Here is a 57,671-nt window from a genome sequence, read left to right as displayed (position 1 = left end):
GGGGCTGCTCCTGGTCGACGCGCTGGCGGACGAATGGGGAGTGGCCGATCGGGCCGGGCCGGGAAAGATGATCTGGGCGTCGTTGTCGGTGCGGAGCGCGGCGGAGCGCAACGCGCCGGGCGGGGGGCCGGGCCGTGGCTGAGCTGTCGGGGACGGATGGGGGCGAACGGCCTCCGCTCGGTGCGACGGCACGGCCGGGTGTCGTGCCGTACATCGCCTGTTGGTCCTCCGAGCACAGGCCCAGGGGTGTGGTGATCGCCAAGGGTGACGGCATCGCGTACGCCGACGAAGGGCCGTACGAGCGCGACGACATGGGCGTGCTGTGGAAGCGGATCGGAATCAGTCCGGGCAAGGGACGGCCCGAGTTCGGGAATGTGCACTTCCTGCGCCAGCGCCACGCCATGCGGAAACTGCTGTGCCAGATCTGCGGCGGGCCGTCCGACCGTACCGACGACGGCACGTTGTGGGTCGTGGGCGAGGACGCGGACTACCCGGAGCTGAGCAAGCCCGGCTACATCACCACCCATCCCCCCTTGTGCGTACCGTGCGCGGTGACGTCGGTGGGGGCCTGCCCGCACTTACGCGAACGGCATGTGGCGCTGCGCGTGAAGACCTTCGTGGTGGCGGGGGTGCACGGAGCGCTGTACCGGCCGGGCGGCGGGCCGTTCCCGGTGATGTACGACGCCGGCGGCGTGGCATTTGAAAGCCGGCGGCTCGGCTGGGTGCTCGCAGGCCAACTCCTCATGGAACTGGATGAGTTCACCATCGTGGACCTGGCAGCGGAACACGCCGCGTACCTGAAGCGCGCCGAGGCACGAGCCAGGCTCTTCGGCGAACGCTGAACCGAGCACCCCAGCAGATACAGACCCCCGCGTGGCCGCACGGACGCCCCGTCCCGGCTGCCCGTACCACCCACCCCACCCACCGACCAGAACCTTCGACCTGGCATCCCCCGTGAGCCCACTCGGCAGCGCGGACAGCAGCGTCCCGCCCTCCCCTGCCGACCGCGCCCGCCCCGCCCTTCCACCACAACAAGGAGGCTTGCCCACATGGCGTACTCGGGCCGGCGGTTACACCAGCACACCGCAACGCGCGGCCAGGCCCCTCAGTTCGCTGGTGGTCCGGCCGGACAGCAGCAGCCCGGAGACCATGGCCTTCACCGCCGGCCTGGAGTGAGTCTCTTCCGGGGCATGCTGCTCCGCCGCCAGCAACGCGCGCACGCACTCGTCCCGGCGTCCCCACCGCCCGAGCGCCGCAGCCACATCGGTGTAGTAGCGGGCCCGCCGCTCCACAGTGGGCAGGCTCTGCGGGGACAGGGCGCGGGCCGCCGTCAATGCCGCACCCGGGTCGCCGGTCGAGTTCTCCGCCGAGATCAGATGCAGTTGCACCGTCGCCGTGCTGAACCCGCCGCCGTGGTCCCGCAGGCGGGTCGTGCTGCCCAGCTCCCGGGCGATGGCGGCGGCCTCGGCGGTCATCTTCCGCATGGCGTCCGCGTCGCCGCCACGCGCGGCGCTGTAGGCGGCGGACTGGATCAGCAGCCCCCGCTCCGCCGCACCGTCACGCCCTGCCTCGCGCAGGCTCGGCGCCTCGGCAGCGGCCAGCGCGATCGACATCGCTTCGTAATGCCAGCCGGCTCTGCGCGCCAGCACGGCCAGTTGCCGCGCGGACTCGGCAACGGCCAGAGCGTTACCGTCCGCCTCGGCCAACTGCCGCGCACGGTCGGCCGCCATCCAGCCGAGCTGCTGTTCGTCGAACTTGACCAGCAGCCGGGTCGCCAGGACGTACGCCTTGGCCAGCACCAGATGCTGGCCGTGCCCGCTGATGCTGTGCGCGTGCCCGGACCGGATCACCAGCGGCAGCCGCGACGACAAGCTGTCGTACCGGCAGGCATGGAAGTCCGCCATGGCGCGGCCCAGTTCGACGGGCAGTCGCACCGGATCGGGCAGTGCCCCGCCGCCGAACCCGAGCATCGCGTCTCGCAGCCGGCCGACGAGCACATCACCGATCAGTGTGTCCCTGTCGGCCGTGCTGCCGCGTGTCAGCGGGGTTCCGGCGGCTGCGGCTGCGGTGACCGCCAGGTTCGCCAGCAACTTTCTACGCCGCACCGCATCCTCACCGTCCTCGCCACCAAGGTTTCTCACCATAGAGGCAGGCAGGCTCGGGTACCCGGCGAACACCTCAGCGGCACGGCCGTGGCCGTCGACCGGCACGTCCGGCGCCAGACCGAGCGCCTGCGGCGGCAGCCCGAGCGCGTCGACGAACAGCCTGCGTGTGACGACGTCCGCGAGCGACGACCTTCCGGTCTCATACCGGGATACCTGCGCGATCGAGTAGCCCGTCTTCTCGGCAAGCTGGGCGATCGTCATCCCCTGCTTCCCACGCTCAGCCCGGATGACCTTCCCCGGATGAGCGTCCTCCGCCCGGCTTCCCGGCGTTGCCCTGCCCCCACCCATACCCCGCTCCCGTCACCGACCGAAGCTGTGCCCCGTCCACCGTAGGCGCCGGACACCCGTCGGCGAAGGGCTTTTGCACCACATGCAAGCCGTTTGCAGATCACAGCAGCCCCTCTCCCCGAAGCCACCACCAGCGCGGTTCCCTCATACCCGGAGCTACCGAACGTCCGAAGCCACAGCTCCCCCCTGTCCGTCGAGGAGAGGCCCCCGATGCGCTCTCGCCCGTCCCCTTGGCCCGTCCGGTACCAGCAGCGGTTCGCGGCTCCGCAGACCGTGGTGGTTCAGCCCACGACCTGGTGCAATCTGGACTGCCGGTACTGCTACCTGCCGTTTCGCAAACTCAAGCACCAGATGCCCCTGGAGGTGGCCGAGGCCCTGGCTCAGGCGGTGGCCCAGTTCGAGGGCAGCGGCCATCCGATCGGCATCGTCTGGCACGGCGGGGAGGCACTCGCCGTGGGGCAACAGAAGTTCGTCGCCCTGCTCGCGCCGTTCGAGGACCTGCGGCGGGCAGGCCGGGTCCAGCACTACGTGCAGACCAATGCCACTCTGATCACGGAGACGTGGTGCGATCTACTGGCCGCGTACGACGTCCGGGTCGGGGTGAGCATCGACGGGCCGGCCGTCATGAACGCCGAGCGTGTCGACCTTCGCGGCAAGCCCGCCTTCGCCCGGATCCTGCGCGGCATCACACAACTGCGCGAGCACGGCATCCCGTTCTCCGTCATTTCGGTGGTCGGCACCCTGGGCATCACGATGCCGGAAGAACTGCTTGAGTTCCTGGCCGCTCTGGGCGGCCATTCGGTGGGCTTCAACATCGAGGAGATCGAAGGGATCAACACCGACCGGCAGCCGCCCACTCCGGTCCAGGCCGAGGAGTTCTGGCGCCGCACCCTCATCTGGACCCGCGAGCACCCTGGCGCCCCGCCGGTCCGGGAAGTCGAACGCCTCGCCAAGTATCTCCAGCTGATCCGTTCCGGCCAGAGAGCCGAGTGGGACCGGCGCCGCCTCGACCCGATCCCCACGATCTCCTGGAAGGGTGATGTAGTCCTGCTCTCCCCGGAACTCGCGGACACGGCGGCGCCCGAGTACGGCGACTTCGCCGCCGGCAACCTCCTCGACCGCCCCTTGGCCGAGATCCTCCGTAACGCCCACCGGCTGCGCTACGTACGCGACTTTCTCACCGGCCTGGACCGCTGCGAGGCCACGTGCGAGTTCTTCGACTTCTGCCGCGGCGCCCAGGCTGCCAACCGCTTCTTCGAGAACGGCAGCCTCACGACCACCGAGACCAACTACTGCCGGGTCTCCCGGCAGGCCCTGGTCACGGCCCTGTCCATGCTCGCGACAAAGGAGGCAGCCGCATGACGATCCTGGACCGGCTCGTCACATCCGACACCCTCATCGTGATGGAGTTGACAGCCACGCAAGAAGCCCCGACACCGGTGATCGTTGAAGGCAAGTGGGACAACCGGCCCACGTGGGACAACTGGGCGAAGAACCCAGCCTCCTTCGACAACCGCCCGACCTGGGACAACTGGAACAAGAAGAAGTAAGCCGCGCCGCTGCCGGCACGCCCCGGGCGTGCCGGCAGCACCGGTGACCGACCCGCCGCCCTGGAAGGCTGTTGATGGACACCCGTACGATCCGCCGCACGAGCGTCACGCTCCCCGCCCTGAACGAACCGGGCCTCCACCTCTCCGACGTCACCTCGCTGGGGGGCGGCCGTGGCCAGGTGACGAAATTCCATTACGCCGAGGCAGATCTGCGGGAGCTCGACCTGGCCGACACCCACCTGATGGACGGGAGGATCACCGGCCTCAAGGCCCGGCGCACCCGTCTGGAGAAGCTCCGCGTCGACTCCGTGGATTTCACGGGCTGCGACCTGTCCTCCCTGCGGTGGACCGACAGCAAGATCTCCAGAGCCGTCTTCCGCGACTGCAAGCTCATGGGCGCCACGCTCGAAGACGTCACGCTCGACAACGTCCTGTTCGAGAACTGCAAGTTGGACTACAGCACCTTCGCCCGCGTCCGGGCTGCCGGCCCTGTGATCTTCGCCAAGTGTTCGCTGCGGGAGACCGCTTTCGTCGCCGCCGATCTGGGCGCCGCCCTGATCGACGACAGCGATCTGCGGCTGACCGAGTTCGACGGCGGGAAGTACTGCGGCCTGGACCTCCGGGGCAACGACCTCTCCCAGCTCCGCGGCCTCACCTCGCTCAAGCAGATCGTCATCGACCGGGCCCAGTCACTCCAACTGGCCGAGGCCCTCACCGCCGAACTGGACGTCACCTTCGGCGAAGACCTCGACGACAAGTAGCCCCGTACCCGCCGTCGGGTGGCACAGCCATGGACCCGCGACTCGTATCCGACACGTTCGACGACATGGGCGACCGGTGCGACACCACGCCGGTCCGGCTGCCCGGCACCGCCCCGTGGTGGCGGTCATGCCAGCTCCAGGTAGGTGCGGCAGGCGGTGACCGCGTCGGTCAGGCCGGCCAGCGCGTTCGGGCAGGCCCGCTCGGTCAAGGCGATCACCCGGTCCAGCGCGGCGTCGACGTCCTGGGCCGTGGGCACGGCAGGGGAGGTGACGGCGGCATCCAGGTCGGCCAGGCAGGCCCGGCCGATCGGAGTGAGCGCGAGTTCTTCCCGTAGCTGGTACCAGCCCCAGTACCGGGATGTCGGCGCGAGCGCGGCCTTGATCAGGTCCTTGGTCGCGGTGTGCAGCAGGTGCCACTCGGCGTACGCGACGAACCGCTGACCGCGGCGAAGTCGTTTGCGGAGGAGTACCGCGAGGACCAGGTGCTCGACCAGCAGCTCGGCGCACGTCTTGGGGCGTGCGACCCGCTCGGCGACGAACGTCTCGGCCCGTCGGCGGTCCTCGTCCAGTGGGGGCGCCGGATCACGGTCGAGGACCGCCGCGCAGGTCACCTTCCGGCGAATCTCCGAGATCTTCGAGGCGGGTGCGAGGTACAGGTCCACCTGCTGCAGCTTGCCGTCGTACGGGATCAGGAACACGTACCCGAGACCGCCCAGGTCGGCGACGATGCTGTCCGGCCAGCCCGGCAGCAGGGCCCCGGCCTCAACGGCCATCAGGTCATCCAGGGCGTCCGTGAAGGCGGGCAGCAGCGCGTCGTCGACACCGATGACGAAGTCGACATCGGAGAGCCGGTCGGCGGTGCCCGAGGCGAGCGATCCGCGGACCAGCAGGTGCGTGACGGCCGGCGAGACGGCGAGGATCTGGGCGATGTGCCCCACCAGCGGCAACTGAGCGGGGCGGTTGGCGTCGGCGAGTTCGGCCAGCTGGAAACCTGCCGCGAATGGGGCGGCGGGAGCGAGCATGGGGGTCGGCATGACGAATTCCCTTCCGTGCGCGGGGAGATGAAGGTCAGGAGACGGCGTGGGCGAGGAGCTTCGTCTTCGCCGTGCTCCACCGCTCGGCGGCCTCGGCGTCGCCGAGCGCGGTGTGCAGCGCGGCGACGAGGTCGTACGTGGCGCCCTCGGGCAGAGCGAATCGGTAGAACAGCCGCAGCAGCAGACGTTCGGCCGCAGCGACATAGCCGAGGTCCGCCAGGCGCCGGGCCTCGGCGAGCTTCGCGGACAGCACGGCTTGCGAAGCGACGGGGAGCGGCTCGGACGCCGAGGGATGCAGTTGCGCACGCTCAGCCAGCTGTCGGTAGGCGTCGTCCGCGTACACGTCGGCGATCAAATGGATCCGGTCCGGACCGAGCAGGTTGCACACCCCATGCGCGTACGTCGGGGTGAGCCGCCAGATCCGCCCTCCAGTCATGTGGACCTTCGTGCCGCCCGTCACCAGGAAGGCCGAGGAGTTGGTGTGGAGCGGAATGTGGAGGCGGTGCCGCTCGGTCGCGGCCAGTTCGTCGTAGTCGCGGTGCTCCCAGAGATACGCGTTCGCCTCCAGCCGGGCGAGGCGGACCCACATGTACGACAGCCCGAGCCTGGCGAGCACCTCGGCGGTCACCGGCATCGCCTCCAGCAGGGCAGTGGGGCGCGGCGTGCAGTCGCCGATCCGTACGTCCTCCGCGTCGCCGGAGGCATTCATCAGGGACGTCGTCCACCAGCCGCCGGACTGGTACGCCCCGTACTCGGCCTTCCACGGGGCCGACGCGGTCAGAGCCTCGTGCCGCAGTTGTTCGACGCGCACCGCGTCCAGCCGGTCCAGCTGGGCGATCTGTCCGGCCAGGGCGAACAGCGGAGGTCGGTCGTCCATCGTGCTCTCCCAACTCCCGCCCCGGTCAGGGGCGAGGGGTGTGTGGGACGGGTGGAAGACGCAGCGCGTCCGGCTGGTGCCCTCGGGCGGGGAGCCGAACGGGATGAGGGTCCGTCGGCCGGACGCGGCGCCTGTCCAACAGCTTCATCCGAGGCCGTCTGGCCTGGTAGTGAGAGCTGATCGCCCGCGATGGGCGACGACGCCGCCCACTGCGGGCGTTCAACTCGCCCCCATGGAAGAAGGTTTGGGATGGCACTGGGACAGGCAAGCCATCACCGATACCGTGACGCGGACACCACCGCTGTTCGCGTGCGGCCCAGCGGGGAGCCGAGGATGACCGTCACCACGGACACACCCAACCGACGGGCCCATGAAGCTGCCTGCGGTCGCCGGATACGCGAGCGTGCCCTCGGCCACGCGGGATCACCCGAACCCGTTCCCGCGGCGCTGGTCGCGGCGATCGCGGCGCAGATCGAAGAACACTGCGGGCATCACCGCCTCAAGTGCCGCCGCCTGGCGGCTGGTTGGACGGTCGCACATGCTGTGGAGCAGCTGCACGCCTTTGTGGAGGCCAACCGACTGCGGCCAGTGGGCGTCACCGAGCGGTCGTGGAAGGACTGGGAAACCGGCATCCTCCCGATCGCCGGGACCCAGGACCTGCTGTGCCGCCTCTTCGCGACGAGCCCCGTGGCCCTGGAGTTCGCCCGCGACTACTCGCCGCCCGACGACAGGGCGGCCGCCTCGGCCCACGACCCGCACGTCACAGCCCAACTCCGGCACGAGCCGCGGACCAGCACTGTTTTTGCCCCCCTGCTCACCGCGCAGCTGTACGGCCCCGAGCGATCGTCGCTGATCATCGTCGAGCACGACCAGGCGCCGTCCGAAACCGGGATGGCGCCGACGTTCCGTTTCTCCACACGGGAAGGACTACCGGAGACCGGGCCGCGATTCGCTGGTCAAGGGCCCGGCAGGCCACCCTCGGCCGATAGCGTGGACTCGGTCATCCGGTTAGGAGAGTTCGACGTGCGACGCCGGCAGTTCTTCGCAGCCTCCAGTGCCGCCGCCCTCAGTGCACTTGACCTGCCTGATCCCGACAGCCTCACCCGCCGCACCGCCGCTGCGGAGGCCGGGGCCACCGTGAACGTCGGGGCCGGCGAGGCCGCGGCCGTCCGGCACATGGTCAAGACACTCGGCGACTCCGCCGCCGAACTCGGTGGCGGTCACGCCCGACACCTGGCCGTGCGCTACCTCACCACGGAAGTCGCCGGCTGGCTGAACGGCACCTATACCCAGGCCACCGGCCGCGAGCTCTACGCAGCAGCGGCCCAGCTCGCCCACCTGGTGGGATGGATGGCCCAGGACGAAGGCAATCAGGGACTCGCCCAGGAGTACTACAAGGAGTCGTACGGCTTGGCTGCCGACGCCGGAGACCCCGAACTGGCCGCGACCGCCCTTCGCGGCCTCGCAGTCCACTGCATTGATCTCGGATACCGGGCCGCCGCCGTCAGGCTGTCCGAGGAGTGCGTCCGCTACACGCGCCACCTCCACGAGCCCCGCGCCATCGCGTACTACAACGCGACCCTGGCCAACGCCGCCGCTGCGGACGGCGACCGCCGCACCGCCACCAAGGCCCTGGCCGCCTCGCAGACCGCCATCGAACGCGCCCCGAACGTCCCCGGCGAATCGTGGGCGGCCCACTACTCACCCGGCCGTTGGGCCCACGAGTCCGGGATGATCCTCGCCAGCCTCGGCGACCTCAACGCTGCCGAAGAACACCTTCACCACGCCCTCGACATCCACGGTCTCGACCGACGCCGCACCCGCGCCATCGTCCTTGCCGACCTCGGCCAGGTCCGGCTGCGCCGCGACGACATCGACGGCGCCTTCTCCGCGTGGAGCGAGTTCGTCGACTGCGCAGGCGGCCTCCACTCCATGAAGGTCCACAACGCCGTCCAGGACATGAGTGCTCGCCTCGGCCTCGACCGCCTCCGCGGCGTGGCAGGAGTGGACGAGCTCCGCGAACGCGCCGCAGTCCTGCGGACAAGTCCCGCGTAACGCCTTCGGAAACGTCGGAGCATGAGCCCTGGTTCGAGAGCGGTGAAGACGAGCCGATCATGTGGAATGTCTCGGCCGACCTTGTCGGCCATGAGCGGGACGAGAACGTTGAGCACGTCGGCGACTTCGAATTCTTCCGTGCCGACCCGTACGAGACACGGCGCTTCGGCGAGGGACCCTGGCAGACGGGCGGGAATGGACGGGAAGGCGTGGCGGGGGCGATCGCTGGGCGCTCCGTAGAATCGGTGCGTGGTGGCCGAGCGCGAGAAGACCGGGACGGATGACTGAGATGGCCGAGGCGACCGAGTCTGTTGAGCAAGGCATGACCGATGGGGCCGGCGGCGCCGGGACGGCCGAGCGGGCCGGGGCGCGGATGATGAGCCGGATGTTCCCCGAGGGCGACGGGCCCGCCGCCGATCCAGCCGGCTCGCACTTCGAGCGGCGCATCCGCAGCTTCCAGCCGCGCCGCAGCCGCGTCACCACGGGCCAGGCCGACGCGCTGCGACGGCTCTGGACCGTCTGGGGCCTGGACATCGACGGACAGCGGGTCCTCGATCCGTACGAGCTGTTCGGCGGGCTGCCGGTCGTCCTGGAGATCGGCTTCGGGATGGGCGAGGCCACCGCGCGCATGGCCGCGGACGACCCCGGCACCGGAATACTCGCGGTCGATGTGCACACCCCCGGCCAGGGAAATCTCCTCCGGCTCGCGGAGGAGAACGGACTGTCCAACATCCGGGTGGCCAACGGCGACGCGATCATCCTGCTCAGGGAGATGCTGCCGCCCGGGTCCCTCGACGGGCTGCGGGTCTACTTCCCCGACCCCTGGCCCAAGAAGCGCCACCACAAGCGACGGCTGATCCAGCCGGAGTTCCTCACCCTGGCCGCGAGCCGGCTGAGGCCCGGGGCCGTACTGCACTGCGCGACCGACTGGGAGCCGTACGCCGAGCAGATGCTCGCGGAGCTGACGGCCCACCCGGGCTTCGAGAACACCCGGCCGGACGGCGGATACGCGCCCCGTCCCGCGTTCCGGCCGCTGACCCGGTTCGAGGGCCAGGGGCTCGACAAGGGCCATGCCGTACGCGATCTGCTGTTCCGCCGCGTACCGGATCTGCCGGAACGGCCGGGACACCCGTAACGGCCGGCACGGCCGGATCTGCCGGATCTGCCGGATCTGCCGGGACAGCCGGGACAGCCGGGACAGCCGTCCGCCTGACGCGACCTGACCGTAGGGCCCGCCCCGGGTCCGCCCGTAACCGGCGGTAGCGGCAGAGGCACCATCGCCAGTGTCAGTGGCTCTCGTTAGGGTCATCGGGTGTCGGAACCCTCGCAGCAGCGCCTCGATCCGGGCCCGGCGATCCCCGTCTACGAGCAGCAGGAACAGCTCGGTGACCTGTGGACCGCCGTACCGGACCCTGCCCGCAGGCGCTATCGCCCGCGCCGCGCCTTCTGGCGTCACCGGGCGGTGCGGGCGGGGGCCGTGATCACGCTGCTCGCACTCTGCGCGCTGGTGATCCTGGCGCTCGTGCGGGACCAGACCGGCACCGAGGGCTTTCTGGTCGGTCTCGGTCTCGCCGTGCTGCCCGTACCGCTCCTGATCGCGGCCTTCCGCTGGCTGGACCGCGTCGATCCCGGCCCCTGGCGCAATCTGCTGTTCTCGTTCGCCTGGGGCGCCTTCGCCGCGGCCCTGGTCGCGATCATCGCCAACACCTTCGCGACCCGGTGGATAGCCACCGCCACCGCGGACCCGGCGGGCGCGGAGTCCCTGGGCGCCACGGTGATAGCGCCGGTCGTGGAGGAGAGCGCCAAGGCCGCGGCGATCCTGCTGATCTTCCTGTTCCGCAGACGGGACTTCACCGGGCTGGTCGACGGGGTCGTGTTCGCGGGCTTCACCGCCACCGGCTTCGCCTTCACCGAGAACATCCTCTATCTCGGCAGCGCCTTCGGCGAGGACCAGACCGCGGACCGCACGGGCCTGCCCGCCATGACGGCGGCGACCTTCTTCGTACGGGTGGTGCTGTCCCCGTTCGCGCACCCGCTCTTCACCGTGCTCACGGGCATAGGTTTCGGGCTGGCGGCGATGGCGACCCGTCGCCAGAGGTTCCGGCGGTTCGCCCTTCCACCGCTCGGTCTGGCGCTGGCGATGGGGATGCACGCGCTGTGGAACGGCTCGACGTCGCTCTTCGGCCCGTTCGGCTTCTACGCCGTGTACGCGGCGTTCATGGTGCCGGTCTTCGGGCTGCTGACCTGGCTGGCGATCTGGAGCAGACAGCGCGAGCTGCGTACGGTCTCCGCCGAGCTGCCCGCGTACGCGGCTGCGGGCTGGCTGCCGGCGGCCGCGCCCCAGGCGCTCTCCTCGATGCGGGCGCGCACGGTGGCACGCGATTTCGCGGGCCGTACGTACGGGCCCCAGGCGTCCCGATCGGTCGGCGAGTACGAGGCGTTCGCGACGTCCCTGGCGTTTCTGCGCCACCACGCCCAGCGCGGCAAGGCCGGCCCGGACTTCGTCGAGCGCGAGCAGGAGCTGCTGCACCATCTCTGGCAGCGCAGGGAGACGGCGGGACCGGCGCTGACCTATGCGGCGCGGGCCACGGGCCGGGTGCCGGTGCCTCCGCCGTACATCGACTACGACGGCTACAACCCGTACCGCCAGTACTGACACGAACGTGGACGAACGTGCCGGTCAGGTCAGGTCAGGTCCCCTGCCGACGGCTGACGACTGACGGCTGGCGGAGGGGCGGGGGCCGGAAACGGGACCGGCGGCCCAGGCGTCGGGGGGCGAGCGCCGGAGCCGCCGGGGACCGGACTGTGCCAGTCACGCCACGGTGGTCGAATCGGGGACAGAGCCCCGGGCCCGGGTCAGGCCGTGGTCAGGGAGTCAGACCCGGGTCATGGGGTCAGACCCTGGGCAGGAAGCCAGGCCCGGATCATGGGGTCAACCCCGGGTCAGGGAGTCAGACCCTTGCTGCTCAGCCAGCTCATGGGGTCGATACCGGAGCCGCCCGCGGTGTGCACCTCAAGGTGCAGATGCGGCCCCGTCACATTGCCGGTCGCGCCGACCCGGCCGATGGTCTCGCCGGTGGTGACCTTCTGCCCGGCGGTGACGGTCATCGAGGACTGGTGGCAGTACCAGATCTCCGTACCGTCATCCAGCTCCAGGATGGTGCGGTAGCCGTACGAGCCCGACCAGCCGGCGGAGGTGACCGTGCCGCTGTGCACGGCCTTGACCGGGGTGCCCGTCGGGGCGGCGAAGTCCAGACCGGTGTGGTAGCCGGAGGACCACATGGAGCCGGACTCACCGTAGGTGGAGGTAATGGTGTACGAGGAGGTGGGAAGGGCGAAGCTGGCCGCCAGTTTCGCGAGGCGCTCCGCCTCCGCCTTGGCCTTGGCCTCCGCCTCGGCCTTCTTCTTGGCCTCTTCGATCTTCTTCTCGGCCTCGGTCTGCTGCTTCTTGGCCAGTGCCGCGGCCTGCTCGGCCGCCACGCGCTCCGCGGCCGCCTTCTCCGTCGCGTCGGCCTCGTTCTGCTGCTGCTCCGCCTGCTGGAGGATCCGGGCCCGCAGGGCCTCGCCCGCGTCCGTGGCGCCCTGCTCCGCGTCCGCGGCGGTCATACCGGCGGTGGTGAGCGGGGCGCTGGCCAGCAGGTCCGGCTCGGCCTCGTCCGCCGCCAGCGATCCCATGCCCGGGAGCGACCCGGCGTCGGGAAGATTGTCGGTGATGGCGTCGGGCAGGGATATGGAGACCGCGGGCTTGTCCTGCGCGGTGGCCATGCCGCCCGCGCCGACGGCGGCTATGACACCGACGCCGAGGACGGTGGAGCTACGGGCGAAGCCGTTGCGCTGCTTGCCGACACGATGCCTGCCGCGTACCGGGCGTACGGACTCCTCGGTCGGGTTCCACTCGCCCCATGCCCGTTCCGGCTCGCTGCCGAAGGAGGTGGTTTCGAAGGGGGCGGTGGGGGCAGGCTGATTGGACGCCACTGAGGCGCACTCCTTTCCTTCCTTCTCGCCTACCGGGTTAGCTGACGGGTTCGGAGCAGGAAGGTCTCCTACGGTCGCCCTGCGCCGCACGAGGCAGCGAAGAACTTCCGATTCACCCCAATTGGTGGTTCCCCGGTTCCCTTGCGGGATTCGGCGCATGAGCACGGTGCCGACTCTTACGACGGCTGGGACGACCGCGCTGCGTTATCGAACGTTAATAGAGACCAGGCCCTTATTCCAAGCCGTTCCCGGTGATCATTAACAACTTCGCATCGGACACACCAGGGCACATGCATACGCAATCGGGCGAGCTGACTTCCTTTCAGTACGCCCCACTTACCTGACGGTATGTCAAATGTTATGCGGAGGGATACCTGTCGATCACACACGGTGGTGACGGCGGACTCGGCGTCAGCGAACGGCGTCAGCGAACGGCGTCCGGCAACCGTCAGGGAACCCAGGCAACTGCTCCAGGGAACTGCTTCAGGGAACGAGGGGTATCGTCCTGCGCCGCTCCGGCTGCCCCTCCGTGGGGCGGTTCACCGCCAGCAGCGCCATGTCGTCCTGGCTCCCGCCGCCGGTGTGCAGCCGGACGTCGTCGATCAGCGCCTGGAGCAGTTCGTCGGGCCCCTGGAAGATCCGTCCGTCGAGCCGGTCGCTCGGCACATAGAAGACCCCGTGGGCGTCACGCGCCTCGGAGAGTCCGTCCGTGTAGAAGAGCAGCGTCGAGCCGGCCGGGTAGAAGGCCTGCTGGGCACGGTCCGGCCATGCGGCCAGTTCGCTCATCCCGAGGGGCAGCGCGGGGTCGCGCGTCTCCAGCATCCGTACCGCGCCGTCCTCGCACATCAGCAGCGGATCGGGATGGCCCCGGTTGACCAGCCGCACCACGCTCCCGTCGTGCGGGATCTCGGCGAGCACCGCCGTGGTGAACCCCTCGAAGGCGTCGAGCCCGCCCCGTCTGCTCCCGTCGCGGGTGAGCGCGCGCTCCAGCCGCTGCGCCACGCCCTCCAGCGATCTTTCCTGCTCGGCGGCCTCCCGGAAGGACCCGATGACGACGGCCACCGCCTCGACCGCCTCCAGCCCTTTCCCCCGTACGTCCCCCACCACCAGTCGTACCCCGTACGGCGTGTCCTGTACGGCGAACAGATCGCCGCCGATGAACGCGCCCTCCTGGGCCGCCTCGTACCGCGCGGCGATACGCAGCCCCCCGATCCGCTCGGCGGGTCTTGGCAGTACCGCCCGTTGAGCGGTCTCGGCGATGATCCGGGCCGAGGCGAGCCGCTGCCCGCTGCGGCGCAGTACCCCGCCGATGTAGAGCGCGAGAAGAGACACGATCACCACCGTCAGCAACTCACTGAGCGACTCCAGCGTGTTGAGCGAGTTGGCGTAGAGGTGCATCGACAGTTCGGCGCAGACCGCCGCGACGCTGATCAGCAGCGTGCCGATCAGCGGGTAGAACGGCGCCGCGACCAGGGGTGAGGCCGCGTACAGGGGGGCGGCGGTGACCCGCGTCGGGGTCGAGAGATCGAGGACTACCCCGACGCCGATCACCAGGACGGGGAGAAAGCGCACCAGCCGGCGGCTGGTACGGATACGGCTTTCCGGCATCGGTGACCCGTCGGCGGACATCGGACCGGTCAGATCGTCGGCCCGCGCGCCTCTGCCACTCAGGGTCTCCCTGAGCTTGCTCAGCTTCCCCACCAGTGGTCACCTGCCCGGTTCCGCCTAGGGCTGCGGACGGTACCGCGCCCCACCCAGGCTGGCCGCTGCCGTCCTCGGCGGCGACTCGCCGTCGGCCGAGTGGGCTATGGAGGAGGTCGGATCGCGACCGGCTCCTCAGCAGGTCAGACGGCCGGACGGCCGGACGGCCCGGTCGTTCGGTCATATGGCCGGTCGGTCGCCACGTCGGTCGCCGGGCCGGTGCCCGGTCGCCGCCGAGTCTGCCGACCGGCCGGCCGTACCGACCGGTCAGCCAGTCAGGTGGTGCTCGGCGTACACCTTCATGGCGTCCCGTACGAGCACTGCTGTCCCTTCACCGTACTTGTCATAGGCCGCTGTGAAGCGTGCATCGTCCACATACATTCGCGTCACGCCGATGACATAGGACTTCGTGGGTTCCGCCGTCACCGACAGCCAGTCGCAATGACGGCGGGCGACGGCCTGGGCCTCGTCGCTGTCGGCGGCGAGCCCCGACTCCCTCGCCCGTGCCCAGTCGCGGGCGATGGCCTCGTGCCGGTCCTGGAACCCCTGGCGTTCCTCCTCGCTGAGCGCGCGCCACCAGCGGTCGCCCTTCCGATACGCCTCCCGGCCCCATCGCTCGGTCACCTCCCGCTCGTACCGTGTGTGATCGAAGCCGTCGAGCACTTCCCCGGCCATGAGTTCCTCTCCCGTCCCGGTCTTGTGGAGAGTGGTCCGCACCGACGCGATCAGCCGCTCGACGCGCTCGCGCTCCTGCTCCAGCAGTCTGAGATGCGTGCGCAGGGCGACGGCCGTGTCCTGCCGGCCGTCGAGGACCCGGGCGATCTCCGACAGGCCGAGTCCCAGCTCCCGCAGCAGCAGAATCCGCTGGAGCCGGACCAGGGCGTCCTGGTCGTAGTAGCGGTAGCCGTTGCCGCCGGTGCGGCTGGGCATCAGCAGCCCCAGTTCGCCGTAGTGCCTGAGCGTGCGGCTCGTGGTCCCGGCCATCTTCGCGATCTCCTGGATCGACCACTCCATGACTTCGACGGTAGAACTTGACGCGGCGTAAAGGTCAAGCGCGAAGACGGGTGCGGTCCCGAAGACGGGTGCGGTCCTGGGGGCACGGACACACAGGCACGCGGGCACACAGACACGCGGAAACACGGGCACATGGGCACACAGGCACACGGACAGACAGGCACACAGCGAAGGCCCGGATCCACTTGGAATCCGGGCCTTCGGCTGTTGCCACTCTTTTCAGTAGCGGGGACAGGATTTGAACCTGCGACCTCTGGGTTATGAGCCCAGCGAGCTACCGAGCTGCTCCACCCCGCGTCGGTAAACACAACCTTACGCCATTCAGAGCAAGATCATTACCACTGGCCACGGGGGCACCACGGGGACCCGCCAGGCCGTGCCACGGCTCCCGTCATGGCCTCCGTCACGGCTCCCGTCATGGCCTCCGTCATGGCTCCCGTCACAGAGCCGTCGACGACAGAGCCGTCAACGCACCCTGGACTAGGCCGCCGTGACGACATCGGCCCGTACCGCCGCGGCCCACTCCACCAGAAGCCGCTGGTAACGCTCCTGCTCGGCGGAGGAGAGCGCGCTGCCGGCCCGTACCCACAGGGCGCGGATCTCCGCGTTGACCACGGCGGCGGACCGGACGGAATCGCACGCGGACGGGGAGTCCGACGCGGCACCGGACACGGCACTCGCTATCGAACCGGACAAAGGAGCCGAAGAAGCGGAAGAAGCGGAAGAAGAAGCTGACGGGGAAGCGGAGTGAGAGGAGTGAGCGGACGAGGAAGCGAACATAGGAGACAGGCTACGGCCAGCCACTGACAATCGGCGGAGCGTGTCCCCCTACGCTTGGACCGGTGATCGAAACCATCGTGTTCGACGTCGGCGAGACCCTCGTGCGCGACGACCGCTACTGGGCCTCATGGGCCGACTGGCTGGGTATTCCCCGGCACACCATCTCCGCACTGGTGGGCGCCGCCACCGTCCAGAACAAGGACAACGCCGACGCCCTCCATCTGATCAAGCCCGGTATGGACATCGGCGAGGCCAACCGGGCCAGGGAGGCGGCCGGGCGCGGCGAGCATCTCGACGAGTCCGACCTCTACCCCGACGTACGGCCCGCCCTGGCCGGTCTCCGGGCCCTCGGTATCCGTGTCGTGCTCGCGGGCAACCAGACCGTCAAGGCCGGTGATCTGCTGCGCCGCCTCGATCTGCCCGCCGATCTGGTGGCCACCTCCGCAGAGTGGGGCGTGGCCAAACCGGCCCCGGAGTTCTTCGGCCATGTCATCGAGGCGGCGCGGGCTGCGCCCGACAGAACGCTGTACGTGGGCGACCATCCGGCGTACGACCTGTTCCCCGCCCAGCGGGCCGGCCTGCGCACCGCCCATCTGCGGCGCGGTCCATGGGGCTATCTGTGGGCGGACGATCCGGAGGTGGTGGAGGCGGCGGACTGGCGGATCGACAGCCTGACGCAGCTCACGTCGATCGCGGCGACGGTCCCACCGGACTGAGCGAGCGGGGCGCGGGCGCCGACGGGGGGCTCGGGCGGAGGCTCGGCGGGGGCGCGGGCGCCCAGCCGGGGGGCGGACGCCTGCGGGCGCCCAGCCGGGGGGGGACGCCGGCGGGGGCTCGGCGCCAGCGGGGCTCCGGGGCGCGGAGGATGATCACCTCATACGACGCTGTACCTCGGCTGTACCCCCTACGACAGCTGTACCTCATACGACGCTGTATTCGTGCGCGGGACCGCCCTGCCACTCCACCCACTCCGGGTCGTCGAGCAGTTCCCAGGCATCGGGCAGACCGGCCAGCCGCAGGAATTCGACGAGATGGGTGTCGGAGTGGGCGAGCCCCATGATCCGCCCACGGACCGTGACCCGCCGCCCGCCTGTCCCCGACGCCCGGTGGACGACGATCGGTGCATCACTCATAGGGCCAAGAGTGCGACCTTCCCGCCCGCCGCGCAGCCGCTGGGAAGCTACGTTCTGATCACACCCGTCGCACCGTTCCGATCATCACGCTCCCGCCGCCCTGGGCCCGCCGGACCGGGGCTTGCCGGACCGGGGCCCGCCGGACCGGGACTTGCCGGACTGGGGCCCGCCGGGCCGCGCGCGCCTGCGGACCGCGTACACGGCGGCGCCGGCCGCGAGTACGGCGGCGCCCGACACGACCGAGGACAGGGGCAGGGCGAAGGCGAGGAGCAGACAGCCGACGAGTCCGAGTACGGGCACGGCGCGCGGTGGGCGCTTCTCGGTGCGGGTGAGGGTGAGGGCGGCGGCGTTGGCGACGGCGTAGTAGACGAGAACCCCGAACGACGAGAAGCCGATCGCACCGCGCACATCCACGGTGGCGGCGGCGAGGGCGACGACCGCTCCGACGGCGAGTTCGGCGCGCTGCGGCACCTTGAAGCGCGGGTGCACGGCGGCCAGAACATGCGGCAGGTGCCGGTCGCGGGCCATCGCCAGGGTCGTACGCGAGACGCCGAGGATGAGCGCGAGCAACGAGCCGACGGCGGCGACGGCCGCACCCACCCGTACCACCGGCGCCAGACCGGGAACGCCCGCCGCGCGTACCGCCTCCGCGAGCGGGGCCGTTGCGTCGGCCAGCCTGCCGGGGCTCAGGACGGAGAGGACGGCGAGCGCGACACCGGCGTACACGACCAGGGTGATGCCGAGGGCGAGGGGGATCGCGCGCGGGATCGTACGGGCGGGGTCGCGGACCTCCTCACCGAGCGTGGCGATACGCGCGTACCCGGCGAACGCGAAGAACAGCAGCCCGGCCGCCTGCAACACCCCGCCGAAGGTGACGGCCGTGGCGAGGGCGGAGGGACTACCGGTACTCCCGGTACTCCCGGTCAGGCAGGCGACGACCACGGCGGCGAGCACGGCCAGTACGACGGCGACGACGGCTCTCGTGAGCCAGGCGGACTTCTGCACCCCGACACAGTTCACGGCGGTCAGCGCCACCACGGCGGCGACCGCCACCGCGTGCGCCTGCCCCGGCCAGGCGTAGGCGCCCACGGTCAGCGCCATCGCCGCGCAGGAGGCGGTCTTCCCGATCACGAAGGCCCATCCGGCGAGATACCCCCAGAAGGGACCGAGCCGCTCACGGCCGTAGACGTACGTTCCACCGGAGGCCGGGTAGAGGGCGGCCAGCCGGGCGGAGGAGGTCGCGTTGCAGTACGCCACGGCGGCGGCGATCGCCAGCCCTGCCATCAGCCCGGAACCGGCCGCCGCGGTGGCCGGGGCGAGCGCGGCGAAGATGCCCGCGCCGATCATGGCTCCCAGACCGATGGTCACGGCGTCGAACAGCCCGAGCCGCCGGACGAGTTCCCCCGTACCGAACGTGCCCGAGGCACCGGACGAGCCTGACGGGCCTGATCTCCCCGACGGTCCCGACGCCCCTGTGCTCGATCGGTTCACGACGGGCGCGGGGTGGCGACATAGAGATACGGCGCGGACACCCCGGCACTGTGATGGGCGGCGGCGGCCAGCGCGGTCTCGAGCCGGGCACGCGGCTTCATGGCCAGCGTGGCGGTCGCGTGCAGAGCGCCGAGGGCCAGTTCGTCACCGCATCCGACGGCCGCGTAGCCGTCGGCCGACTCGGCCACCTGATAGTCGCTGTCTATGGCGAACAACCGCCCCCGCACCCCCACCAGAAAGGTCCCGGCCTGCTCCTGCTCGGACTCCTTCCGCGCCCAGCCGCCGTCCTTGAGGCAGGTCCGCAGGGCGTTGACGAATGTCGTGACCATGAACCGATCCAGATCTCCCTTGGGCCGCGGCACCTTGAAGGCGTGCTGGAGCAACTGTCCCATCCGGAAACTGGTGGTGAAGCCCATGGCGTAAGGACCGTTGGTGAACACCTTGGGATCGCGGCGGACGGTGAGCTGGTATCCGGCGACCCCGGCGGAGTCACCCCCCAGATAGACACGCTTCTTGTGGACCAGTCCGACTATCACCGTCACGTAGGCCTCCGAGATCTCAGCGGATCGCAGGTGCGAGGGGCACCGTCCGCCGATGGTCCCGCAGCCCTCCACCCCCACGGAAGAAGCCCCTGGGCAGCCGTTCGGCTGTCGATGAGAGCCGGGCAGACGGCCGGCCCCCGCCCGACGGGGTGCCCGAGACCCGAGACGGGAGGCCCGACGCCCGAGGCCCTCCGCTCGAGGCCCCTCCCAACCTCCCCCTCCCACCCTCCGCCCCTCTATCCCCCTGCCCCCTGCCCTCTACCTCCGGGAACGACAAGACCCCTCCACCCGGCTCCTGGCGGGCCGGGCAGAGGGGCACTCTGTCTGTCGGGTCCAGACTTTCGGTCGTGTCCAGACTTCGGATCCAGACTTTGTCAGTCGTCGAGCAGCACAGTCTGCTCCAGAAGATCCTCGATCGAGTCATCGATCGACCCGATGCTCACCAGGGGCGAGTCCCCCTCGTGTTCGGCGGCAGTCGCGGCCCCGGCGGATCCGAGGATTCCGGCGAGGACCAGACCCGAGACCGCCACAGCTCTGCACATACGCATATTTTCTCTCCCACGCTGTTGAGTACCTGGGGAACGCGCGCCCACGACCGGGCACGCGCCGCTCTGTCTCCCGTCGAACGGAGCCCGACGGGCCGACCGGACACCGGACGCGCTCACGGCGTCGCCGGCGTACCCACCGGCCTGATCGCGCCCCGCCGTCCGCTACACCACCACGATGGAACCGGCGAACCGTCCGCCTTCACACCTGGCGACGGGACCGAGGGGGAAAACGACCGTGCCGCCACCGGCATTGCACTGGTACGCCAGCACAAGATCTCCGGGACCGGCAGCCGCCGGCGAGGGAACAGCCGCCGTGGCGGTCCCTGCGAGACCGACGACCACGGACAGCCCCAGGCCGACCGTGGCCAGGGATGCGAGAGTTCGACGCATAGGGGACTCCTTGTTCGACGCGCCACGGAGATACCGCGACACGGAACGAATTCCACCTTCCGCCTCGAACAACTTCGAAAAGTATGATTCTTACTTCTATCGGGTAAGCGCCATTTGCCGCCGTCATCGGCGGCCTCCGAACCGGACGCTCGCGTGAGCGCGCTGGAGCGGAGTTATCGGTATGTGGGACCGGCCGATGTGAAAGCCGCGGTCCGGCCTGGCAGCGACGGTTTCCGGATCCGCTCGGCAGCGGACTTCGACGGCTGGATCGCGCAGCGACCGGCGGCGGAGCTGGCCGAACCGTTCACCTTCGTGGTCGACACGGACGGCGTACTGCGGCTGGCGCCGCGGCGAAGCGAGCATGTGGCGTGCGCGGGCGGAGGATCGGTCCTGAGCGCCGGCGAGATTGGCTTCGTCCGCGAGGCAGGTCGATGGGTGGTGGGCGAGGTCAGCAACCACTCGACCGGGTATTGCCCGGACGTCACCTCGTGGTCGGCGGTCGCCCAGGCTCTGGATCGCGCAGAGCTCGGGCGGCCGTCCGGCTTCACCCACGGGGTGGTGTTCCGGGCCTGTCCGGGCTGTCAGGAGCGCAACATCGTGCGCGAAGACGACTTCGTCTGCGTCTTCTGCGGCAGCGATCTGCCCGAAGCATGGAACATGAGCCACACTGAATGAGAGCTCCGGGGCACCCCCTACGGCCGGGCGCCCGCGCCACCGGAGAATGAGCCCATGAGCATCTGGTCCAGCGTCAGCGGAGACGATGTCCCCGCCCTCAACGGTGCCGACGAGACGGCGAACTACCGGGCCGAGGGCGAACCGACGATCGCGATCGACGTGGCCACCACCGGTCATCACGATCACATCCGGCTCGCCCTGTACGACGGCTGCCCCGACGTCACCGCACTTTTGTCGCCCGATGCGGCACGTACCCTGCGGAACCAGCTCACCGAGGCGCTCGGCGAGAAGATCGTTTCGTAAGCGACGACCTCGTAGCGACGACCGCCACAGGAACCTCAAATGTTCACCGAACCCCCTACAACCGCAGCCATTTTCCGAGGGTCTCCTAGTCGCGGCACCGGATTCCCGGGGTCCGCCCCGACCGTTGGAGACACTTTGCGCAAGCGCACCCTCCTGCTGACCGCCAGCCTCCTCGCCTCCGGTCTCACCCCGCTGGTGCTGGCCGCGCCGGCGACCGCGGCCACCGCGAAGTTCGCGGACGACTTCAACGGGGACGGCCACCGCGACCTCGTCTTGGGCGACAGCACCGCCACGGTGGGCGGCAAGAAACAGGCGGGCGCCGTCGTGGTCGTCTGGGGCACTGCCCACGGTCCCGCGCCCGCCAAGCGCTCGGTGATCACGCAGAACACCCCGTACATAGCGGGCACCGCGGAGACGAACGACTCCTTCGGCACGAAGGTCACCGCGGCCGACATGAACAAGGACGGTTACGGCGACGTCGTCGTCACCGCCCCGGGCGAGGACGACGGCGCCTACCACGGCACCTTCACCATCCTGTGGGGCTCCAAGGCGGGCCTGACCAACGGGACGTCATTCAAGAGCACGGGCTGCAAGGACTGCGGCTTCGCCAAGGACATCGCCGTCGGCGACTTCACCGCCGACGGCAAGGAGGACGTCGTCGCGATCACCGACGACGACGTCTACGTCGTACGCGGTCCGTTCACCAAGACCGGCTCGCGAGGGACGGCCACCAACCTCGACCCCATCCACGGCGAGGACATCGCGCCGGAACTCGTGGTCTCCGGCAAGGTCACCAAGGACGGCACCGCCGACTTCGCGGTCCTCGGCTGGGACGCGGACACCCGGACCAACCGCGTCTGGTTCTACCGCGGCCGTTCCGGCGGTCCGGCCACGCCGCCGCGGAAGATCGGCCTGCCGCGATCGAGCGACATAGCCCACCCGAGCGCCACGATCGCCGACTTCAACAAGGACGGCTACGGCGATCTCGCGGTCGGGATCCCCCGCTCGGGCAAGGGCGGCGCCGTACACATCCTCAAGGGCACCTCGGCCGGCCCGAGCACCACGGTCACCTCGATCAGCCAGGCCACCACCGGTGTCCCGGGCACGCCGGAATCGGTCGACTACTTCGGGTACGACGTGTCGGCAGCGGACACGAACGGCGACGGCTACCCGGACCTCGCGGCGGGCGTCCCCGGCCAGGTGCTCGGCAAGAGTCTCTTCCGGGGCGGCGCGGTCACCCTCCTGCGCGGCGGCAAGGGCGGCCTCACAGGCAAGAACTCCCGCCAGTACGACGTCCGCACACCCGGCGTCGAGGGCGATCCCTCCGAAGCGAACGACTCCTGGCTGGGATCGTCGGTCCTGCTGCGCGACTTCAACCACGACGGACGCGCCGAACTGATCGCCACGGCCAACGAGAAGGGCCGCCTCCACCTCCTCCCGAGCACGTCGTCCGCCCCCACGGGCACCGGCTCCACCCTGCTCACCACCCAGTCCCTGGGCCTGGGCACCCGCCCGTACTTCGGCGCGGCCCTGACGGACTGACTCCGACAACGCCGCAAGCGCGCGTCCCAGCCATCACAAGCAAGCCCGAAACCAACTGGGCGCCCTACCCGGTCAGGACCCAGGAGGGCACTCAGTAGCAGGTCAGAGAAGTACGCCGTGTGGCACTCGAACCCACAACCAACTGATCAAAAGACCCGTTTGAGCCGTGCCGGGCAGCTCTGCGTGATCGTCCGCCATCCAGAACTACCTGGTCGGAGCACCCCGCACTGCCACGGGAGCCACCCCAAAACGCCCCGTGCCACCCCATCCGCTCACGCATCGCTCACGCAAGCTACCGTTCTGACCAGGCGCGCTTAACTCCTCCGACGCCTCGAAAGCCTTCCTGACCGGGCCGGGCCGACTGGCTGGCGCGACCAGGTAGAGACTCGGTTGGACCCCGACTGCGGGGGAGCACCATCCCACCTCGCCAGCGCGTTTTCCCAGTGATGGGGACGTCGCCACATGGCTCTGACACCATGTAGCTATGCGGACGAGCGTGGGTCAAGCAACGGCAAAGCCCCTCTAACGCCGCAGCTCAGGAAGCGTGGTCCCCGCGCAGGCGGGGGTGTTCCGTCCATGAGCCGGCCGGTTGGCGGTGCGTCCATGTGGCCCCCGCGCAGGCGGGGGTGTTCCGGGGAGCCGTCCTCGTATGAGTTCACCGTCACCGTGGTCCCCGCGCAGGCGGGGGTGTTCCGCCATAGCCCTCACGGCCGACCTGTAGGAACGCGTGGGCCCCGCGCAGGCCCGGGGGGTGTTCCTCATGTGGACATGCGGGCGGGCCGTCGCCCTCGCTGGGCGCGGCCCACCTGCTGCGCATCAGCTACTCCGCGAAGAGCAGCGTTGTCTCGGCGAGGATGTCCCGGTTCAGTTCGCTCTTGTAGATGAGGTCGATGCTGCCGTAGCGGGCCTGTTCGTAGTCGAAGCCGAGTGCGGCTACTGCCTTGCGGACCGCTTCTTCCGAGGGGCCTTCGATTTCGATGAAGGTGGGGAGGTCGGGCCAGGTGTCGAGGTCGTAGGTGATGTTGCCGAGCTGCCATTCCTCGCGGTAGTTCTGCTGGTACCGGACCTGGCGGAGTCCGAGGGCGGTGAGGAGTTCGGCTGTCTTGTCGAGGTCGTCGACTTCGATCTCGATCTCGGTGGTGCCGTTGATGGTGGTGGCGTCGCTGACCTGCTTCAGGGTGAGGGTCTTCTTGCCTCCCTCGTCCCTCAGCCGCAGCCACTGTTCGCCCTGGACCGCGTCGTTCTCGAAGATGAAGCGGGTGAACAGGGTCTTGTCGAAGGCTTGTTGTGCCCCGGCAGCGCGGAGTTGGTCGCGTACCGCATCGACGTCGATGCTGAGGAATTTCGCCTCGTACTCGTGCTGGGCCATCGCTGTCTGTGCTCCTGTTGGTCGGTCTTCAGGCGGTCAGGTCTCGGAGGTCGTTCTCGCGTAACTGGAGGACCTCGTCGCATGCGTCACCGGCTACGAACTCTTCCACGGGCTGGCAGAGGTCCATGCGCTGTATGCAAACCCCGACGTGAAAGCGCCCTGCGGTGTCCCGGTACAGGCGCACCCCGTAGTAGCCCTCCTCGCAGTCGGTGCTGTTGTTGAAGCGGCAGCCGGTGCAGGTCGTCGGCAGTCTGACGGGCCGGATGTGCTTGACGGTGAGCGGACGGCCGTCGGGCAGGCGGTAGGACATGCGGAAGCCCGAGGTGCCCGCGATGAGGCGGACTTCTTCGAGTTCGGCGCCGAGTTCGTCGAGGAGGGTGTCGATGGCGTTCAGGGATTCTTCGCCGTCCGACAGCGAGGAGAGGATCCGGACGGACAGGGAGGGAGAGTATTTGGCGAGGAGGCGGTGAACGCGCGGCACATGGTCCCAGTGCGGCAGGACGATGTTCGCGCGTGCGTCCACGCCGAGTTCCGTGGCGAGCCTGATCGACTCGTCCAGTGCTGCGATCTTGCGTTGGGCCAGGGCCTTGTTCCGGAATCGCACGTGTTGAACCTGTATCAACTCTTCGGGAGTGGTTCCGAAGACGGAGAAGTTGACGCGCCCGAGCCCGGACAGGGCGCAACTGGGCAGTATCCGGGCCCCGTTCTCGCCGTTCGAGGTGATGCTCACCGCGTAGCCGGCCTCCCTGGCTGTGGCCACGATCTCGGGGAGCCGGGGGTGGAGGGTCGGCTCGCCTCCGGTCAGGTGTACCTCGTTGAAACCGAGGGCGTTCCGGAGCTGTTCCAGTGCGCGGCGGAAGGACTCGTCCGGGAAGACGGGCGCGCTGAGGAAGTTCGCGCCGTTGGTGGCCACGTAGATCGATACGCGTCCGGAGCTGCCCGAGTCGGCGAATACGCCAGCGGCGTGGGCACGGTTGTCGACGCTGACGGGGGTGCCTTCGTTGTGGCAGAAGGTGCAGGTCATACCGCATGAGTCAATGACCTTGACGCGGAGGGTCCGGTCGGTGGTGACCGTGATCGGGACCGCGCGGTCGATGTTCTCCAGAGCTGGGTGCTGAATCACTCGGTGCGCCTCTTTGTATGGGGTCGAAGCGGATCGCGGTACGAGGGGCCCGTGGCGCACACGACGCGTTCCGCGCTGCTGCCGGGGCTCGACAGCGGCGGGGTCACGGTCGGTGGGTGCGGAGCGGCCGAGGTGGCCCTCCGTCGGCTGCCGAGCTCGCTCGTAGGCAGCCGACGGAGGGTGGAGGGTCCAACCCAGGTGGGCACGGGGAGCCGACCCACGGTGCGGGTACTCGCCTGGGGCGGACCGGTCTATGGAGTCGGTGCCGTCGCGAAGGTCAGCCCGACGACTAGGCCGCAGGATGCGCTGATGCCGATGATGAAGAGGACTCCGGCGTAGCGGCCGATGAGGCGCGTCATGGCTGTCGTCTCTCGCCGACGGCGGGTCCACGTACTGGTCTCGACGGGGCGGTAGCTCGTGCGCGTGCCGCAGGACGTACTCGTATGGGGCCGTCTCATCGCGGTCCGTGGGATGTGCGCAGGATGTGCGCCCAGACCGTCTTGCCCGTCGGTTTGATCGCGTGGTGGCCGACTCGTACGGCCAGTGCGCTGACGAGCGGCAGCCCACGACCGTGTTCCTCCTCGGCCGTAGGACGCAGTGCCATCGGAGTGTGGGGGCTTGCGTCCGACACCTCGATCAAGCAGCTGTGGTCCGTCGAGGTCAGAGCGACTTCGAAGAGATGCCCGGGGACGTGTCCGTGCAGCACGGCGTTCGTCGCGAGCTCGCTGGAGACCAGGACGACCCGGTCGATGTCGTCGAGTGCGTATCCCCACTTGCTGAGGGTCTTCTCGGTCTGGTGCCGGGCGAGGGAGACGCATGCGGCGGTCGAGCTGAACTGCATGCGCCATCTCTGAGCGGTCTGCTGGTCGTGCGTGGCCATCGCGTACATCGCGTCCCCTCATCGCGGGCGGTTGGGGATCCACCTCACCGCGAGGAGCCATCACGTAATCAGGTCACGGTGATTACCCAACGTGGGTAATATCCAAAGTGGCTGACCAACCGCCAGACGCCAGCGCCTGATGCGGCAGAGGAGCGCATGTGCCCGGATCCCAGCCTCATCAGGGACTTCCGCCCGAACTGCTCACGAATCCCGAGTGGCAACGTGCGTGTCTGCAGCGCGACTTCGCGAAGGTGTTCCACCTTGTGAAGGTGAAGGCGGGCATCTATCCGTCCCGTGTGGCCGCCTTGTGCGGGATGACGCCGAGCCGGGTCGGGGAGATCATGTCGGGGAGGCGCGGACTCGCCCACATCGATGTGATCGAGCGCGTGGCTGATGGACTCCGTATCCCCGGCGCCATGCTCGGGCTCGCACACCGGCCCTGGGAAATCCCGTCCCCGGCGACGTCGCGAGACCGCCTCGCGAGCCTTCCGAGCCGTTCGGTGCAGGCGTCCGAGACCTCCGCCGACGCTGAGCGGAGTCCTGACGCCGAATCCCACAGTGATCTCGACGACTTGCTGACGCTCGCCGACGGAAGAGTGACGCGATCGACGCTCCTCGCCCTGCGGTCATCGGTCGAGGACTACTGGCGCCGTGACGACGAGCACGGTGGCGCTTCCCTGCGCCCGGCTGTTGTGGGGCACCTTCGGTACGTGACGCAGATGATGCGCAGCGTCCGCGCTCCCCTGCGCCGTGATCTCCAGTCACTCGCCGCGGAACTCGCCCGCCTCGCCGGGTGGGCCTACTTCGATGCCCGCCAGTACAGCACCGCGCGCACCCACTTCACCCAGGCCCTGCGGCTCTCGCACGGGCAGGACGACTATCTCTTCATGGCCAACGTCCTGTCCTGCATGAGCCTGCAGGCAACATACGACGGGCAGCCCGCAGACGCGGTGGCGCTGGCCTGCAAGGCCCAGGACAGCGCCCGAGCCGCCGGCGGGCAGCCGCTGGTGATGTCGATGCTCCACATGCGGGAAGCCTTCGCCCACGCCACACTCCGCGACGCCGCGTCCTGTCACCAGGCCATCGGACGCTCCCGAGACGCGTACGAGCAAGCCCGCGGCCAAGAGGGCGAGGCGCCTTCCTGGGTCCGCTACTTCGACGAGACGAAACTGATCGTCGACACGGGGATCGCGCTCGCCAAGCTGGGCGAGTCAGAACGTGCCGAGCCGCTGATCACCGAGGGCCTGCGGCGGGAAACAGGCGCCCAGCAGCGTGGCCGCGCGTTCCACGCCTTCTGGCTGGCCACGGCCCAACTCCAGCAGGGCAAGCTGGACGCCGCATGCCACAGTGCCGGGCTCGCCCTGAACCTCAGCGCGTCCCTCGACTCACCGCGGGTCGCGGGCCACGTTAACGAGTTCCACCAGCGCCTCGCCCCGTACGCTCGCGAGACGCCTGTGATCGCGTTCGAGCAGCGTATGCGCGAGGCACTCGGCTAACCCGGGGCGCTGGTTGCCTCGTCCAGCAGCAGGTACAGCAGCCCGACCAGGCTGCCGCTGCTGACCACCTCACGACGGTCGATCATGCCGCGAATCTCGGACATCGGGATCCACTCGATACGGTCCGACTCGTTCAATTCGGTCGGCGGGCCCGCGTAAGCGGCAGCCTGGGCTCGGAAGACGTGATGTTCCGAGTCGGTGATGCCGTTCGCCGGCTGCGCGTACACCAGAGGCTTCAGGCCCTCCACCCGCCAGCCGGTCTCCTCCTCCACCTCACGGGCCGCCGCCTGCTCCGGGGTCTCGTCGGCCTCGATCAGGCCCATCGGCAGTTCCCAGCCCCAGGTGTCCGTGATGAACCGGTGGCGCCACATCATCAGCACCCGCTTCTGCTCATCCACCACGGCGGCGACGGCGAGATGCCGCATCCGGACCACATGGTGCTCCCAGCGCCGGCCGTCCGGCTGCTGGACGTCCACGAGCCAGAGATTGACCCACGGGTTGCTGTAGATCTGGCGCTCGCCATGAACCGTCCACCGCATGAGCCAACTCCTTTTCGCCGGCGTGCAGCTCCAAGAATGTCACTTGGACGAGAAGCCGTCTGCCCCGTCAACGACTTCCGGCCGGTGCTCTGCGGGTGTAATGGCTGGGCTGCCGTTTCCACTCCGGGCCAGAGCGGCGCTTGATCGCTTGTCCGGCTGGTTGGCCCTACGCCATGTGAGGACTTCAGCTGCCGAGCGAGCAGTGCCCAGTTCACGCTCGTCCGCCGCTGTGGACAGGCGGGGTCAGTGAGGATGCGCTCGGCGTGTTCGGGGAGGGCCTGTCGTACGGCGGCTGCGTACCGTTCGGTCTTCTGCTGGCGCGGGGCCCGCCGGGCGAGGTCGATGAGCACCGGCTGGGCCGTGGCGTCGTAGGCGACGCGAAGGTGCACCAGCGCCTGCTCGGCTGCTGCTGGTCGGCGCGGATCGCCGAGTGCCTGGCCCGGTTGTACGCCCGCGCCGCTGCGTGGAGTTCTTCGCGGCTGCCGCTCGGTAGAGCCAGGGCTGTGTCGCAGAGAACATCGCTGAAGGTCTCGACGTGCGCCTGGGCGGCAGCGCCGTCGTGCCTGGTGCCAGGGATTTGCCGGGTGGGAAGCGGTGACGGATCGGTCCAACGGCTGCTGCCCGACGAGGGCCTCACGGATGCGATTGATGGACAGGTCGGGGGCGAGCTTGGAGCCGCCGTACCACAACGGCTGCCCCTGGGCATTGGTGCCGTTGGGGGCGGCGAGGCTGTAGCCGATCACGTCACCGGTCTCGGGGCCGATGCGCTTGCGCGCCTGAATGCCGAGAGAGCCGAGAACGTCGAAGAACTGCTCCTCGGTCCGTACGGCTGCCAGCATTGCGTACGCCTGGTCGCGCAGCCACTCGCGCGAGGTGACGCTCCGGCCCCAACGCTGGGCTTTGGCCTGCTCGGCTATGGCCGTGCGGAAGAATCGTCGAGAGCGTCAGTCAGCGCGTCCAAGCGCCACGCTCCGTCGGGGCGCGCAGTTCCTGGAACTGCCGCGTAATCCTGCAGGATCGCAGAGCCCGTCCACATGCCTCTGCCACCATGGACTGGTGGAAACGAGCGGTGGTCAAGCATTGGCAAAGCCCCTCTAACGCCGCAGGTCAGGAAGAGTAGTTCCCGCACAGGCGGGGGTGTTCCGGGGACACGTCCGACCCTGGAGCAGCAGGGCAGGTGGTCCCCGCACAGGCGGGGGTGTTCCCCTTGCGGTCAGCGCCGGGGCGATCAACGACCAGACCTTGACCAGCGGCTCGTTCGGAGACGCTGGCAACCTTGCCGCGTGGCCGACCGGCACCGGCTAGTGCAAAGAAGAAGCCGCCAGCAAGGGTAGCTTCGGCATCCCTCTCCAAGCGGACGCCTTCCCACACTTATAGGGCGCGAAGCCCGCTAGCCCCGTGCTCGAACGGCCGCTGCCGTCCAGCACTTCAGAGGTCCGTCCGCTCACGCATCGCTCACGCAGAGGCCCTCAAACGACGGAGCGCCCCTGCCGATCGAGACCGGACGGGGCGCTCAGTAGCAGGTCAGAGAAGATATCCCTGCCCCGCGAACGGTAGGCCGTGTGGGACTCGAACCCACAACCAACGGATTAAAAGTCCGCTGCTCTGCCAATTGAGCTAACGGCCCTCGGCGCAACACCCACGAGCATAGCCCGCCGGGGGCGGTGCGCCGATCGGGTATCCGGTCGTGGGGATGTCGCGCCTCGGTGGGGTGGCGGGAGAGGGGGGTGGGGGTGGCGGGGAGGTGGGGGACGGGGCAGGGCCCGTGATCCACCCTGGGGGTGGGGCACGGGCCCTGGTGGGGCGTCAGATCGGGTGACGGTCAGCCGTTGCGCTTCCAGCGCGGCTTGTCGTCGCGGCGGCCGAAGGAGCCGGTACCGGTGCCCGTGGAGCCGCCGCGGTGGTCGTCGCGGCGGGTGGACGGACGGTCGTGGGCGGCGGCGCGGAAGCCGGTGCCCGCCGGGCGGTCGTCGCGACGGTCGCGGTTGAAGGGGCGGTCGCTGGGAGCCCGGTGGTCGCGGCGCTCGAAGGAGCGGCCGCCACGGTCGTCACGGCGCTCGCCGCCACGGTCGTCGCGACGCTCGCCACGGTCACGGTTGAAGCCGCCGCGCTCCGCGCCACGGTCGTCGCGACGCTGGAACCCGCCGCGGTCGCCACCGCGGTCACCGCGGTCACCGCCACGGTCGGCGCCCCGGTCGTCGCGGCGCTGGAAGCCACCACGGTCGCCGCCACGGTCACCACCGCGGTCGTCCCGGCGGAAGCCGCCACGGTCGCCGCCGCGGTCGTCCCGACGGTCGTCGCGGCGCTGGAACCCGCCACGGTCGCCAGCACGGTCACCACGGTCGGCGCCCCGGTCGTCACGACGCTGGAATCCACCACGGTCGCCACCGCGGTCGTCGCGCGGCGTGTAGCCCCGCGCGCCGCCCCGGCCGCTGCGCTCGCCACGGTCGTCGCGGCGCCCGAAGTTCCCGCGGTCGTCGCGGCTGTCCCTGCGCTCCTCGCGCTGCGCCGGAACGGCGGCTGCGGCGGCCGCTGCCGCCGCTTCCTCCACCGCGCGCTCGGTCTCGGCGGCCACCTCGGCCACCGCCGCCTCCGGGTCCTCGCCCCGCTCGCGCGCCGCGCGGGCGATCAGGCGGTCGGCCTCGTCGCGGAGTTCGGCGGCACGGCGCTGAAGGCGTTCGAGCTGCTTGGTCAGCTCCGAGACCTCGCGCTCGGCCTGCTTGGCCGCGTTGTTCGCGGAGTCGGCCTGGACCTCCGTGAGCGAACGCGCGCCGGTGATCTCCGCCACCTCCGGGTCGAACGCGCCCGCTCCGCCGACCATGTGACGCGAGGCGTCCACGCCCGCGTCCTCCATCAGCCGGAAGATCTGACGGCGCTGGTGCGGCAGCGCCAGCGATACGACGACCCCGGACTTGCCGGCCCGCGCCGTACGGCCCGAGCGGTGCAGATAGTCCTTGTGGTCGCCGGCCGGGTCCACGTTCAGTACGAGGTCGATGCCGTCCACATGGATGCCGCGGGCGGCGACGTCGGTGGCGACCAGCGCGTTGACGTAACCGTCCTTGAAGTCCGCCAGCGTGCGGGTACGCGCGCCCTGCGTCATACCGCCGTGCAGCGCGTCCGCCTTCACGCCCGACTCGCGCAGCTGCTCCGCGATCCGGTCGGCGCCGAGCTGCGTCCGTACGAAGATGATCGTGCGGCCCTTGCGCGCGGCGATCGCCGCGGTCACGGGGGCCTTGTCCTTCGGCTTCACCACGAGCACGTGGTGCGTCATGGTCGTGACATTGCCCTGGGCGCTGTCGACCTCGTGGCTGACCGGACTGGTCAGATAGCGCTTGACCAGCGTGCTGATCTCGTTCTCCATGGTGGCGGAGAAGAGCATCCGCTGGCCGCCCGCCGGCACCAGGTCGAGCAGCTCGGTGACCTCGGGCAGGAAGCCCAGGTCGGACATCTGGTCGGCCTCGTCCAGGATCGCGATCTGGACCTTCTCCAGCGAGCAGGCACCGCGGTTGATGATGTCGCGCAGCCGGCCCGGGGTGGCGACGAGGATGTCGACGCCACGCTCCAGGGCGTAGATCTGGTTGCCCATCGACGTACCGCCGCAGACGACCTTCATCTTCAGGCCGAGCACATCGCCGTACGGCTGGAGCGCGTCCGCGACCTGCATCGCCAGCTCGCGGGTCGGGGTGAGGATGATGCCGCGGGGCTTCTTCTTCTCGGTGTGGCCGCCGGACAGCGTGGCCAGCAGCGGCAGACCGAAGGAGAGGGTCTTGCCGGAACCGGTACGGCCACGGCCCAGGATGTCCTTTCCGGCCAGGGCGTCCGGAATGGTCGCGGCCTGGATCGGGAAGGGCGCGGTGACGCCGTTCTGCGTGAGCTTACGGACGATGCCCTCGGGCAGGCCCAGGTCGCTGAAGGTCAGCCCCGGGGCCTCGGAGGAGTCGGCGGACTCGGCCTCGTCGGACGTGGCGCTGTCGGACGTGTCGTCGTCGGACGCCCCCTCGTAGGACGCCCCGTCGTAGGACGTGTCGCTGTCGGACGTGTCGGAGATCTCAGGGTCCTCGGAGCCCTCAAAGCCCTCTGATCCCTCAGCGGTCTCGGACGCCTCGGGCGTCACTGAGACCTCGTCAACCTCAACCGTCTCGCTGGACTTGGGGGACTCGGAGGCCGTTACGTCAGTCGTACCGGTGGCCGCTGCGGCCTCCGGACCCTCGACGGTCTCCACCGGCTCGGTGGACTCGTGCTCGGGCATGACGGCGTGGTCAGTACTGGAAATGGACATGCGAAATGCGAAACCTTCCGGAGTCTCGGCACGCGCCCAAACTCCGTGATTCGCAAATCGACCGCCTCAATGCGGTCAGCCACGGCAAGGGAGAGTACGCGCCACGTGGCGCTCTTCTGTGTCGGCGCCAGGCAATGATCAAACGATCTACTACCATACGCACCCACCCCCCTCCAAGGCAAACCGCCGCCACGGCGACCCCCGTCACACCGGTCCCATCTGCGGTGATGCCATCGACTCCGCCCGCATCCCCATGCCTGACGCCTTCCCCGACGCCTTGCCCTTCCCGGACGTCTTCCCCGACGTCTTTCCCGACGTCTTCGCGGACGTCTTCCCGGACCCGGACCCGAGCCCGGGTCCCATGCCCGTCCCCGCTCCCGGCCCGGTCGGCTCCCCGGCCGACGTCAAGCTCGTACGCATGTCCGCCGCCGGCGATACGGACGGCGGTTCCTGCGGCTTCGTCGGTTCCGGCTCGGGCTCCGGTGCCGGGTCGGGGCTCTGTACCGGCGGCTGGCTGGGGGAGGGCGCCGGGCGCGTGGGCTCCTTGGACGGTACGGGCTCGTTCCCCGGCGGGGTCGGCTTCTTCCCGGGCTGGGGCCGCTCGCCCTTCGAGGGCTTGGGCGACGGGGTGTCGGCGGAGCTGGGGCTCGGCGACGCGCCCTTGTCCCTGCCGTCCCCTCCCCCGCCGGCGCCCTCCGAACCCTCAGCCTCCGCGCCCGTATGCCCCTGCCAGGCGTGGGGCGCCCCGGGGCCCGCGCCCGTACCCCCGTCGGGCTCGGCGGCGGAACCACGGCGGTCCGCGGAACGCGACGGCGCCGGCTTTCCCTCGTCCTCACCGACGCTCATGCAGCCCGCGGACGCCGCGACCGCCAGGGAGGTGACGATCCAGACGGCGAAACGGCCTGGGGCGGACATGGCGGAAAACTGGCGCACGGGCGGCACCTCCGGGGCAGGGATACGGACTCCACCGCCGACGGCGGGGGTTTCCCTGCCCAACTTCCTTTTCCCCGCCGGGGACACGCTCGGGGCGCGTTCAGGCCGGGTGTGTGACGCGTTCGCGCCGGTCCCCGCCCTCACCCCATACCGTCCCGCCCTCGCCCTCGCCCTCGCCGTCCCCGCCGTCCTCGCGTCGTCCTCGCCGCCGAACCCCTCGCGCCGCCGATCCGCCATGGGGCGAATGCGCGGGCGATACAGGCGATTTGGCCTTCGTATCGCTCGAAAGCGGACACGGAAACGTTCAGTTCCCTTCCACTTCCTTCCACTTCCTTCCCGCGCACGCCCCACCGGAACGGCCGGTCATCACGGACAATGACCCTGTGCTGGAGATGACACGCGAGACGTTCGAAGAGCTGGTCAGCCAGGCCCTCGATCAGATCCCCCCGGAGCTGACACGGGTCATGGACAACGTGGCCGTCTTCGTCGAGGACGAACCCGACCCGTCCGACCCCGAACTGCTGGGGCTGTACGAGGGGACACCGCTCACGGACCGGGGCGAGTGGTACGCGGGGGTCCTGCCCGACCGCATCTCGATCTACATGGGCCCGACCCTGCGCTACTGCGAGAGCCCGGAGGACGTGGTCCACGAAGTCTCCGTGACCGTCGTCCATGAGATCGCCCATCACTTCGGCATCGACGACGAGCGGCTGCACGAACTGGGCTGGGGCTGACCGCGCACCATCCGCTCCACGCACCCCACGCGGGCCACCCGCGCCCATCCGTACCGTCCGCACCACCCACGCCCCGCGCCGCACCCACGCGCCGCACCCACGCCACGCGCCCCACAGTGACCACAAGCACCAAGAGGCTCAAAGGACTACGCATGATGGCGTAGCGCAGGCATGGTCACCCGTCACTTCGGGCATACGGGCCCAATGGCCCGTGATGTACTGCGTTTCCCGTTCCGTGCCACACGTACCCGCGTCCTGGGCCACCTCCATTCCCGCCGGGAGGGGCCCACCAGCGCGCTGGTCCACTCACCGCACCCGTACTCCCGCGCCCTCGGTCTGGTCGCCGTCGTGGTGCTGGGCGCGTGGCTCGGGCTGCTGGTCGTCGGCAGCGTACGGACGCCCGTCGGCCCGATGGACACGCGGATGACCCTGCGGCCGTCCCTCACCGGCGGCACCAAGATCAATGTCTCGCCGCTCGGCGCGCTGGAGATGAAGACGCACACCGCCCCGATCCGTCTCGACGTGGATGTGGACCAGCTCGATCCCGTGCGCTCCACCGCGCTCGTCGAGCACCCCGAACGACTCTCGGGGCTTCAGGACGAGGTCACCCACGATGTCGCGGACGGCACCACGGAGCTGGCCGTACGCTCGTGCGTCGCCGTCGTCTCCGGCGCGACCGCCCTCGGTCTCACCGTCTACCGCCGCCCGCGCCGCGCGCTCGCCGCCGGCGGGCTCGCGCTCGGTCTGCTGGCCGCCTCGGGCGTCGGCGCGTACGCCACCTGGAACCCCAAGTCGGTGCTGGAGCCCAAATTCTCCGGACTGCTCTCCTCCGCGCCCCAGGTCGTCGGCAGCGCCCGTTCGATCGTCACCGACTTCGACGTCTACCAGAAGGAGCTGGCGCGGCTGGTCACCAATGTGACCAAGCTGTACGACGCGACCTCCACGCTGCCCACCTACCAGCCGGACCCGGCGACCCTGCGGGTACTCCATGTCTCCGACATCCATCTCAACCCGGCGTCCTGGCACATCATCGGCTCGCTCGTGGAGCAGTACGGGATCGACCTGGTCATCGACTCCGGCGACACCATGGACCACGGCGCCTCCGCCGAGAACACGTTCCTCGATCCGATCGCCGATCTCGGTGTCCCCTATGTCTGGGTACGCGGGAACCACGATTCGGAGATCACCCAGAAGTACCTCCGGCGCATGAAGAACGTCCGGGTCTTGGACGAGGGCCGGGCGGTGACCGTCGCCGGACTCCGGGTGGCGGGCATGGGCGATCCGCAGTACACCCCCGACCGTTCGACGGAGGCGGGGGGCGATCCGGCGGAGCGCATGGCCGGCATCCAGTTCGCCTCGGCCCTGCGCGACCAGGCGGCGGCCGGCACCCCCGTGCATATCGCGGTCGCCCACAACCCGGTGGCGGCGCGGGAGACCGACGGGCTCGTCCCGCTCGCGCTGTCCGGTCATGTCCACCACCGCGAGACGGAGGTGATGGCGCACGGCACCCGGCTGAAGATCGAGGGGTCGACGGGCGGCGGCGGGCTGCGCGCCGTACAGAACGACGAACCGGAGAAGGTGCGCACCTCCGTGCTCTATCTGGACCGGACGACCAAGCGGCTCCAGGCGTGGGACGAGATCACCCTCGGCGGTCTCGGACTGACGACGGCGGAGGTCAGCCGTCATCTCCCGAAGGAGGCCGGCACCCCGGGCGCGAGCCCGTCACCGGGAGCGGGCCCGTCGGGCGGCCCGAGCCCATCGCCTCCATCGCCGGGCACGGCGGGGAGCGCCGGCTCGTCGGGAAGCCCCTCGGGGAGCACCTCCGAAGGTCCCTCCGAAGGTCCCTCCGGAAGCCCGTCCGGAAGCCCGTCCGGAAGCCCGAGTCCGACGAGGAGCACCAGGCTCACGGGACCGCCGCCGGCCACCCGTACCGCCTCACCTTCGCGAATCCCGGCAGGCGCACCCGTACCGGCCCCCGCACCCGCCCCGTAAACCGTTTTGGCGATAGCTCCTGCCATCCCATATGCTTCTCACGTCCCCGACGCGCCGCAAGGCGCCCAGGCGGGCCCTTAGCCCTCATCGTCTAGTGGCCCAGGACGCCGCCCTTTCAAGGCGGTAGCACGGGTTCGAATCCCGTTGGGGGCACGCGTCACTGTGTGCGAGACTTGTGCTCGCACATCGCATGGTCCTGTGGAGCAGCTTGGAGTGCTCGCCACCCTGTCAAGGTGGAGGCCGCGGGTTCAAATCCCGTCAGGACCGCTGCAACCGTCAGGTTGCGTGGCTGGGTAGCTCAGTTGGTACGAGCGATCGCCTGAAAAGCGATAGGTCGCCGGTTCGATCCCGGCCCCAGCCACCATCGTCCGTAAGGACACAAAGCCCCCCGCCGAGAATTTCGGCGAGGGGCTTTTTCGGTGAGCTTTTTCGGCGGAGGGGCTTTTCCTTACGCGCCTCTCCAGCGCCTCTCCAGCGCCTCTCCAGCGCCTCTTCCGCGCATCTCCCGCGCCTCTCACTCGCCGGGCCCGCGCTGTCTGGTCGCGCCGATCAGGCGCCATCTGGTCGCGCCCGCTCAGGCGCCGCCCGTTCCGGCCTTCTCTGTACGGTCCGGCTCGCTCGCGCCCCGTCCGCGCGGCCGGCGCGTCACCGTGATCACGACCACCACGACCGCCACCAGTGCCACCGCCGTCAGCAGCGCCCAGTCCGGCACGGCCGCGGCGACCCCGCGCACCCACCGTTCGACCTCGAAGGACGCGTCGACCGAGAGCAGCCCCGGCAGCGCGGTCGTCCCGTCGAAGACGAGGAAGACCGTGCCCAGCACGACGAAGAAGAACCCTGAGAGCAACGAGGTCGTGTGCAGCTCGAAGCGGCCGGCCCGGAAGGCACGGCCGCGCAGCCAGGTCCGGCGGCCGAGACCGTACCGCTCCCAGAGCAGGGCCAGAAGGAACAGCGGTACAGCCATGCCGAGCGCGTACACCGCGAGCAGCACGCTCCCGTAGACCGGGGTGCCGTTCAGCGCGGCCACCGTCAGCACGCTGCCGAGGATCGGCCCGGCGCAGAAGCCCGCGAGCCCGTAGACCAGGCCGAGCGCGTACACGGACAGCGCGGTCGTCGGGCGGATCCGGCCCGACAGCCCGGCGATACGGCGTGAGGCGAAGCCCAGACCGAGGATCTGGGCGAGCCCGAGCGCGATGATCAGCCAGCCGCCGAGGGCGACCAGCAGATCACGGTGGCCGTAGAAGAGCCGCCCCGCGAACGAACCTGCGGCGCCCAGCGGGACGAGGGTGGTGGCCAGTCCCAGATAGAAGATGCCGGTACGGGCGAGGAGGCGGCCCGCCGAGTCGATGGAGTACGCGAAGAACGCGGGCAGCAGCAGGGCGCTGCACGGGCTGAGCAGAGCCAGCAGACCGCCGAGCAGCGCGACCGGATAGCCGATGTCGGTCGTCACCGATCGCCCTTGCCTCCCTTGTTGTCCTCGGCGTTGTTCTCGGCGTTGTTCTCGGCGTTGTTCTCGGCGTTGTTCTCGGCGTTGTTCTCGGTGTTGTTCTCGGCGTTGTTCTCGGCCGGTCCTGGGCCGCCCTTGCTGTCCCTCTTCGTGGGGTCCTTGGTCGGGAGGTCCTTCGGGAGCGTCCCGTTCGTCGGGGAGATCGTCGTCGGGAGGTCTTTCGGTGCTGTGCCGTTGGTCGGCGGATCCTTCGGGGCCGTGCCCTTCGGAGCCGTCTCCTTCTGGGGGGTGAGCTTGGGCGGGGGGTCCTTCTTCGCCGCCTCGATGGCCCGGGTGAAGGTCTCCAGCGGCTGGGCGCCCGCGATGGGACGGCCGTTGACGAGGAAGGACGGGGTGGAGGTGGCGCCGAGCCCGTACGCCTCCGCCTGGTCCTTCCGTACGGACGCCTCGGCGGCGTCACTCTCGCGGTCGTCCCTGTACCGGTTGATGTCCTTCACCCCCGCCTCGCGGGCGAGCTGGTCGAGCCGGTCGACGGCGAAGCCCTTCTCCTTCGATCCCTCGGCGTACGCGGCGGTGTGGAACTGCCAGAAGCGGCCCTGCCGTCCGGCCGCCCAGGCGGCGCGGGCCGCGGCCTCGGACTGGTTGCCGAAGATCGGGAAGTTGCGCCATTCGATACGGAGGGTGCCGTCCTCGACGTACTTCTTGATCAGCGCGGGCTCGCTGTCGCGGGCGAACTTCCCGCAGTAGCCGCACTTGAAGTCGGCGTACTCGACCATCACGACCGGCGCGTCCGCACGCCCCACGGCGAGCGGATCGCCCACGCCGCGCCGGGCGAGCTTCACCAGTTCGGGATAGACCCCGGCCTGCGGCTGGGCGGGGATCTCGGAGATCACCCTGTCCCGGGACGGGGCGCTGGAGGGCGGGTCCGGCCGGGTGGAGGTGTACGAGACGACGCCGAGCAGCACGGTGGCGGCCACGATGCCCGCGCCGATGGCGATGGCCTGACGAGAGGGACGCGACGGAGGCGGAGGCGGGGACGGGGACGGCGAGGGAGCCGGAGCGGGGGAAGCGGACGGCGCGGGCGGGGGCGGGGTGAACGGAGGGGCCGACGCCGGTGGGGAGGACGGAGACGGCACGGCCGTGGACGACGGCGGAGGCGGAGACGCAGGGGACGAAGACGGCGCGGGCGAGACCGGAGGAGCCACCGCCGGCGGAGGAGTCACGGGCGGAAGAATCACGGGCGGAAGAATCGCCGGAGCCACCGGAGCCGCCGACGATGAGGGCGCTTCCGGAGATGAGGGCGACGGAGACGGCGCAGGCGCAGACGACGGCGGGGACGCAGGAGACGGAGACGGAGACGGCGGAGGAGACGTCGGAGCCGGCAGGGATGGAGACGGCGGGGACGCCGGGGACGGAACCGGGGCCGACGGAGGCGGCGCCAACGGCGTCGGAGGAGAGGCCGGTGGAGACGCCGGAAGCGTTGCCGCCGGAGATGCGGACAGGGACGGCGAAGGCGGCGGGGACGCGGGCGGTGCCGGCACCGGCGGTCCCGGTACGGGCGACGGAGAGGCGGGTGGAGAAGCCTCCGGGGTCGGCGGAGGGGGCAGAGGCGATGTGGGCGCCGATGGAGCGGATGACGGAGAAGGGGACTCCAGGGACGGGGAAGGCGACGGGGAGGACGACACGGCCGACGCGGGCGACGCGGGCGGAGAGGACGGAGAGGACGGCAGAGTCAACGGGAGCGACGGGAGCGGGGAAGCGGGCGGGAACTGGGACGACTGCGACGAGGGAGACAACGAGACGGAAGGAGACGGGGACGGAGAAGGAGCACAAGAGGACGGAGACACGGGGGAGGACAGGGACGGCGACGGAGGGGACACGGACGAGTTCGACGAGCTTGCGGGGTGCGACGAGTTCGACGGCGGCGACGGGTGCGACGGCCGCGCTGCCGATGAGGGCGACGGGCGCGCTGCCGACGGCGGCGACGCGGACGACGGCTGGGACGAGGACGAAGACGGGCTGGCGGACGGGGTGGCAGACATGGACGAGCGACCTCCGCGACAAAGGGGATGAAAAGGATGAACCGGGCCTAAGTCCCTCCCTATACCCGTGGCACCGAGAGGTCGACCGGTGAGAGCCCAGCGAGCGGCGGCGGTCCACGCTCCCGTGTGACGGACAGAACGGCCTGGTCACCTCGAACCCGGTCGCCGAGCCCCGTCGCCGAGCACCCCGGCCGAGCCACCCCCGACCGACAGCGGACCACCCCCCAGCCCCACCCCCGACGGCAGCAGACCACCCCCAGCCCCACCCCCGGGCCGCCAACGGACCACCCTCACCCCACCCCGGCCGCCAACGGACCCCTTCCACGCCCCGAACCCGCCCCCGACCCGCTGCCAACCCACCCGCGAACCGCCCCCCGAACCGCCCCCAACCCGCCCCCGAACCACGCCCGGACCACCCCCGGACCGGCCGCATCCCGCCCCCCATCCCTCCGCCCCCGCCGCCGCGACCGAAATGGGTTCGCCACCCCCGAGCCGCGGGTGAGATCCTTGGCTCGGTATGTCTACTTCCTTCGCCGATCTCCAGACCCTGCTGGCCGATGTCTCGCTGCGCGACGCGCAGCGGCTCGGCCGCCGTCTCGAGGGCGCCCGGCGCATCCGTAAACCCGAGGCGCGGCAGGCCGTGCTGGACGAGATCGCCGGTGAGGCCGGAAAGGCCGGCGAGCGAATGCGGCTGCGCGGCGCGCGGGTGCCCGCCGTCACGTATCCCGATCAGCTCCCCGTCAGCCAGAAGAAGGACACGATCCTGGAGGCGATACGCGACCACCAGGTCGTGATCGTCGCGGGTGAGACCGGGTCGGGCAAGACGACCCAGATCCCCAAGATCTGTCTGGAGCTGGGCCGCGGCGTCCGCGGCATGATCGGGCACACCCAGCCGCGCAGACTCGCCGCCCGTACCGTCGCCGAGCGGGTCGCGGACGAACTGGACACGCCCCTGGGCGAGGCCGTCGGCTGGAAGGTCCGCTTCACGGACCAGGTCGACCAGGACGCGACCTTCGTCAAGCTGATGACCGACGGCATCCTGCTCGCCGAGATCCAGACGGACCGCGAGCTGCGCGCGTACGACACGATCATCATCGACGAGGCCCATGAGCGCAGCCTCAACATCGACTTCCTGCTGGGCTATCTCGCCCAGCTCCTCCCCCGCCGCCCGGATCTCAAGGTCGTCATCACCTCGGCGACCATCGACCCGGAGCGCTTCTCCCGCCACTTCGGCGATGCCCCCATCGTGGAGGTCTCGGGCCGCACCTACCCGGTCGAGGTCCGCTACCGCCCCCTCCTGGAGGAGGACGGTGAGGACGGCGACCGCGACCAGATCACCGCGATCTCCGAGGCCGTGGACGAACTCCACTCGGAGGGGCCCGGCGACATCCTCGTCTTCCTCTCCGGTGAGCGTGAGATCCGGGACACCGCGGACGCCCTGGAGAAACGCAAGCTGCGGGGCACCGAGGTCCTCCCCCTCTACGCCCGTCTCTCGCACGCCGAGCAGCACCGCGTCTTCCAGCGCCCCTCCAGTGGTGTGACGCGCCGGATCGTGCTCGCGACGAATGTGGCCGAGACCTCGCTGACGGTCCCCGGTATCAAGTACGTGATCGACCCGGGCACCGCCCGTATCTCCCGCTACAGCCACCGCACCAAGGTCCAGCGCCTGCCGATCGAGCGCGTCTCGCAGGCCAGCGCCAACCAGCGCAAGGGCCGCTGCGGCCGTACGTCCGACGGCATCTGCATCCGGCTCTACTCCGAGGACGACTTCGAGTCCCGCCCGGAGTTCACGGACGCCGAGATCCTCCGTACGAATCTGGCCTCCGTCATCCTCCAGATGACCGCGGCCGGCCTCGGTGACATCGAACGGTTCCCCTTCATCGATCCGCCGGACCACCGCAATATCCGCGACGGTGTGCAGCTTCTCCAGGAGCTGGGCGCGTTCGACCCGTCGCAGGCGGCGCAGAAGGATCCGAAGAAGAGGCTCACGCCGCTGGGCCGCAAGCTCTCCCAGCTCCCCGTCGACCCGCGCCTCGCCCGTATGGTCATCGAGGCCGACGGCAACGGCTGTGTACGGGAAGTCATGGTGATCGCCGCCGCGCTCTCCATCCAGGACCCGCGCGAGCGTCCCGCCGAGAAGCAGACGCAGGCCGATCAGCAGCACGCCCGCTTCAAGGACGAGACGTCGGACTTCCTCGCCTTCCTCAATCTCTGGCGGTACATCAGGGAGCAGCAGAAGACGCTGTCCTCGTCCGCCTTCCGCCGGATGTGCAAGTCGGAGTATCTGAACTTCCTGCGGATCCGAGAATGGCAGGACATCTACTCCCAGCTCCGTACGGTCGCCCGGCAGATGGGTATCCACCTCAACGAGGAGGACGCCGCGGACCAGTCCGTCCATGTCTCGCTGCTGGCGGGCCTGCTGTCGCACATCGGTATGAAGGATGTGAAGGAAGCCGGCGCGGAGGCCGCCAAGAACGCCGGCAAGAGTGCCGGGAAGAACGAGTATCTGGGCGCGCGCGGGGCCAAATTCGCGGTGTTCCCTGGCTCGTCGCTCTTCCGGAAGCCGCCGCGCTTCATCATGTCCGCCGAGCTGGTGGAGACCTCCCGGCTCTGGGCGCGCGTGAACGCGAGGATCGAGCCGGAGTGGATCGAACCCCTCGCCGGCCATTTGCTCAAGCGCACCTACAGCGAGCCGCACTGGGAGAAGGACGCGGCGGCCGTGATGGCGTACGAGAAGGTGACGCTGTACGGCGTACCGATCGTCGCCCAGCGCAAGGTGAATTTCGGCCGTATCGATCCCGAGATCTCCCGGGAGCTGTTCATCCGCAACGCGCTGGTCGAGGGCGACTGGCGGACGCACCACCAGTTCTTCCATGACAATCGCAAACTGCTCGGCGAGGTCGAGGAGCTGGAGCACCGCGCGCGGCGCCGCGACATCCTCGTGGACGACGAGACGCTCTACGACTTCTACGACCGGCGGGTACCGGACGACGTGGTCTCCGGGGCGCACTTCGACTCCTGGTGGAAGGAGAAGCGCCGTGAGGAGCCGGAACTGCTCGATTTCGAGCGGTCGATGCTCATCAACGAGAAGGCCGGCTCGGTCACCAAGGACGACTATCCGGACTCCTGGCGGCAGGGCCCGCTCAAGTTCCGCGTGACCTACCAGTTCGAACCGGGCGCGGACGCGGACGGAGTGACCGTCCACGTACCGCTCCAAGTGCTCAACCAGGTCACCTCCGAGGGCTTCGACTGGCAGATCCCCGGGCTGCGCGAGGACGTGGTCATGGAGCTGATCCGCTCCCTGCCCAAGCCGGTCCGCCGTCATTACGTGCCCGCGCCGAACTACGCGAAGGCGTTCCTGGAACGGGCGGTGCCGCTCCAGGAACCGCTGCCGGTCACGCTCGCGCGGGAGCTCCAGCGGATGGTGGGCGTACCGGTCACGGGTGACGACTTCGATCTGTCACGGGTGCCCGACCATCTGAAGATCACCTTCAGGATCGTCGACGAGCGGCGCCGCAAGATCGCCGAGGACAAGGACCTGGACGCGCTGAAGCTGCGTCTGCGGCCCAAGGCCCGGCAGGCCCTCTCCCAGGCCGCCGCGGCCACCGCGGAGCGCTCGGGCGGCGCGTCGATCGAGCGTACGGGGCTGACGGCCTGGACGATCGGCGGCCTCTCCCGGATCTTCGAGACCCGCCGGGCCGGCCAGCCGGTCAAGGCGTATCCCGCCCTGGTCGACCAGGGCGCCACCGTGGCCGTACGCCTCTTCGACACGGAGGCGGAGCAGCAGCAGGCGATGTGGGCGGGGACCCGGCGGCTGATCCTGCTGAACATCCCGGTGAACCCGGCGAAGTTCGCCTCGGACAAGCTCTCCAACCAGCAGAAACTGGCGCTGTCCCGCAATCCGCACGGCTCGGTCCAGGCGCTGTTCGACGACTGCGCGATGGCCGCGGCGGACCGGCTGATCGCGGAGCACGGGGGTCCCGCGTGGGACGAGGAATCGTTCCGGAAGCTGTACGACAAGGTCCGCGCCGACCTCGTCGACATGACCGTGCGGACCATCGGCCAGGTGCAGCAGATCCTGGCCGCCTGGCAGGCCTGTGAGCGCCGTCTGAAGGCCACGAACAGTCTGACGCTGGTGAACAACGTCCAGGACGTCAGGGACCAGCTCGCGGCCCTCGTACCGGCCGGCTTCGTCACCCGCACCGGGCTGCGCCGGCTGCCCGACCTGATGCGCTATCTCGTGGCGGTGGACCGGAGGCTCCAGCAGATGCCGACGGCCGTCCAGCGCGACACCACGCGGATGGAGAAGGTCCACGAGATGCAGGACGAGTACGCGTGGCTGCTCGAACAGCTCCCGAAGGGGCGGCCGGTACCGCAGCAGGTCCTGGACATCCGCTGGATGATCGAGGAGCTGCGGGTGAGCTATTTCGCCCACGCCCTGGGCACGGCGCAGCCGGTCTCGGACAAGCGCATCATGAAGGCGATCGACGCGGTGGCGCCGTGACGGTCCCGTCGCCATCAGCCAGTTCGACCGCACCCTCCGAGCTGCTGTAGAGTCTCGTTTCGCAGCCGAGGAAACAAGGCCGCGAAACCTGGTCCTGTGGAGCAGCTTGGAGTGCTCGCCACCCTGTCAAGGTGGAGGCCGCGGGTTCAAATCCCGTCAGGACCGCAGTGAAAGGGCCCGCATCCGATCGGATGCGGGCTCTTTCGTGTGCCCGTGTCCGTGCCCGTGTCCGCGGCGTGGGCGCGCGTCGCGTGGGCCGCTCGGCGCCCGGCCCGCGCGGCCGACTCCCTCGCGTAAGGCAAGGGCCGTCGACGCCGCGGTAAGGCCGCAGTAATGGCGTACCCAAATCCCCGGGGCCCGGTCCTGAGTGTCTTGACGGCGCCATCCGCCGGGGGTACCTAAACACCAAGGCCCCTTGTTCGTCCCAGCCCGGGGCCCGCACCGGGGGGTGGTGTCCGGGATGTCATCGACAGCGAGGCACGAGACGCGCGCACTGCTGCGCGCCCATCTGGCGGCCGCGTCAGGCCATCCGCACCGTACGGGGTACTGCCCGATCTGCCACCGCCTCCAGCGCCTCGCCATGGAGCCCGGCACGGCCGACGACGGCTTCGCGGACGGCTTCTTCGAGGACGAGTTACCCGACGATCTGGCTCCGTCCGCCCCCTGAGCCCCGCGTGACCCCCGCGACCGCTGAGCGGCCTACGAGCGGCCTACGAGCGGCCTACGAGCGGCCCCCGCCGGCCTCCCCCGGTCGCACACCGGTCGCACACCGGTCCGGGGCCGCCGCCGGCGCCGACGCGGTCGGATCCGACAGGTGAGACGGACATCGTTGACAAGGGGCAGGGGGTGTGACGGGCATCACGGAACAATTTCGACCAAGGGCAGCGCTTACACCCTTCCTACAATCCACGAATTTAATATGTGCAATTGCACTACCTTCGGAATCCCTCCGGAATCACCCGCCCCACCCTTCACACAGCGGCCGAGCTGGACCGGAACGCCCGCCTCCCGGCACACAAAAAAGATCGCGCTGGACCCGGCGGAGTCCAGCGCGATCGACGACTTACCCGTGTTGCGTGGGCATGGGACCTGTTGGGGCAGGTGCCCGTCGTATGGAGCTATGGGTCGGGACGACCGGATATGGGGGACCCGGCAGTGCCCTGCTTATTGAGCCCAGTTGTGCCCTGTGTAGTGCCTTGTTGCGCCTTGCTGAGCCGTGAAAAAAGGCGTCAGGCCTCGCTGCGCTGCTGCGGAATACCCGCAAGCAGTGCGCGGACCTCTGCCTCGCGATACCGGCGATGCCCACCGAGCGTGCGGATGGACGTGAGCTTGCCGGCTTTTGCCCAGCGGGTGACCGTCTTCGGGTCCACGCGGAACATCGTGGCAACCTCAGCCGGGGTCAGCAGCGGCTCGGCATCAGGGGTGCGAGCGGTCATGAGCGGCCTCCTCGGGAGAACCGAACCATCTCGGTTCTTTCCTCTAAATTCTGCACCTTGACCCGCGTTGCCCGAAATGGCGGACGCGGGCCGAGTCGGTTATAGGACGAACGGCTTGTCCTCGGCACTACAACTACACCATCCGTCCAGCCACGTCGGCCAAACCGATGGAATTGCCCTCTGAGGTGTTCATCAGCGGCGGAAGCCGATGGACCATGCCATAGCGGACAGTCACGTCACAGATACGATCAGTCACAGAGCGATCAGGAGTCACCAGACCCCCCGTATAGCGTGCAATGCTGAGTAATCCGCCCTTACTTGGGCGGAAGGAACCCTCCCCGGACTCCTTGTCCTATTTTGACACGAGGAGGGGCGATGGGCGCAAGAGCCCCGTTAGTGCGGTCCGTCACGCTTGCGGGCATAGGCCCGGATCGGGACCTCTGCCCTAGGGCCGGAGTTCAAGCGTCGTTCAAGCCCGCTTCAAGACCCTTTCATGCCCGCTTCCCCGCCCGTTCCGGCATCGCGTGCCCGAACCCGGTCAGTTCGCGAACAGCCGCTCCCTCACCGCCCGCCAGCGCTCCGTGAGCCGGCCGTAGGCCGCTCCCGCGCCGTCGCCGTCCCCGGCCCGCAGCGCCGCGATCCCGGCCGCCACATCGGCGGCCGAACGGTCCTCGGCGAGTTGGGCCCCGGAGAGAGCGTGCACCAGACCTCCGTAATCCAGTTCGACAAGCGACCTCGGATGGAACTCTTCCAGCCACCGTCCCACATCCACCAGGCCCTCGATGAGCGGTCCGTCGTCCACCGACTCCCGCAGGGTCTTCAGCGCGCGGGCCAGCCGCCGTCTCGCCTGCACCATCGGCGTCCGGTAGCGCAGCACGGGCACCCCCGGCCCGCCCGCCTCGTACTCCCGCTCGTCGTCGGAGAAGAGCGTGAACCACCCCACCGGCACCTGCCAGACCGCCGTCCTGATCCAGGGCCGCGCGTCCGGATTCCGGTCCCGCCAGCGCGCGTAGTCCGCGACGGCCTGGCCGCGCACCACCGGCGGCAGCACCGCGTCGAGCAGCGGCACGGGCAGCGACTCCGCCAGTTCCTCCAGCGCCAGCCAGCCACGCAGGCGGGTACGCCACGGACAGACGCACACCACCCCGTCCACCACGGCGACGAACGCGTCCCCGCTCTCGTGCACCGGCACGGCGACCGGCGGAGTGGGCAGCAAGTCGGCCAGGGAGCGGCGCAGTTCGTCCTGTGCGGTGGGCGTACGGTCACGTCTGGCGTAGCGCGTCCAATGATCTCTCTCCGGTTCGGGAAAGGCCGCCAGCGGCTCATAGACCCGCAGGTAGGACGCGTAAGGAACGAGGACAGAAGACACCGCCGGCATGCCGCGCATCGTCCCACGCCTGTACTCCTCCAGGGGGTGATCCTGTGCACTGCGGCTCATCTGCGCCCCCGGAGGACTTACCCTCTTGCTTGCCCAGCCGGTCCCTCCCCACCCACAGGAGGGACTTCCCACCGCCGCTTCGTACTTGGGAGTCACCACCGTGACCGATCTGACCGACGGCGTCCTGCACACCCTGTTCCGCTCGGAGCAGGGGGGCCATGAGCAAGTCGTGCTCTGCCAGGACCGTTCCAGCGGCCTCAAGGCCGTCATCGCCATCCACTCCACCGCCCTGGGCCCGGCCCTCGGCGGCACCCGCTTCTACCCGTACGGATCCGAGGCCGAGGCCGTCGCCGACGCGCTGAACCTCTCCCGGGGCATGTCGTACAAGAACGCCCTCGCCGGGCTCGACCATGGCGGCGGTAAGGCGGTGATCATCGGCGATCCGGAACAGATCAAGAGCGAAGAGCTACTGCTCACATATGGCCGATTCGTGTCGTCGCTCGGCGGTCGGTATGTCACGGCCTGCGATGTCGGCACCTATGTCGAGGACATGGACGTCGTGGCCCGCACCTGCGCGTGGACCACGGGCCGCTCCCCCGAGAACGGCGGCGCGGGCGACTCGTCGGTGCTGACCGCGTACGGGGTCTTCCAGGGCATGCGCGCGAGCGCGCGGCACCAGTGGGGCGACCCCTCGCTGCGGGGCCGCACGGTCGGGATCGCGGGCGTCGGCAAGGTCGGGCGCCATCTCGTGGAGCACCTCCTGGAGGCCGGCGCGCATGTCGTGATCGCGGATGTACGCGAGGAGTCGGTACGCGGGATCACGGACCGGCATCCGCAGGTCGCCGCCGTCGCCGACACCGAGGCGCTGATCCGTACCGAGGGGCTGGACATCTACGCCCCGTGCGCGCTCGGCGGCGCGCTGAACGACTCGTCCGTCCCCGTCCTCACCGCGACCGTGGTGTGCGGGGCCGCCAACAACCAGCTCGCCCACCCGGGCGTCGAGAAGGACCTCGCGGACCGCGGGATCCTCTACGCACCCGACTACGTGGTGAACGCCGGCGGCGTGATCCAGGTCGCCGACGAGCTGCACGGCTTCGACTTCGAGCGGTGCCGCGCGAAGGCCGCGAAGATCTTCGACACCACACTGGAAATCTTCGCACGCGCAAAGGAAGATGGTATTCCGCCGGCCGCCGCGGCCGACCGGATCGCCGAGCACAGGATGGCGGAGGCCCGCCACCGCTGACCGTCGGGGGAGGGGTGGCCGGACGCCCGGGAGACGAGACTCACGCCGGTCGGCGGGTCGCCCCTCCAGAAGGGGTTAAAATCGACGCTGACCAGGGAGGACGGGGCGCCTCGCTGGTCCTGCGCCGGGGCGCGTCATGCGGGCGGCGTACCGTATGGCCGCGGAAGCAGGTACCGTTGAAGCCCTACGGACGGGTCTCTCCGCGGAGAGCTCGTTCTGATTCATGAACGCGTGTCAAGACTCTGGGGCCGTCGAGCCCCGTCACCGAGGGGGTCGAGCCATGGGGCGCGGCCGGGCCAAGGCCAAGCAGACGAAGGTCGCCCGCCAGCTGAAGTACAACAGCGGCGGGACAGACCTGTCGCGTCTGGCCAACGAGCTGGGCGCGTCGACCTCGAGTCAGCCGCCGAACGGCGAGCCGTTCGAGGACGACGAGGAAGACGACCCGTACGCACAGTACGCGGATCTGTACAACGACGACGAGGACGAGGACGACGAGTCCGGGCCCTCGGCGCAGCGCCGCGGCGCTTGACGTCCGTATACCCAGAGCAGTATCTCAGTGGCCCGGTCCGGGGCCGTAGTCCTGGACCGGGTTCTGTGCTGCCCAGATGCCCACCGGGCCCTGGGCCGTCCATGTGTCCACCGGGCCCTGGGCCGTCCGGGCCGTCCGGGCCGTCCGCTCAGCTCCGGTAGTCGCCCGTCAGCTCCGCGCCCGTGGCATGATCGCCACGCTCCGTGATCTCGCCGGCGATCCAGGACTCCACACCCCGGTCGGCGAGCGTGGTGAGCGCGGCGTCGGCCGACTCCGCAGGGACGACGGCGATCATGCCGACCCCCATGTTCAGCGTCTTCTCCAGCTCCAGGCGCTCCACCTGCCCGGCCGTTCCGATCAGGTCAAAGACCGCGCCGGGCGTCCAGGTCGAGCGGTCCACCCTGGCGTGCAGTCCGTCCGGGATCACCCGGGCGAGATTGGCCGCCAGACCGCCGCCGGTGACATGACTGAACGCGTGCACCTCTGTCGTCCTGGTGAGGGCCAGACAGTCCAGCGAGTAGATCTTGGTGGGCTCCAGCAGCTCCTCGCCCAGGGTGCGGCCGAACTCCTCGACCTGGCGGTCCAGCGACCAGCCGGCCCGGTCGAAGACCACATGACGGACCAGTGAGTACCCGTTGGAGTGAAGACCGGAGGACGCCATGGCGATCACCGCGTCACCCGTACGGATACGATCCGCGCCGAGCAGCCGGTCCGCCTCGACCACGCCCGTGCCCGCGCCCGCGACATCGAAGTCGTCCTCGCCCAGCAGTCCGGGGTGCTCGGCGGTCTCGCCGCCGACCAGCGCGCAGCCGGCCAGCACACAGCCTTCGGCGATGCCCTTGACGATGGCGGCGACCCGCTCGGGGTGGACCTTGCCGACACAGATGTAGTCGGTCATGAAGAGCGGCTCCGCGCCGCAGACGACCAGGTCGTCCACGACCATGCCGACCAGATCGTGACCGATCGTGTCGTACACGCCCATCTTGCGGGCCAGGTCGACCTTCGTACCGACCCCGTCGGTGGCGGAGGCGAGGAGCGGGCGCTCGTAGCGCTTGAGGGCGGAGGCGTCGAAGAGGCCGGCGAAGCCGCCGATGCCGCCGAGCACCTCGGGGCGGCGGGTCTTCTTCACCCACTCCTTCATCAGCTCGACCGCGCGGTCACCGGCTTCGATGTCTACGCCCGCGGCGGCATAACTGGCACCAGTAGTCGTCTCGGACATGGCTGGGTACTTTCCTGTCGGCATTCGGTCGTCAAGGTGAGTGCGGGGTGGGTGGGTGTGAGGCGTGTGAGGGCGAGGCGTGTGAGGGCGGGACCGGCCCGAAGAGGCGGGACCACAGGACCGGCTTTCCGGGTGTTCCGGCATTACGGACCGTGGCACCGCGGGACCGGTGCGGGCCCCCGGCGCGGCACCGGCATCGGCCCGCACCGGGGCCCGCGTTACGGACGGCGGAGCGCGTCCGCGGCCGCGGTATTGGCCGGGCCCGCGGCCAGCTCGGTCTCCAGGAGCTGCTTGCCGAGCAGTTCGGGATCGGGCAGATCCATCGGGTACTCGCCGTCGAAGCAGGCGCGGCAGAGATTCGGCTTGTCGATCGTGGTCGCCTCGATCATCCCGTCGAGTGAGATGTACGCGAGGGAATCCGCGCCCATCGAGGTCCCGATCTCCTCGACCGTCATCCCGTTCGCTATCAGCTCGGCCCGGGTGGCGAAGTCGATACCGAAGAAGCAGGGCCACTTCACCGGCGGGGACGAGATCCGGATGTGGACCTCGGCGGCGCCCGCCTCCCGGAGCATCTTGACCAGGGCCCGCTGGGTGTTGCCACGGACGATCGAGTCGTCGACGACCACCAGTCGCTTGCCCCGGATGACTTCCCTGAGCGGATTCAGCTTGAGGCGGATACCGAGCTGGCGGATGGTCTGGGACGGCTGGATGAAGGTCCGGCCGACATAGGCGTTCTTGACGAGGCCCGAGCCGTACGGAATGCCGCTGGCCTCCGCGTAACCGATGGCGGCGGGCGTGCCCGACTCCGGGGTCGCTATGACCAGATCCGCCTCGACGGGAGATTCTTTGGCGAGTTTCCGCCCCATTTCGACGCGGGACAGATAGACGTTGCGCCCGGCGATGTCCGTATCGGGACGGGCCAGGTATACGTACTCGAAAACACAGCCCTTGGGCTTCGCTTCCGCAAACCGCTGGGTGCGGAGACCGTTCTCGTCGATGGCGATCAGCTCGCCGGGCTCGATCTCACGGACATACGCGGCACCGCAGATGTCGAGGGCGGCGCCCTCGGAGGCGACCACCCAGCCGCGTTCGAGACGGCCGAGGACCAGTGGGCGGATGCCCTGCGGGTCACGGGCGGCGTAGAGGGTGTGCTCGTCCATGAAGACGAACGAGAAGGCGCCCCGGACATCGGGGAGGATCTTGGCGGCGGCCTCCTCGACGGTGAGGGGCTTGCCGTCGTCGTCCACCTGGCTCGCCAGCAGCGCCGTCACCAGATCGGTGTCGTTGGTGGCGGCGACCCGGGTCGAGCGGCCGTTCTCCTTGGGCAGATCGGCGACCATCTCGGCGAGCTGGGCGGTATTGACCAGATTGCCGTTGTGACCGAGCGCGATCGAGCCGTGGGCGGTGGCCCGGAAGGTCGGCTGCGCGTTCTCCCACACCGAGGCTCCGGTGGTGGAGTAGCGGGCGTGGCCCACCGCGATATGGCCCTGGAGAGAGCTGAGCGAGGTTTCGTCGAAGACCTGGGAGACCAGGCCCATGTCCTTGAAAACGAGGATTTGGGAACCATTGCTCACAGCGATGCCCGCGGACTCCTGTCCACGGTGCTGCAGGGCATACAGTCCGAAATAGGTGAGCTTGGCGACCTCTTCACCCGGGGCCCAGACTCCGAAGACGCCACAAGCGTCCTGGGGGCCTTTCTCTCCGGGGAGAAGGTCGTGGTTGAGTCGTCCATCACCACGAGGCACGCCACCGAGTGTAGGCGAGATCGACCACTGGTCCGAATTGGGGATGCGGGCCGGCTCCGCGATCGCCCGTCGGACTACTTGCCGGAAGCCGCCGCCATGGCGTCCAGGCCCTGGCCGTCGGCCTGCTTGATGGTCAGGGAACGGTGGCGCAGCTCATATGTGACGTTGCCCTCCAGCACCTTCTGCACCTGGCGTTCCAGGGTCATCTCGGGTCCGGGGCAGAGCTTGCGGGTGCTGGAGAGCCGGCCGAAGGTGACCGTGGAGGCGGCCTTCTCCCCGGCCCCGGTCCCGGCCCCGGAGATCTTCGCGGTGCCGCGGAAACTGTTACAGCCGAAGCTGCCCTCCACGGTGCCGTCCTTACCGAACGTGAAGTGCGCCTTGCCGTCGGTGCCCTGGGGCAGGGAGGTCGCGGTGGCGCCGTCGGTCAGCGCGCTGACGGTCCACTCCGTACCGGCGAGCGGGGCGGGCGGCCCGGAGGTCAGGGTGATCGCGTCGCCGTCGGCGGTGGTGAGTGTGAGCCGGCGGTCCTGGGCCGTGCCCCCCTTGGCCCCCTCGATCTCTTCGACCGTGGCCTTGAGCTTTCCGGCGAAGGCTCCGCCGAGAGCCTTCTCGAAGGCCTGGAGCTGCTCGGGACAGCCGATCAGCGTCGACTCCTTGTCACCCACGGTGACGGTGTCGCCGTCGACGGTGACCTTCGCGCCGATGGTGTTGCACCCCGTACGCGCGCTGGCCCGGCCGTCGGTGCCGATCTCCACGCTCGCTCCGGCGGGCGCGGCGGTCTTCTTGCCGTCGACGGTCAGGCTGTCGACGCTCCAGTGCACATCGGTGAGGGGGAGGTCGGACTGTACGGAACCTCCGGAGCCGCCTCCGGCGCCGGACTCCGTACCGCAGGCGGTCAGCGTGAACAGGGCGACGGCGGTGACTGCGGCGATCGCGGTGGTCGTGGTGGCTGTGGCGGTCGCAGTGGTCGCGGTGGTCGCAGTGGTCGCGGTGATGTTGGTCCTCTTCTGTTTCCGCATGTCTCTGGGACGGAGCGCCATGGCGTACGGTTCCGTCGCTCTGCGTGCCGACGCCTCCGTCACCCCATGAGCGGAAGCAGTTCACCCAGATCCGCGCGCTCCCCGCTCGCGCTGACGTGCGCCGCGTCGAGCGCCTCGCGCCAGGTCGTACGTCCGGTGGCGAGCCGGATCCAGGTGAGGGGGTCGGTCTCCACGACATTGGGGGGCGTACCACGGGTGTGCCGGGGGCCCTCCACGCACTGCACCACGGCGTACGGCGGAATCCGCACCTCCGTCGACGCTCCGGGCGCCTTCACGGCGAGCGCGTCGGCGAGCAGCCGGGTGCAGGCCGCGAGGGCCTGCCGGTCGTACGGAACATCCAGCCCGGCCACGGCCCGGTTGAGGTCGTCGGTGTGGACGGTCAGTTCAACGGTCCGGGTCACCAGGAAGTCGCCGAGCCGCATGACACCGAGCCGCGTGGTGAGCAGCCGGTCGTCGGGGGTCTCCGGCAGCAGCGCGGCGATCCGCTCGGCGGTGCGCTCGAACAACTCGTCGGGGGAAGCGGACGCGGCAACCACCTTGACGTCCCGGCTGATGTCCTCGGCGAGACCGGCGGTCGCGAAGGGCCAGTCGAGGAGGGGGAGGACGGGGGCGGGGGCGGGGGCGGGCTGTCGATCGGGCTGCTGATCGGGCCGCTGGGCGGGGTGTTGATCGGACGGTTGCGCGGACAGCTCGATGGTCCGGGAGACGGACTCGACGGCCAGGGTCAGATGAGCGGCCAGCTCACGAACGGTCCAGCCCCCAAGGGCGGTGGGCAGAGCAAGCTGCTCGGCCGTAAGGCCGGCGACGGCTTCGCGTACGTTCCCGAACTGCGCCAGAACGGCGGCCCGGATCTTGGCGGAGTCGTAACTGCGGGTGCGCTTCTTGACCGGTGGCATGGAGCGAGGCTAAAGGCTGATGGAGCACGCCCGCTATGACGCCTTGACGGGGATGGGGACGGGGACGGGTGGACCGGTGGGGGGCGTGGTGGGTTGGTGCGGGTGCGTGGTGGGTGTGCGCGGGAGTGGAGTGGGGTGGTGACGACACCGGCTCAGCGACAGACCGTCCATTGCTTGCTGAGGTTCAGTCCCGTGTCTGGGGTGGGGTGGCTGTCTTCCGGCACAGACCGAGGGGTAGTCGGGGTGGGCCGGGGGGTTTCGTGCCACGCGGGGGCCGCCCCTCTGGGTTTGAGTTTCGCGATTCCGGGCCGGGCGTCAAGGGCGCTCCTTCGTCGCGTCGCTGCGCGATGACCTCCGGTCACCCTTGACCCCCGTCCCTCCATCGCAAGTGCAGATCGATGGGAGGGGCGGCCCGGGGGAAGGGGTCCCCGGGGGGCTGAGTTGGGGGTGCTGGTTTCTTGCCCGGCCTGCGGGCCGGTGGGTGGTCTGCGCGGCAGTGGAGTGGGGCGGTGGCGGCACCGGCTCAGCGACTGACTGTCCATAGTTGGTCGGGGTTCAGTCCCGTGTCTGAGATCCGTGACCGCGTGACACCCCAAGCGCCAAGCGGACGAGCCCGAGCCCTTCCGATGTTCCGGACGGGCCCGTATGACTGCCCTTTTCGCCGGTCGGAGACGTGATAGGACGCTTCTCGCGTCACAACGACACAAGAGACGTCCGGAGGACGCTGCCGGATCCATCTCCGTCCAGTTCTGCGGAAGATGGGCTCATCAAGCCCCACCGATGCCCTATATGTGCCCATTTGGAAGGGGGTTGGGGAGTGCCGTGAGGCGGTCGTGTGTCCTCAGTTGCGTTAGGCGGGTCCCAGAGCACAAACAGGCCTTCAACTGGCCCATCCGCGCCCGCCACGGGCACACCCACCCCGCCGACCACCTGCCCCAGGCACGGGACTGAACCCCAGCAAGCAATGGACAGCCAGTCGCTGAGCCGGTGCCGGGCCGCCCCACTCCACTGCCGCGCAGCCCCGCAGGGCCCACCGGGCCGCAGGCCGGGGAGGAAACCAGCACCCTCAACGGATCTCCCCGGGGACCCCTTCCCCCGGGCCGCCCCTCCCACTGATCTGCACTTGCGATGGAGGGACGGGAGTCAAGGGTGACCGAAGGTCATCGCGCAGCGACGCGACGAAGGAGCGCCCTTGACGCCCGGCCCGCAATCGCGAAACTCAAACCCAGAGGGGCGGCCCCCGCGTGGCACGAAACCCCCCGGCCCACCCCGACTACCCCTCGGTCTGTGCCAGAAGACAGCCACCCCACCCCAGACACGGGACTGAACCCCAACCAACAAGACCACCCTCCGACGCCGAACCCACGCGCCACCACCCCACTCCACTCCCGCGCACCCCACCCACCCACCACGCACCCCCGACCAGCGCCATCGTCTCCACCTCGCTGTATGCGGCGGCGGGCTGGGGCGCCGTCTGCGTGCTGGGCGCGGCGTTCAGTTGCCTCGCGCTTCTCGTGTGGGCCCTGACGGAGCGATCGTCCGCTCCACCTCAGAGGTGAGCTCCTCCCCAGAGATGAGCTTCTCCTCGAAGGTGAACCTCTCCCCTTCCCCCACCTCCCCCGCCGCGAGTTCCCCGCCCACCGTGAACTCCTCGGTGTTGGCCGGGACTCCGATGCCCTCCCAGCGGAACGGGATGCCTCGCGCCGCGTCCGGGTCCGGGTGGTCCATGAGCTGGAAGTGCACATGCGGCTCCGACGAGTTGCCCGAGTTGCCGCAACGGGCCAGGGGCTGGCCGGTCCGTACCCGCTCGCCCGCGCGGACCTGGAGTGAGCCGTGCTGGAGATGGGCGTACATCGCGTACGTACCGTCCCCGAGGTCGAGTACGAGACGGTTGCCCGTGACCCGGCCCGCTCCGGCTATCTCACGCACGACGCTCTCGATGAGCATCAGATAGACGAGGGCCGGGAGGGAGTTGCGGCTGAGATGGTCGCGCTGCCGGTCCCTGGCGTACACGACGGTCCCGTCCGCCACCGCGAGAAGCGGTTCGCCGAAGGCCGGGAAGTCGCGGTTGCGCCGGACGATCGGCCACAGCCAGGTGAAGCCGGGACGGGCGGCACCGGGCTTTCCCTCCGCCACGATGTCGATCGCGTAGGTCTGCCCATACGTGTGTGTGCCATGGCTCGGCACCTTGTCGGCCGGGCTGTTGAGCGCGGACCAGCGGCCCCTGACGGGAGGCGCCACCTCGATCGCGGCGGGCCGGTCCGCGTGGTGGGCACGGCCGATACGGCTCACACCAAGGGTCACGGCGACGGCGACGGCCCCGGGCAGCATGGTCAGCCACCAGGAGAGGGACAGCACGCGCAGCACATCGAGGAGGATGAGCGCGAAGACGGCCGGCCAGGACAGCCGGAAGAGGATCATGGCTTGTTTACGGACGGGCATCGTTCCCCCTTGACGACAACGGGTGACGCTTACGGAGACGGGTGACGCTTACGGATCAGTCCCGTCGGGACCGTTGTGGTTCACGGCCGGGCCGCCGAGAGCATCACCAGCAGCGGTACGACCCTGGCCGCCGGCACCTCGTACCGGCCTCGGCCCGTCGTGTGCAGCCAGCCCGCGCCGGTCAGTTGGCGCAGATGGTGGTAGATCTGGCCGGTGGTGCCGATGCCGTCCAGCTCGGCCAGTTCGGCGGCGGTGCGCCGGCCGCCGAGGATCTCGCGCAGCAGCCGGAGCCGTACGGCATGGCCGAGCGCCGCGAAGGACTCGGCCGCGTGCGACCAGCTGGCGTCGAGGAGCCCGTCGGTGAAGGTGCCGTACTGCCACTCGTACCGCTCCTCCGTCGGCAGCCGCACCGCACCGGTGTAGAGGACCCCGCCGTTCGGCGAGCCGGCCTTGGCGACTTCTTCCTTGAGCCGCTGAAGCGCCCAGAACTCGTCCCCGTGCCCAGACGGAACCCCACCGTCCCCACCATCCCCGCCATTCCCGCCGCCCTCACGGTCCGCCGCCTCCAGCGCCGCGATCCGCCGCTCCAGCTCGGCAACCCGCTCCTCAAGTTCCACGCGTGAGCTCCACTCTTTGAAGTTACGTAATTACGTAACACCTTGCAAGCGGGTTCGGTTTCGGCGGTTGTGGCACGGGTGTGTTCACGTGCGCGTACCCGGTGCCGGCGCCCACGACAGAGCCCCCGCCCGGTGCACACCGGGCGGGGGCTCGTCGACTCGGCCGTGACGATCAGGCCAGCAGCGCCATCAGGCCAGCAGCGCCGGAATCGTCGCCTCGTGGGCCGTCCTGAGTTCCGTCAGCGCGATGGCGAATTCGCCCTGGACCTCGATCTCGTCACCGTCCACGACCCCGATCCGCGTCACGGGCAGTCCGCGCGCGCCGCACATGTCGGTGAAGCGGAGCTCCTCGCTGCGCGGTACGGCGACGACCGCGCGGCCCGCGGACTCGCTGAACAGGAAGGTGAACGCGTCGAGCCCGTCCGGTACGACCAGCCGGGCGCCGTGGCCGCCGCGCAGGCAGGACTCGGTGACCGCCTGGATCAGACCGCCGTCGCTCAGATCGTGCGCCGCGTCGATCATCCCGTCACGCGAGGCCGAGATCAGGATCTCGCCGAGCAGCTTCTCCCGGTCCAGGTCCACGGCCGGCGGCAGCCCGCCGAGATGGTCGTGCACCACCTGCGACCAGGCCGAACCGCCGAACTCCTCGCGCGTGTCACCGAGGAGGCAGAGAAGCTGGCCCTCCTCCTTGAACGCGATCGGCGTACGGCGGTTGACGTCGTCGATCACACCGAGCACGGCCACCACCGGCGTCGGATGGATGGCCGTCTCGCCGGTCTGGTTGTAGAGGGAGACATTGCCGCCGGTGACCGGGGTGCCGAGCTGAAGGCAGCCGTCCGCCAGACCACGCGTGGCCTCGGCGAACTGCCACATCACGGCGGGGTCCTCGGGCGAACCGAAGTTCAGGCAGTCGGAGATGGCGAGCGGCCTGGCACCGGAGGCCGCGACATTGCGGTACGCCTCC

Annotated in this window: 48 protein-coding genes, 6 tRNA genes, 1 pseudogene and 1 riboswitch (2 of these 56 cut by a window edge); of the genes and pseudogenes, 24 read left to right on the top strand and 31 right to left on the bottom strand. The window is 69.7% G+C overall.

Annotation, left to right across the window (positions count from 1 at the left end; all coding sequences use genetic code 11):
• Together OG214_RS21145 and OG214_RS21140 are read left to right on the top strand one after the other, a co-directional pair.
• A protein-coding gene (locus OG214_RS21145) for an ATP-binding protein (protein ID WP_405985620.1) crosses the window boundary here: on the top strand, positions 1–142 show its final stretch. It extends 320 nt beyond the left edge of the window; 142 of the gene's 462 nt are visible here — the last part of the coding sequence; its start codon lies beyond the left edge, outside the window; its stop codon occupies positions 140–142.
• Positions 143–248: 106 nt separating this feature from the next.
• A complete protein-coding gene (locus OG214_RS21140) occupies positions 249–842 on the top strand; it encodes a hypothetical protein (RefSeq protein WP_405985619.1) in 594 nt (197 codons plus the stop codon).
• A 228-nt stretch (positions 843–1,070) separates the two neighbouring features.
• On the opposite strand, the gene OG214_RS21135 is transcribed toward OG214_RS21140, so the two are convergent.
• Positions 1,071–2,453: a helix-turn-helix domain-containing protein gene (locus OG214_RS21135; RefSeq protein ID WP_405985618.1), complete on the bottom strand. Its 1,383-nt coding sequence runs from the start codon at positions 2,451–2,453 to the stop codon at positions 1,071–1,073.
• A 210-nt stretch (positions 2,454–2,663) separates the two neighbouring features.
• Between OG214_RS21135 and amcB the strand changes: the two genes are divergently transcribed.
• From amcB to OG214_RS21120, 3 genes are all read left to right on the top strand, one after another.
• Positions 2,664–3,815, top strand: coding sequence for a cyclophane-forming radical SAM peptide maturase AmcB (gene amcB / locus OG214_RS21130; RefSeq protein WP_363079707.1), 1,152 nt, complete (start codon positions 2,664–2,666; stop codon positions 3,813–3,815).
• Complete coding sequence (amcA, locus tag OG214_RS21125) at positions 3,812–4,003, top strand: multiple cyclophane-containing RiPP AmcA (protein WP_363079708.1); 192 nt, start codon at positions 3,812–3,814, stop codon at positions 4,001–4,003. Before amcB ends, amcA begins: the two co-directional genes overlap by 4 nt.
• Positions 4,004–4,077: 74 nt before the next feature.
• Positions 4,078–4,764, top strand: coding sequence for a pentapeptide repeat-containing protein (locus OG214_RS21120; protein WP_405985617.1), 687 nt, complete (start codon positions 4,078–4,080; stop codon positions 4,762–4,764).
• Positions 4,765–4,889: 125 nt separating this feature from the next.
• On the opposite strand, the gene OG214_RS21115 is transcribed toward OG214_RS21120, so the two are convergent.
• Positions 4,890–5,798 (bottom strand): hypothetical protein, encoded by a 909-nt coding sequence (locus OG214_RS21115; protein ID WP_405985616.1) that lies wholly within the window; start codon positions 5,796–5,798, stop codon positions 4,890–4,892.
• A 34-nt stretch (positions 5,799–5,832) separates the two neighbouring features.
• Entirely contained in the window at positions 5,833–6,675 is an 843-nt protein-coding gene (locus OG214_RS21110; RefSeq protein WP_363079711.1) for an aspartyl/asparaginyl beta-hydroxylase domain-containing protein, read from the bottom strand.
• Between the two features lie 333 nt (positions 6,676–7,008).
• Between OG214_RS21110 and OG214_RS21105 the strand changes: the two genes are divergently transcribed.
• From OG214_RS21105 to OG214_RS21095, 3 genes are all read left to right on the top strand, one after another.
• Positions 7,009–8,730, top strand: a complete 1,722-nt coding sequence (locus tag OG214_RS21105; protein WP_405985615.1) for a hypothetical protein — start codon at positions 7,009–7,011, stop codon at positions 8,728–8,730.
• Positions 8,731–9,103: 373 nt separating this feature from the next.
• Positions 9,104–9,865: a tRNA (guanosine(46)-N7)-methyltransferase TrmB gene (gene trmB, locus OG214_RS21100; RefSeq protein ID WP_405987565.1), complete on the top strand. Its 762-nt coding sequence runs from the start codon at positions 9,104–9,106 to the stop codon at positions 9,863–9,865.
• Positions 9,866–10,042: 177 nt separating this feature from the next.
• Complete coding sequence (locus OG214_RS21095) at positions 10,043–11,386, top strand: PrsW family intramembrane metalloprotease (protein ID WP_405985614.1); 1,344 nt, start codon at positions 10,043–10,045, stop codon at positions 11,384–11,386.
• A gap of 287 nt (positions 11,387–11,673) precedes the next feature.
• Here OG214_RS21095 and OG214_RS21090 read toward each other — a convergent pair whose 3' ends face one another.
• From OG214_RS21090 to OG214_RS21070, 5 genes are all read right to left on the bottom strand, one after another.
• Positions 11,674–12,705, bottom strand: a complete 1,032-nt coding sequence (locus OG214_RS21090) for a M23 family metallopeptidase (protein ID WP_365906192.1) — start codon at positions 12,703–12,705, stop codon at positions 11,674–11,676.
• Positions 12,706–12,716: 11 nt separating this feature from the next.
• Positions 12,717–12,871, bottom strand: a riboswitch (cyclic di-AMP (ydaO/yuaA leader).
• 317 nt (positions 12,872–13,188) lie between these two features.
• Complete coding sequence (locus OG214_RS21085) at positions 13,189–14,334, bottom strand: PP2C family protein-serine/threonine phosphatase (protein WP_363079741.1); 1,146 nt, start codon at positions 14,332–14,334, stop codon at positions 13,189–13,191.
• A 339-nt stretch (positions 14,335–14,673) separates the two neighbouring features.
• Positions 14,674–15,420: a MerR family transcriptional regulator gene (locus tag OG214_RS21080; protein ID WP_363079714.1), complete on the bottom strand. Its 747-nt coding sequence runs from the start codon at positions 15,418–15,420 to the stop codon at positions 14,674–14,676.
• 223 nt (positions 15,421–15,643) lie between these two features.
• Positions 15,644–15,717: transfer RNA gene (locus tag OG214_RS21075), tRNA-Met, on the bottom strand.
• A gap of 183 nt (positions 15,718–15,900) precedes the next feature.
• Complete coding sequence (locus tag OG214_RS21070; RefSeq protein ID WP_363079715.1) at positions 15,901–16,092, bottom strand: hypothetical protein; 192 nt, start codon at positions 16,090–16,092, stop codon at positions 15,901–15,903.
• 170 nt (positions 16,093–16,262) lie between these two features.
• On the opposite strand from OG214_RS21070, the gene OG214_RS21065 reads away from it, so the two are divergent.
• Positions 16,263–16,916: an HAD family hydrolase gene (locus OG214_RS21065; protein ID WP_363079716.1), complete on the top strand. Its 654-nt coding sequence runs from the start codon at positions 16,263–16,265 to the stop codon at positions 16,914–16,916.
• A 204-nt stretch (positions 16,917–17,120) separates the two neighbouring features.
• On the opposite strand, the gene OG214_RS21060 is transcribed toward OG214_RS21065, so the two are convergent.
• From OG214_RS21060 to OG214_RS21040, 5 genes are all read right to left on the bottom strand, one after another.
• A complete protein-coding gene (locus OG214_RS21060) occupies positions 17,121–17,333 on the bottom strand; it encodes a hypothetical protein (RefSeq protein ID WP_363079717.1) in 213 nt (70 codons plus the stop codon).
• Positions 17,334–17,417: 84 nt separating this feature from the next.
• Entirely contained in the window at positions 17,418–18,713 is a 1,296-nt protein-coding gene (locus OG214_RS21055) for an APC family permease (RefSeq protein ID WP_405987564.1), read from the bottom strand.
• 107 nt (positions 18,714–18,820) lie between these two features.
• The gene (locus OG214_RS21050) at positions 18,821–19,366 is read right to left on the bottom strand and encodes a hypothetical protein (protein WP_405985613.1); all 546 of its coding nucleotides are present in this window, start codon (positions 19,364–19,366) and stop codon (positions 18,821–18,823) included.
• Positions 19,367–19,740: 374 nt separating this feature from the next.
• On the bottom strand, positions 19,741–19,908 hold the full coding sequence (locus OG214_RS21045) for a hypothetical protein (RefSeq protein WP_365906195.1): 168 nt from the start codon (positions 19,906–19,908) through the stop codon (positions 19,741–19,743).
• Between the two features lie 168 nt (positions 19,909–20,076).
• Positions 20,077–20,304, bottom strand: a complete 228-nt coding sequence (locus OG214_RS21040) for a hypothetical protein (protein ID WP_363079720.1) — start codon at positions 20,302–20,304, stop codon at positions 20,077–20,079.
• 153 nt (positions 20,305–20,457) lie between these two features.
• Here OG214_RS21040 and OG214_RS21035 point away from each other — a divergent pair, with 153 nt between their 5' ends.
• The 3 genes from OG214_RS21035 to OG214_RS21025 all read left to right on the top strand — a co-directional run bounded on the left by OG214_RS21035 (position 20,458) and on the right by OG214_RS21025 (position 22,824).
• On the top strand, positions 20,458–20,979 hold the full coding sequence (locus tag OG214_RS21035) for a hypothetical protein (RefSeq protein WP_405985612.1): 522 nt from the start codon (positions 20,458–20,460) through the stop codon (positions 20,977–20,979).
• 54 nt (positions 20,980–21,033) lie between these two features.
• On the top strand, positions 21,034–21,282 hold the full coding sequence (locus OG214_RS21030) for a hypothetical protein (RefSeq protein ID WP_405985611.1): 249 nt from the start codon (positions 21,034–21,036) through the stop codon (positions 21,280–21,282).
• Between the two features lie 135 nt (positions 21,283–21,417).
• Positions 21,418–22,824, top strand: coding sequence for an FG-GAP-like repeat-containing protein (locus OG214_RS21025; protein WP_405985610.1), 1,407 nt, complete (start codon positions 21,418–21,420; stop codon positions 22,822–22,824).
• An 820-nt stretch (positions 22,825–23,644) separates the two neighbouring features.
• Here the strand turns inward: OG214_RS21025 and OG214_RS21020 are convergent.
• From OG214_RS21020 to OG214_RS21010, 3 genes are all read right to left on the bottom strand, one after another.
• Positions 23,645–24,193, bottom strand: coding sequence for a class IV adenylate cyclase (locus tag OG214_RS21020; RefSeq protein WP_405985609.1), 549 nt, complete (start codon positions 24,191–24,193; stop codon positions 23,645–23,647).
• A gap of 28 nt (positions 24,194–24,221) precedes the next feature.
• A complete protein-coding gene (locus OG214_RS21015) occupies positions 24,222–25,316 on the bottom strand; it encodes a radical SAM protein (RefSeq protein ID WP_405985608.1) in 1,095 nt (364 codons plus the stop codon).
• A gap of 454 nt (positions 25,317–25,770) precedes the next feature.
• Positions 25,771–26,205, bottom strand: coding sequence for an ATP-binding protein (locus OG214_RS21010; protein ID WP_405985607.1), 435 nt, complete (start codon positions 26,203–26,205; stop codon positions 25,771–25,773).
• Between the two features lie 149 nt (positions 26,206–26,354).
• Here OG214_RS21010 and OG214_RS21005 point away from each other — a divergent pair, with 149 nt between their 5' ends.
• Positions 26,355–27,692 carry a helix-turn-helix domain-containing protein gene (locus OG214_RS21005; RefSeq protein ID WP_405985606.1) on the top strand — a complete coding sequence of 446 codons (1,338 nt, stop codon included), beginning with the start codon at positions 26,355–26,357 and terminating at the stop codon, positions 27,690–27,692.
• Here OG214_RS21005 and OG214_RS21000 read toward each other — a convergent pair.
• The 4 genes from OG214_RS21000 to OG214_RS20985 all read right to left on the bottom strand — a co-directional run bounded on the left by OG214_RS21000 (position 27,689) and on the right by OG214_RS20985 (position 33,443).
• Entirely contained in the window at positions 27,689–28,231 is a 543-nt protein-coding gene (locus tag OG214_RS21000) for an NUDIX hydrolase (protein ID WP_405985605.1), read from the bottom strand. The genes OG214_RS21005 and OG214_RS21000 overlap by 4 nt on opposite strands.
• A gap of 1,554 nt (positions 28,232–29,785) precedes the next feature.
• Positions 29,786–29,858 (bottom strand) — tRNA-Lys (locus OG214_RS20995).
• A 195-nt stretch (positions 29,859–30,053) separates the two neighbouring features.
• On the bottom strand, positions 30,054–32,510 hold the full coding sequence (locus OG214_RS20990) for a DEAD/DEAH box helicase (protein WP_405985604.1): 2,457 nt from the start codon (positions 32,508–32,510) through the stop codon (positions 30,054–30,056).
• A gap of 204 nt (positions 32,511–32,714) precedes the next feature.
• A complete protein-coding gene (locus OG214_RS20985; RefSeq protein WP_405985603.1) occupies positions 32,715–33,443 on the bottom strand; it encodes a hypothetical protein in 729 nt (242 codons plus the stop codon).
• 383 nt (positions 33,444–33,826) lie between these two features.
• Here OG214_RS20985 and OG214_RS20980 point away from each other — a divergent pair, with 383 nt between their 5' ends.
• The 5 genes from OG214_RS20980 (at position 33,827) to OG214_RS20960 (ending at position 36,533) form a co-directional block, all read left to right on the top strand.
• Positions 33,827–34,177, top strand: coding sequence for a metallopeptidase family protein (locus OG214_RS20980; RefSeq protein WP_363079732.1), 351 nt, complete (start codon positions 33,827–33,829; stop codon positions 34,175–34,177).
• A gap of 204 nt (positions 34,178–34,381) precedes the next feature.
• Positions 34,382–36,169: a metallophosphoesterase gene (locus tag OG214_RS20975; protein ID WP_405985602.1), complete on the top strand. Its 1,788-nt coding sequence runs from the start codon at positions 34,382–34,384 to the stop codon at positions 36,167–36,169.
• Positions 36,170–36,249: 80 nt separating this feature from the next.
• Positions 36,250–36,322: transfer RNA gene (locus tag OG214_RS20970), tRNA-Glu, on the top strand.
• A gap of 39 nt (positions 36,323–36,361) precedes the next feature.
• Positions 36,362–36,436 (top strand) — tRNA-Asp (locus tag OG214_RS20965).
• A gap of 20 nt (positions 36,437–36,456) precedes the next feature.
• Positions 36,457–36,533, top strand: a tRNA-Phe gene (locus OG214_RS20960).
• A 210-nt stretch (positions 36,534–36,743) separates the two neighbouring features.
• Here OG214_RS20960 and OG214_RS20955 read toward each other — a convergent pair.
• Both OG214_RS20955 and OG214_RS20950 read right to left on the bottom strand, forming a co-directional pair.
• A complete protein-coding gene (locus OG214_RS20955) occupies positions 36,744–37,619 on the bottom strand; it encodes a cytochrome c biogenesis CcdA family protein (protein WP_405985601.1) in 876 nt (291 codons plus the stop codon).
• Between the two features lie 239 nt (positions 37,620–37,858).
• Positions 37,859–38,614 (bottom strand): annotated as a pseudogene (locus OG214_RS20950) (DsbA family protein); the annotation flags it as partial.
• Between the two features lie 142 nt (positions 38,615–38,756).
• Between OG214_RS20950 and OG214_RS20945 the strand changes: the two are divergent.
• From OG214_RS20945 to OG214_RS20930, 4 genes are all read left to right on the top strand, one after another.
• On the top strand, positions 38,757–39,689 hold the full coding sequence (locus OG214_RS20945) for a hypothetical protein (protein ID WP_405985600.1): 933 nt from the start codon (positions 38,757–38,759) through the stop codon (positions 39,687–39,689).
• A gap of 486 nt (positions 39,690–40,175) precedes the next feature.
• Positions 40,176–44,162 carry an ATP-dependent RNA helicase HrpA gene (gene hrpA / locus OG214_RS20940; RefSeq protein ID WP_363079736.1) on the top strand — a complete coding sequence of 1,329 codons (3,987 nt, stop codon included), beginning with the start codon at positions 40,176–40,178 and terminating at the stop codon, positions 44,160–44,162.
• 90 nt (positions 44,163–44,252) lie between these two features.
• Positions 44,253–44,327, top strand: a tRNA-Asp gene (locus tag OG214_RS20935).
• 295 nt (positions 44,328–44,622) lie between these two features.
• Positions 44,623–44,829 carry a DUF6274 family protein gene (locus tag OG214_RS20930; protein WP_363083826.1) on the top strand — a complete coding sequence of 69 codons (207 nt, stop codon included), beginning with the start codon at positions 44,623–44,625 and terminating at the stop codon, positions 44,827–44,829.
• A gap of 562 nt (positions 44,830–45,391) precedes the next feature.
• Here OG214_RS20930 and bldC read toward each other — a convergent pair.
• Entirely contained in the window at positions 45,392–45,598 is a 207-nt protein-coding gene (gene bldC / locus OG214_RS20925; RefSeq protein ID WP_003949541.1) for a developmental transcriptional regulator BldC, read from the bottom strand.
• A gap of 538 nt (positions 45,599–46,136) precedes the next feature.
• Positions 46,137–46,976 (bottom strand): hypothetical protein, encoded by an 840-nt coding sequence (locus tag OG214_RS20920; RefSeq protein WP_363083825.1) that lies wholly within the window; start codon positions 46,974–46,976, stop codon positions 46,137–46,139.
• Between the two features lie 160 nt (positions 46,977–47,136).
• Between OG214_RS20920 and OG214_RS20915 the strand changes: the two genes are divergently transcribed.
• Together OG214_RS20915 and OG214_RS20910 are read left to right on the top strand one after the other, a co-directional pair.
• On the top strand, positions 47,137–48,219 hold the full coding sequence (locus OG214_RS20915; RefSeq protein ID WP_363083824.1) for a Glu/Leu/Phe/Val dehydrogenase dimerization domain-containing protein: 1,083 nt from the start codon (positions 47,137–47,139) through the stop codon (positions 48,217–48,219).
• A 280-nt stretch (positions 48,220–48,499) separates the two neighbouring features.
• Positions 48,500–48,748, top strand: coding sequence for a DUF3073 domain-containing protein (locus OG214_RS20910; RefSeq protein WP_405985599.1), 249 nt, complete (start codon positions 48,500–48,502; stop codon positions 48,746–48,748).
• Positions 48,749–48,896: 148 nt separating this feature from the next.
• Here OG214_RS20910 and purM read toward each other — a convergent pair whose 3' ends face one another.
• The 7 genes from purM to purL all read right to left on the bottom strand — a co-directional run.
• The gene (gene purM, locus OG214_RS20905) at positions 48,897–49,967 is read right to left on the bottom strand and encodes a phosphoribosylformylglycinamidine cyclo-ligase (RefSeq protein ID WP_363083823.1); all 1,071 of its coding nucleotides are present in this window, start codon (positions 49,965–49,967) and stop codon (positions 48,897–48,899) included.
• A 218-nt stretch (positions 49,968–50,185) separates the two neighbouring features.
• Positions 50,186–51,712: an amidophosphoribosyltransferase gene (gene purF, locus OG214_RS20900; protein WP_383041221.1), complete on the bottom strand. Its 1,527-nt coding sequence runs from the start codon at positions 51,710–51,712 to the stop codon at positions 50,186–50,188.
• 74 nt (positions 51,713–51,786) lie between these two features.
• Positions 51,787–52,731 (bottom strand): META domain-containing protein, encoded by a 945-nt coding sequence (locus tag OG214_RS20895; protein WP_405985598.1) that lies wholly within the window; start codon positions 52,729–52,731, stop codon positions 51,787–51,789.
• A 59-nt stretch (positions 52,732–52,790) separates the two neighbouring features.
• Positions 52,791–53,648, bottom strand: a complete 858-nt coding sequence (locus OG214_RS20890) for a sterol carrier family protein (RefSeq protein ID WP_405985597.1) — start codon at positions 53,646–53,648, stop codon at positions 52,791–52,793.
• A 1,494-nt stretch (positions 53,649–55,142) separates the two neighbouring features.
• Positions 55,143–56,090 (bottom strand): M23 family metallopeptidase, encoded by a 948-nt coding sequence (locus tag OG214_RS20885; protein WP_405985596.1) that lies wholly within the window; start codon positions 56,088–56,090, stop codon positions 55,143–55,145.
• Positions 56,091–56,170: 80 nt separating this feature from the next.
• Complete coding sequence (locus OG214_RS20880) at positions 56,171–56,707, bottom strand: ArsR/SmtB family transcription factor (protein ID WP_405985595.1); 537 nt, start codon at positions 56,705–56,707, stop codon at positions 56,171–56,173.
• A gap of 189 nt (positions 56,708–56,896) precedes the next feature.
• Positions 56,897–57,671, bottom strand: partial view of a phosphoribosylformylglycinamidine synthase subunit PurL gene (gene purL / locus OG214_RS20875; protein WP_363082357.1) — the 3' portion only. It continues 1,484 nt past the right edge of the window; 775 of the gene's 2,259 nt are visible here — the last part of the coding sequence; its start codon lies off the right edge, out of view — the gene reads right to left on this strand; its stop codon occupies positions 56,897–56,899.

It is taken from the genome of Streptomyces sp. NBC_00872, from assembly GCF_045161915.1.
In the GTDB taxonomy this organism is placed as follows: Bacteria; Actinomycetota; Actinomycetes; order Streptomycetales; family Streptomycetaceae; genus Streptomyces.
This window is presented reverse-complemented; position numbering and strand designations above follow the sequence as displayed.

What these genes read in the sequence shown, in the direction of transcription:
- OG214_RS20895 (WP_405985598.1), bottom strand. Translation starts at nt 52,731, where the DNA reads ATGCGGAAACAGAAGAGGACCAACATCACCGCGACCACTGCGACCACC.
- OG214_RS21040 (WP_363079720.1), bottom strand. Translation starts at nt 20,304, where the DNA reads ATGCGTCGAACTCTCGCATCCCTGGCCACGGTCGGCCTGGGGCTGTCC.
- amcA (WP_363079708.1), top strand. Translation starts at nt 3,812, where the DNA reads ATGACGATCCTGGACCGGCTCGTCACATCCGACACCCTCATCGTGATG.
- OG214_RS20910 (WP_405985599.1), top strand. Translation starts at nt 48,500, where the DNA reads ATGGGGCGCGGCCGGGCCAAGGCCAAGCAGACGAAGGTCGCCCGCCAG.
- OG214_RS20975 (WP_405985602.1), top strand. Translation starts at nt 34,382, where the DNA reads ATGGCCCGTGATGTACTGCGTTTCCCGTTCCGTGCCACACGTACCCGC.
- bldC (WP_003949541.1), bottom strand. Translation starts at nt 45,598, where the DNA reads ATGACCGCTCGCACCCCTGATGCCGAGCCGCTGCTGACCCCGGCTGAG.
- OG214_RS20890 (WP_405985597.1), bottom strand. Translation starts at nt 53,648, where the DNA reads ATGCCACCGGTCAAGAAGCGCACCCGCAGTTACGACTCCGCCAAGATC.
- OG214_RS21045 (WP_365906195.1), bottom strand. Translation starts at nt 19,908, where the DNA reads ATGTGCAGAGCTGTGGCGGTCTCGGGTCTGGTCCTCGCCGGAATCCTC.
- OG214_RS20920 (WP_363083825.1), bottom strand. Translation starts at nt 46,976, where the DNA reads ATGCCGGCGGTGTCTTCTGTCCTCGTTCCTTACGCGTCCTACCTGCGG.
- OG214_RS21000 (WP_405985605.1), bottom strand. Translation starts at nt 28,231, where the DNA reads ATGCGGTGGACGGTTCATGGCGAGCGCCAGATCTACAGCAACCCGTGG.
- OG214_RS20885 (WP_405985596.1), bottom strand. Translation starts at nt 56,090, where the DNA reads ATGCCCGTCCGTAAACAAGCCATGATCCTCTTCCGGCTGTCCTGGCCG.
- OG214_RS21060 (WP_363079717.1), bottom strand. Translation starts at nt 17,333, where the DNA reads ATGAGTGATGCACCGATCGTCGTCCACCGGGCGTCGGGGACAGGCGGG.
- OG214_RS21030 (WP_405985611.1), top strand. Translation starts at nt 21,034, where the DNA reads ATGAGCATCTGGTCCAGCGTCAGCGGAGACGATGTCCCCGCCCTCAAC.
- hrpA (WP_363079736.1), top strand. Translation starts at nt 40,176, where the DNA reads ATGTCTACTTCCTTCGCCGATCTCCAGACCCTGCTGGCCGATGTCTCG.
- OG214_RS21080 (WP_363079714.1), bottom strand. Translation starts at nt 15,420, where the DNA reads ATGGAGTGGTCGATCCAGGAGATCGCGAAGATGGCCGGGACCACGAGC.
- OG214_RS21010 (WP_405985607.1), bottom strand. Translation starts at nt 26,205, where the DNA reads ATGTACGCGATGGCCACGCACGACCAGCAGACCGCTCAGAGATGGCGC.
- OG214_RS21135 (WP_405985618.1), bottom strand. Translation starts at nt 2,453, where the DNA reads ATGGGTGGGGGCAGGGCAACGCCGGGAAGCCGGGCGGAGGACGCTCAT.
- OG214_RS21085 (WP_363079741.1), bottom strand. Translation starts at nt 14,334, where the DNA reads ATGTCCGCCGACGGGTCACCGATGCCGGAAAGCCGTATCCGTACCAGC.
- OG214_RS21020 (WP_405985609.1), bottom strand. Translation starts at nt 24,193, where the DNA reads ATGGCCCAGCACGAGTACGAGGCGAAATTCCTCAGCATCGACGTCGAT.
- OG214_RS21120 (WP_405985617.1), top strand. Translation starts at nt 4,078, where the DNA reads ATGGACACCCGTACGATCCGCCGCACGAGCGTCACGCTCCCCGCCCTG.
- purM (WP_363083823.1), bottom strand. Translation starts at nt 49,967, where the DNA reads ATGTCCGAGACGACTACTGGTGCCAGTTATGCCGCCGCGGGCGTAGAC.
- OG214_RS21115 (WP_405985616.1), bottom strand. Translation starts at nt 5,798, where the DNA reads ATGCCGACCCCCATGCTCGCTCCCGCCGCCCCATTCGCGGCAGGTTTC.
- OG214_RS20930 (WP_363083826.1), top strand. Translation starts at nt 44,623, where the DNA reads ATGTCATCGACAGCGAGGCACGAGACGCGCGCACTGCTGCGCGCCCAT.
- OG214_RS21110 (WP_363079711.1), bottom strand. Translation starts at nt 6,675, where the DNA reads ATGGACGACCGACCTCCGCTGTTCGCCCTGGCCGGACAGATCGCCCAG.
- amcB (WP_363079707.1), top strand. Translation starts at nt 2,664, where the DNA reads ATGCGCTCTCGCCCGTCCCCTTGGCCCGTCCGGTACCAGCAGCGGTTC.
- OG214_RS20990 (WP_405985604.1), bottom strand. Translation starts at nt 32,510, where the DNA reads ATGTCCATTTCCAGTACTGACCACGCCGTCATGCCCGAGCACGAGTCC.
- trmB (WP_405987565.1), top strand. Translation starts at nt 9,104, where the DNA reads ATGATGAGCCGGATGTTCCCCGAGGGCGACGGGCCCGCCGCCGATCCA.
- OG214_RS21105 (WP_405985615.1), top strand. Translation starts at nt 7,009, where the DNA reads ATGACCGTCACCACGGACACACCCAACCGACGGGCCCATGAAGCTGCC.